Source organism: Pseudomonas sp. 32_A (assembly GCF_017490905.1).
Taxonomy (GTDB): Bacteria; Pseudomonadota; Gammaproteobacteria; order Pseudomonadales; family Pseudomonadaceae; genus Aquipseudomonas; species Aquipseudomonas inefficax.
The window spans coordinates 57,672-104,453 of sequence record NZ_JAFGYI010000020.1 but is presented as its reverse complement, the minus strand read 5'-3'; the positions used below and the strand labels follow the sequence as shown (position 1 = coordinate 104,453).

The 46,782-nt window shown below is 63.4% G+C and carries 40 protein-coding genes and 1 riboswitch (1 of these 41 cut by a window edge); of the genes, 29 read left to right on the top strand and 11 right to left on the bottom strand.

Annotation, left to right across the window (positions count from 1 at the left end; translation table 11 throughout):
• From J5M58_RS14555 to J5M58_RS14505, 11 genes are all read left to right on the top strand, one after another.
• Positions 1 to 1,022: type VI secretion system Vgr family protein (locus tag J5M58_RS14555; protein ID WP_207878561.1), on the top strand; the 1,022-nt coding region annotated here is incomplete at its 5' end.
• Positions 1,022 to 1,900, top strand: coding sequence for a DUF4123 domain-containing protein (locus J5M58_RS14550; protein WP_207878559.1), 879 nt, complete (start codon positions 1,022 to 1,024; stop codon positions 1,898 to 1,900). The genes J5M58_RS14555 and J5M58_RS14550, both read left to right, overlap by 1 nt.
• Positions 1,901 to 1,911: 11 nt before the next feature.
• On the top strand, positions 1,912 to 4,566 hold the full coding sequence (locus J5M58_RS14545; RefSeq protein ID WP_207878557.1) for a T6SS effector BTH_I2691 family protein: 2,655 nt from the start codon (positions 1,912 to 1,914) through the stop codon (positions 4,564 to 4,566).
• Entirely contained in the window at positions 4,566 to 5,693 is a 1,128-nt protein-coding gene (locus tag J5M58_RS14540) for a DUF6708 domain-containing protein (protein WP_207878555.1), read from the top strand. The genes J5M58_RS14545 and J5M58_RS14540 overlap by 1 nt, the downstream gene beginning before the upstream one ends.
• A 224-nt stretch (positions 5,694 to 5,917) precedes the next feature.
• The gene (locus tag J5M58_RS14535) at positions 5,918 to 7,246 is read left to right on the top strand and encodes a hypothetical protein (RefSeq protein WP_112252451.1); all 1,329 of its coding nucleotides are present in this window, start codon (positions 5,918 to 5,920) and stop codon (positions 7,244 to 7,246) included.
• Between the two features lie 32 nt (positions 7,247 to 7,278).
• Positions 7,279 to 9,516, top strand: coding sequence for an Ig-like domain-containing protein (locus J5M58_RS14530; RefSeq protein WP_207878553.1), 2,238 nt, complete (start codon positions 7,279 to 7,281; stop codon positions 9,514 to 9,516).
• Positions 9,517 to 9,531: 15 nt separating this feature from the next.
• Positions 9,532 to 10,005: a curlin gene (locus tag J5M58_RS14525; protein ID WP_112252452.1), complete on the top strand. Its 474-nt coding sequence runs from the start codon at positions 9,532 to 9,534 to the stop codon at positions 10,003 to 10,005.
• 16 nt (positions 10,006 to 10,021) lie between these two features.
• Positions 10,022 to 11,467: a curlin gene (locus tag J5M58_RS14520; RefSeq protein ID WP_207878551.1), complete on the top strand. Its 1,446-nt coding sequence runs from the start codon at positions 10,022 to 10,024 to the stop codon at positions 11,465 to 11,467.
• 230 nt (positions 11,468 to 11,697) lie between these two features.
• Positions 11,698 to 12,345 (top strand): DNA oxidative demethylase AlkB, encoded by a 648-nt coding sequence (gene alkB / locus J5M58_RS14515; RefSeq protein ID WP_112252454.1) that lies wholly within the window; start codon positions 11,698 to 11,700, stop codon positions 12,343 to 12,345.
• 170 nt (positions 12,346 to 12,515) lie between these two features.
• Positions 12,516 to 12,803, top strand: coding sequence for a hypothetical protein (locus J5M58_RS14510; RefSeq protein ID WP_085624798.1), 288 nt, complete (start codon positions 12,516 to 12,518; stop codon positions 12,801 to 12,803).
• 94 nt (positions 12,804 to 12,897) lie between these two features.
• The gene (locus J5M58_RS14505; RefSeq protein ID WP_112252455.1) at positions 12,898 to 13,512 is read left to right on the top strand and encodes a Yip1 family protein; all 615 of its coding nucleotides are present in this window, start codon (positions 12,898 to 12,900) and stop codon (positions 13,510 to 13,512) included.
• A 19-nt stretch (positions 13,513 to 13,531) separates the two neighbouring features.
• Here J5M58_RS14505 and J5M58_RS14500 read toward each other — a convergent pair whose 3' ends face one another.
• From J5M58_RS14500 to J5M58_RS14480, 5 genes are all read right to left on the bottom strand, one after another.
• Positions 13,532 to 13,792, bottom strand: a complete 261-nt coding sequence (locus tag J5M58_RS14500) for a DUF1652 domain-containing protein (protein ID WP_085692506.1) — start codon at positions 13,790 to 13,792, stop codon at positions 13,532 to 13,534.
• A gap of 184 nt (positions 13,793 to 13,976) precedes the next feature.
• Positions 13,977 to 14,906 (bottom strand): AlkA N-terminal domain-containing protein, encoded by a 930-nt coding sequence (locus J5M58_RS14495; protein WP_207878549.1) that lies wholly within the window; start codon positions 14,904 to 14,906, stop codon positions 13,977 to 13,979.
• 242 nt (positions 14,907 to 15,148) lie between these two features.
• Positions 15,149 to 16,036: a pirin family protein gene (locus J5M58_RS14490; RefSeq protein ID WP_207878547.1), complete on the bottom strand. Its 888-nt coding sequence runs from the start codon at positions 16,034 to 16,036 to the stop codon at positions 15,149 to 15,151.
• Positions 16,037 to 16,132: 96 nt separating this feature from the next.
• Positions 16,133 to 17,005: an alpha/beta fold hydrolase gene (locus J5M58_RS14485; RefSeq protein ID WP_207878544.1), complete on the bottom strand. Its 873-nt coding sequence runs from the start codon at positions 17,003 to 17,005 to the stop codon at positions 16,133 to 16,135.
• Positions 17,006 to 17,026: 21 nt separating this feature from the next.
• Complete coding sequence (locus J5M58_RS14480) at positions 17,027 to 17,656, bottom strand: LysE family translocator (protein WP_181457345.1); 630 nt, start codon at positions 17,654 to 17,656, stop codon at positions 17,027 to 17,029.
• Between the two features lie 124 nt (positions 17,657 to 17,780).
• Between J5M58_RS14480 and J5M58_RS14475 the strand changes: the two genes are divergently transcribed.
• From J5M58_RS14475 to J5M58_RS14440, 8 genes are all read left to right on the top strand, one after another.
• Complete coding sequence (locus tag J5M58_RS14475) at positions 17,781 to 18,260, top strand: GNAT family N-acetyltransferase (RefSeq protein WP_112252460.1); 480 nt, start codon at positions 17,781 to 17,783, stop codon at positions 18,258 to 18,260.
• 104 nt (positions 18,261 to 18,364) lie between these two features.
• A riboswitch (cobalamin riboswitch) is annotated at positions 18,365 to 18,589 on the top strand.
• A 92-nt stretch (positions 18,590 to 18,681) separates the two neighbouring features.
• On the top strand, positions 18,682 to 18,870 hold the full coding sequence (locus J5M58_RS14470; RefSeq protein ID WP_207878541.1) for a CbtB domain-containing protein: 189 nt from the start codon (positions 18,682 to 18,684) through the stop codon (positions 18,868 to 18,870).
• A 9-nt stretch (positions 18,871 to 18,879) separates the two neighbouring features.
• Positions 18,880 to 19,566 (top strand): CbtA family protein, encoded by a 687-nt coding sequence (locus tag J5M58_RS14465; RefSeq protein ID WP_112252461.1) that lies wholly within the window; start codon positions 18,880 to 18,882, stop codon positions 19,564 to 19,566.
• Positions 19,566 to 19,952, top strand: a complete 387-nt coding sequence (locus J5M58_RS14460; protein ID WP_207878538.1) for a cobalamin biosynthesis protein — start codon at positions 19,566 to 19,568, stop codon at positions 19,950 to 19,952. The genes J5M58_RS14465 and J5M58_RS14460 overlap by 1 nt, the downstream gene beginning before the upstream one ends.
• A gap of 35 nt (positions 19,953 to 19,987) precedes the next feature.
• Positions 19,988 to 20,740: a precorrin-4 C(11)-methyltransferase gene (gene cobM, locus J5M58_RS14455; RefSeq protein ID WP_207878535.1), complete on the top strand. Its 753-nt coding sequence runs from the start codon at positions 19,988 to 19,990 to the stop codon at positions 20,738 to 20,740.
• Positions 20,741 to 20,806: 66 nt separating this feature from the next.
• Positions 20,807 to 21,049, top strand: a complete 243-nt coding sequence (locus tag J5M58_RS14450; protein ID WP_013972792.1) for a DUF1272 domain-containing protein — start codon at positions 20,807 to 20,809, stop codon at positions 21,047 to 21,049.
• Between the two features lie 219 nt (positions 21,050 to 21,268).
• Complete coding sequence (locus tag J5M58_RS14445; protein WP_015270527.1) at positions 21,269 to 21,883, top strand: response regulator transcription factor; 615 nt, start codon at positions 21,269 to 21,271, stop codon at positions 21,881 to 21,883.
• 13 nt (positions 21,884 to 21,896) lie between these two features.
• Complete coding sequence (locus J5M58_RS14440) at positions 21,897 to 25,169, top strand: transporter substrate-binding domain-containing protein (RefSeq protein WP_207878563.1); 3,273 nt, start codon at positions 21,897 to 21,899, stop codon at positions 25,167 to 25,169.
• Here J5M58_RS14440 and J5M58_RS28315 read toward each other — a convergent pair.
• Together J5M58_RS28315 and J5M58_RS14430 are read right to left on the bottom strand one after the other, a co-directional pair.
• Positions 25,144 to 26,463 carry a PAS domain-containing methyl-accepting chemotaxis protein gene (locus J5M58_RS28315; RefSeq protein ID WP_207878532.1) on the bottom strand — a complete coding sequence of 440 codons (1,320 nt, stop codon included), beginning with the start codon at positions 26,461 to 26,463 and terminating at the stop codon, positions 25,144 to 25,146. The genes J5M58_RS14440 and J5M58_RS28315 overlap by 26 nt on opposite strands.
• A gap of 138 nt (positions 26,464 to 26,601) precedes the next feature.
• Positions 26,602 to 27,621: a LacI family DNA-binding transcriptional regulator gene (locus J5M58_RS14430; protein ID WP_112252466.1), complete on the bottom strand. Its 1,020-nt coding sequence runs from the start codon at positions 27,619 to 27,621 to the stop codon at positions 26,602 to 26,604.
• A 206-nt stretch (positions 27,622 to 27,827) separates the two neighbouring features.
• Here J5M58_RS14430 and J5M58_RS14425 point away from each other — a divergent pair, with 206 nt between their 5' ends.
• The 3 genes from J5M58_RS14425 (at position 27,828) to J5M58_RS14415 (ending at position 30,209) form a co-directional block, all read left to right on the top strand.
• The gene (locus J5M58_RS14425) at positions 27,828 to 28,367 is read left to right on the top strand and encodes a gluconokinase (protein ID WP_112252467.1); all 540 of its coding nucleotides are present in this window, start codon (positions 27,828 to 27,830) and stop codon (positions 28,365 to 28,367) included.
• Between the two features lie 111 nt (positions 28,368 to 28,478).
• Positions 28,479 to 29,831 (top strand): GntP family permease, encoded by a 1,353-nt coding sequence (locus J5M58_RS14420; protein WP_112252468.1) that lies wholly within the window; start codon positions 28,479 to 28,481, stop codon positions 29,829 to 29,831.
• 84 nt (positions 29,832 to 29,915) lie between these two features.
• Positions 29,916 to 30,209, top strand: coding sequence for a hypothetical protein (locus J5M58_RS14415; RefSeq protein WP_112252469.1), 294 nt, complete (start codon positions 29,916 to 29,918; stop codon positions 30,207 to 30,209).
• A 200-nt stretch (positions 30,210 to 30,409) separates the two neighbouring features.
• Here the strand turns inward: J5M58_RS14415 and J5M58_RS14410 are convergent, their stop codons facing one another.
• The 4 genes from J5M58_RS14410 to J5M58_RS14395 all read right to left on the bottom strand — a co-directional run bounded on the left by J5M58_RS14410 (position 30,410) and on the right by J5M58_RS14395 (position 35,914).
• Positions 30,410 to 31,837, bottom strand: coding sequence for a sigma-54 dependent transcriptional regulator (locus tag J5M58_RS14410; protein WP_112252470.1), 1,428 nt, complete (start codon positions 31,835 to 31,837; stop codon positions 30,410 to 30,412).
• A complete protein-coding gene (locus tag J5M58_RS14405) occupies positions 31,806 to 33,299 on the bottom strand; it encodes a HAMP domain-containing sensor histidine kinase (protein WP_207878529.1) in 1,494 nt (497 codons plus the stop codon). Before J5M58_RS14405 ends, J5M58_RS14410 begins: the two co-directional genes overlap by 32 nt.
• A gap of 304 nt (positions 33,300 to 33,603) precedes the next feature.
• Entirely contained in the window at positions 33,604 to 35,058 is a 1,455-nt protein-coding gene (locus tag J5M58_RS14400) for a sensor histidine kinase (protein ID WP_112252472.1), read from the bottom strand.
• Positions 35,059 to 35,329: 271 nt separating this feature from the next.
• Complete coding sequence (locus J5M58_RS14395; protein ID WP_112252474.1) at positions 35,330 to 35,914, bottom strand: lytic transglycosylase domain-containing protein; 585 nt, start codon at positions 35,912 to 35,914, stop codon at positions 35,330 to 35,332.
• A gap of 186 nt (positions 35,915 to 36,100) precedes the next feature.
• Here J5M58_RS14395 and gspG point away from each other — a divergent pair, with 186 nt between their 5' ends.
• The 7 genes from gspG to J5M58_RS14360 form a co-directional block, all read left to right on the top strand.
• A complete protein-coding gene (gene gspG, locus J5M58_RS14390; protein ID WP_112252475.1) occupies positions 36,101 to 36,526 on the top strand; it encodes a type II secretion system major pseudopilin GspG in 426 nt (141 codons plus the stop codon).
• A gap of 11 nt (positions 36,527 to 36,537) precedes the next feature.
• A complete protein-coding gene (locus J5M58_RS14385; RefSeq protein ID WP_112252476.1) occupies positions 36,538 to 37,728 on the top strand; it encodes a type II secretion system F family protein in 1,191 nt (396 codons plus the stop codon).
• Between the two features lie 307 nt (positions 37,729 to 38,035).
• Positions 38,036 to 39,277, top strand: a complete 1,242-nt coding sequence (gene mexE, locus J5M58_RS14380) for a multidrug efflux RND transporter periplasmic adaptor subunit MexE (protein ID WP_112252477.1) — start codon at positions 38,036 to 38,038, stop codon at positions 39,275 to 39,277.
• A gap of 12 nt (positions 39,278 to 39,289) precedes the next feature.
• The gene (locus J5M58_RS14375) at positions 39,290 to 42,469 is read left to right on the top strand and encodes an efflux RND transporter permease subunit (protein ID WP_112252478.1); all 3,180 of its coding nucleotides are present in this window, start codon (positions 39,290 to 39,292) and stop codon (positions 42,467 to 42,469) included.
• Positions 42,466 to 43,881 (top strand): efflux transporter outer membrane subunit, encoded by a 1,416-nt coding sequence (locus J5M58_RS14370; RefSeq protein ID WP_112252479.1) that lies wholly within the window; start codon positions 42,466 to 42,468, stop codon positions 43,879 to 43,881. Before J5M58_RS14375 ends, J5M58_RS14370 begins: the two co-directional genes overlap by 4 nt.
• 493 nt (positions 43,882 to 44,374) lie before the next feature.
• Positions 44,375 to 45,430 carry a tetratricopeptide repeat protein gene (locus J5M58_RS14365; RefSeq protein ID WP_112252480.1) on the top strand — a complete coding sequence of 352 codons (1,056 nt, stop codon included), beginning with the start codon at positions 44,375 to 44,377 and terminating at the stop codon, positions 45,428 to 45,430.
• A gap of 79 nt (positions 45,431 to 45,509) precedes the next feature.
• A protein-coding gene (locus J5M58_RS14360) for a response regulator (RefSeq protein WP_112252481.1) crosses the window boundary here: on the top strand, positions 45,510 to 46,782 show its 5' portion. 344 nt of this gene lie beyond the right edge of the window; only the first 1,273 of its 1,617 coding nucleotides appear in the window; it begins with the start codon at positions 45,510 to 45,512; the stop codon falls past the right edge of the window.

Sequence of the window (46,782 nt, the reverse complement as noted above, 5' to 3'; positions counted from 1 at the left end):
GCATCGACGGCCCGCACATGGCCACGGTCGTCGGGCCGCCCGGGGAAGAGATCTACTGCGACGAGTGGGGCCGGGTCAAGGTGAGCTTCCCCTGGGACCGGGAGAGCGAGAACAACGAGTTCAGCTCCTGCTGGGTGCGTGTGTCACAGGGCTGGGCCGGCGGTAGCTGGGGCTCGATGGCTATCCCACGCATCGGCCAGGACGTGATCATCCAGTACGTCAACGCCGACCCCGACCAGCCGATGATCACCGGGCGTACCTATTGCGGAAACCAGCTGCCGCCGTACGACCTGCCCGAACACAAGACCCGCATGACCATCAAGAGCCAGACCCACAAGGGCGATGGCTTCAACGAGCTGCGCTTCGAGGACGAACTGGGACGACAGGAAGTCTTCATCCACGCAGAAAGAGACCAGAACAACATCGTCAAACACGATGAAACCACGCAAGTCGGGAACGACCGCACCGAGCGTGTCGAGAAGGATGAGACCCTTTCGATTGGCCAGGACCGTCGGGAAGAGATTGCCCGGGACGAGTCCGTCAATATCGGCCAGGACCGGGCCCACGAAATCGGCAATGACGATACCCTGACCATTGGCCGGAACCATACCATTATCACTGGCCAGGACCGCATCGAACAGGTCGGCAACCACCGCCAGGACGTCACCAAAGCCAATCACACGATAGAAATCGGTGGTCACTTGGAACAGAGCGTGGCCGGTCACAATACCTTGCAGGCCGGGGAAGCCATCCGCCACACAACCAAGGTCTATGACATCCAGGTCAGCGAAAGCCTGACTATCAGGAGTCCGGCCGGGTTGCTGCGCATAGATGGTGCCGGTATCACGTTGGACGGACTAGCACTGGCCTTAAAGGGTCCTGTCAGTCAGCAGGCCAAATGCAGCCAGCGCATGACATCGACCTTCGGCGTACCAGAGCCTGGCGAGCCCATTTGCTTGAGCTGCTTGCTGAAAGCGATTGCGGACGGCCACAACATGATTCGCATGGAAGGAACAAGCTGATGCCAAGCCCATTTATCAGGACTGTGGTGGAGGTGCTGCGCACCTCCGACCGCTATCGTCTGAGCGCGATCGTGGAAATGGCCAGCCTGTCACCCGGCGTGCAGGAAAAGTTGACCCGGCACTATGAGGACCGCTGCTGGCCGCTGCTGCAACAAACCCAGCTCCACAATCTGCGAACAGCAGGCCCTTGGCTATTCGGATCGCGGCCAGGCTCCGATGTGTCGGCCCAGTACGATTTTCAATGGCAACTCGAACAGCTTGCTTCGGGCGCGGTTTGCGGCTGGATCGTCAGCGCGTTACCAACTGCCCAACTTGCCCGGCATCTGAGCCACGCCAACATCGTGACGGGAGCTGACGGCCATTTGTACCTCCTGCGCTTCCACAACGCTGCAGCTTTGCGAGTGCTGGATACATATCGTGAGCTGCCAGGGATAAGCGAATGGTTGGCTCCCATCCATCACTGGTGGTCACCTGTAGCGCACCCGAACAAGCGGTTGTGGCTACAAGTATCCGGTGCTGATCAGCCTCCGTCCCTGCACCTCCCACAAATCACGCTAAACGAAGACTGTTGGGCTGAATTGGCGGGAGACCCGCTGAGCTATCAACTTGCCGAGCTGATCAAGGACGAGCCGTCCTGTGCAGCCTTGGCCACTGCTTGCCATGGAACACGGGTTGGTCTCATCCAGCACTACCTAGATCAGGCGCGCGAGCAAGGTTTGGACCGTGAGGAAGACCTCATCAGCTATGTGCTCATACTGGCTCGCCACGGCGAACAACTCAGTAGCTCACAAGCCTGGCAGGACGCGATTGTTGCAACGCGCGAACAGCAGACATCCCTGATGGACAACGTGCAGCGACGCCTGCACGCCAATAATTGAGGTACACAGCCATGGACTCGGTCACCGAAACCCTCGAACTTTGCAGACGCATCACCACCGGCTACCGCCCTGCACTGCGCAACAGCCCTGTCGCGGATTGCACCCGCCGTTTCGAACTGCTGCCCCTGCGCTACGCCGCCGTCGGTGGCAACCCGGCACAACGCGCCCGCTTGCCCAAATTGCCGGGCTACCTCAGCCCCTTTCAAGATGTCGGCGAGCTGACCCATTCTGACTATGCCATCCGCCCTTTGCGCGAAGGCTTTCTCTACCTGCTGATCAAGCGTCACAGCGAACCGGCCTATCAATGGCACAGCCAGTACCGCGTTGCACCCAACGGCTCGCTGCTGTACATCCGCGCCGACGCGCCTTGGGAATCCGCTCCCAACGCCGCCAACCTAGAGGAGATCATTCGCGGCTTTGGCTGGACTATCACTCTTTACGATCTGGATGACATCCAAGAACTGCGCCCTTTGTTCAGCCCTTCCCCACTGACCCCACGCATGCTCGACAACTATCGCCTACTTGAGGACGAGTATCGCAGTAGTCTACCGGCCATCGATATCGCCCAATTCATCCAGCCCTCCGATGCGCCGCCGCAAAACCATGTACTCAAGCACGATCAGCTTGGTTGGGTCGCCGACTTCAAAGCCCAGGAGGATTCAGACCTGAAAGCGCTGCTGGACATGCAGCCCTTCAACAACGATCAGATCGTCTCGCCACACGCGTCACGACAAGCCTTGGCACCGTTGGTTAACCAAACCAAACCCCGCGGCGCCGCAATCGTCATCGAAGACGCCATCGGTATCACCCAGGAGCTCAATGCCTGGCGCAATGCTGCCGTCGACGACGTAAAGACCAAGTGGCTGCGGCACTCCGTAGAACCAGGCGTGGACAACGAGCGAAGACTGCTAATCGCACAATCGTTCCTGGAGATCGAAAAGCTCTACCCGCAGATGATGGCCGACCGGATCGTCAAGCGCGAAGTCATGGCCGAGACCATTCGCAACCAGCCGGCTACGCCGGTGGAGTTCTATGCATTTTCTGATCGGGCTAGGCAACAGGCCGATGCGCATGATGAGAGGATGAGACCACAGCTTGAGAAGTTCGAGCGCGACGTCCGCGCCAAGGTCCAGTCCCGTCAGGATAGCGGTGAATTCAGCAAGAAGTTCGACCAGAAATACGGCCATCTGGTCGATCGGCAGGCGATGCACGATCAGCTGGAAAGTTTCGAGCAGGCCATGCAACAGGCCCAACAGGAGACAGAGGATCGGGCCAAGGATCATGCCCGCTGGTTGATCAGTGAACGCCTGCTACAGGCCTTGGACCGTTACGACAATGCCGACCTGATCAATGGCCTAGCCTTTGCCGAACAGACCGGCCAGTGCGTGATCGGCATGGAGCTCAGTGAATGGGGAACGACCGTGCTGGACCACTGGTGGCGCAGTGACGTTGCTGATCGGAGCAACCTGGCGATACGGGGTATCACGTACAACCAGGATGACATTCGTGATGCGCTCGCGACGCTGCGGGAAGCGGCCATGGCCAAACCACCGTCGGAATCATGGTTTGTGCTGCGTGAGTCACTTGTCCGGCAAGCACACATTGCGGCGAATGCTTTCGGGCGCGCCAACGCTTTATATGAAGAACTGCAGAACAGAAACAGCCACGCTAGCATCGGTCTATACGCCTGGTACGTGGCACTGGGCCGACAGGTACTGCGTACCGGAGCCCCCAACAGTATGGACCGTGCCCTGCACCATGGCCTGCGCCTGACGCTGTTTGCTTCGGTACATGAGACAGCTGTCGACATACGCCTAAGTGATGCGGCTCGTAGCGGGCAGCCATTGAATCCGCAGCGCAGCGCTGGCCAGGCAGGACGTTACTTGGACCAGGCCTGGGCCGAAGGATTGATGCAAGCCAATAAGAGCGACTTCTACAAAGTACGTGTCTCCAGTCTTGTATGCCTGCTGGAAGGGATGCTGATGGCGTTCAAGGCCCGCGAACTGCCTGGCAGTGATGTACGGATTAAGACCGAACTCATGGCAGCCGCCATGACCACGGCTGCGGCGGGTTTCGAGATTGGGGCCAGCTATGTGGAACAGGTGGTGACGCGTTACGGCGCAAATAGCGTGACCGGTAGAGGTGCAGTTGCGACCTTGGGGAGGCTGAAACTCTGGGGCGCCGGATTAGCGGGGATGGGTGGGTTCGTACTGGCTTGGTGGGACTTCGCCGACGGGGTAAAAAGTCACACTCAACCTAGTGCCTCAACGAAATCGTGGACATTGAGTGGGGCCTATTTTACGCGCGCACTGGCTACACTCGCTTTATCTGTCGGAGAATTGGGAACTGCCATAGGAATAGCTAAGCCCCTCTTCGATCGCCTCACGATCAATAACCAGAGCAAACTCATACGTCTTGTAGGGCGATCATTAAGCAGCCTGGCTACTAGACTGGGCACGCAGGCGGCTCGTTTGCTGTTAACCAAATTAATTTTAGGAGCGTTCTGGGTAGGCTTGCTCCTAACTACCATCATTTTCTTGCTCGAGGACGATGCGCTGGAAAAGTGGTGCAAGCGAAGCAGCTATCGTTTGGATAAAAGCTCTAAACCTTACGATGAACGAGAAGAGTTAGCAGCCCTGCACTCAGCTTTCAGCGAGGTCCTTTGATGTATCTTATCGAGCGGGGGCTGTGGGAGATGGCAATTGAATCAAAAGCGAAGCGTAAGGTATTTGACGCGCAGAGAAGCTTGATTGAAAAGCGAGCTGACAAGGATTCCAATGAAAATGACATGAGCAAACAAATACACTTCAACAGTGTCAGCGAAAAACCCAATGCACGCGGCCCGATATTTTCTTTTAACGATACATATATGGAAATGCGCTGTGGCGGGTCAGAAGAAAAACGCGGCATCATCACTATAATGACGCTTGGCAGTTTAGTTCCGATGACTTACGCATGGCTGAAGATAACATTGAGCTCCGTCTACACCAACATAACTCAACCCGACTTCCTTTCTGTGTTCTCGGTCCTTTTCAGCACATACATGCTATCAATAGGCGGAGCCGTTTATTATTTTTATGCCAAATACGGATTTCGTTTTACGCGACTAGAAATGCTTACCAGTCGCCACTTGCTCATTCGCTTCAATCGAAAAACCCAGCAAGTTCACCTCCATAGACCAAGCTGCTGCGGCGGTATAGCTACATTCCCCTGGAGAACAACCGGAAGCACAGGCGTCAAACCCGAAGACGACTCCCTCAGCGCGGGCATGAGGCTGTGCCTGGTCTGGCACCCCAGCCACACCGGCCTCCCTCACATGGAAATGGCCCTACTCGGCAAGCAAGGCCAAGGCGGTAGTGAACTTCGGGACGAGTGGGAATTCATTCGCCGCTATATGGAAGATGGCCCACATGCCGTCCCCCGTCCCCGTCTGAGCACCCAACTCCCCTCGCTCGTCCAGGCATTCGGTGCCCAGTTCGAAGGATTGGGTCGCTTCTTCCGGAAAAGCAGCTGGCTGTTCAAAGTCGTCCTGCTCTTGGTTTGTCCCGCCTTCGTCATCATCGGAACCGGCCATTGGCTGAGCCTGCTGTTGTGCTGGCGACCGCGCTGGCCGAAGGTGATCCGCGAAGCTGGAATGCCCGGCAAGCCCGTTCCAGCGGTGACAACGCTGAGCGACTACCCACCTGCGATCCAGGAGCGCCTGCTCGCCAATGCCGATCGCTGGCATCTCAAACCCGGCAAGCGTTCAGAGAAAAAGCCACGCAAATTACGTACGCCGAGATCGAAGGTGTAGCGACCGAGTAGCTGATGCTACGAATGGGTCGGCACCACCTGCCCCAGTCCCCAACCTTGGGGGCACGGTGCCCAACGGCAAATACTTGCCAAGGCCTTCGCAAGAGAATTGGATCCCTTGCCCTGTAAGGGCTACAGCATGTTTTTCCCGGCTTGGCACGCCTATTGCCGATCTCCTGCCAGACGCCCCAAGTCCATGGGCCCGTTTGCAGGAGGAAATGACTCATGCACCGACCGATACCCCACCCGCTGGCAGTGGCGATTTTCGCCGGCATGCTCCAGCTTCCGGCGCAGGCTGCCTTGAACGCTGTCGACCCTGGCGCCTATGTTCCCGCCAACGGCGGGTTCCCCGCCTGGTACCAGGACAGCCATGGTCGTACCCTCGACCTGTGCCTGACCAAGGCCGTCAGCTCGCGAGTGCCTGGCGCGCCCGGCGCACCGTCGTACATGTGCACGCTGCTGCCTACCCCCGGCGTGTTCGACGATACCCAACCCATCGTCTTCCCCACCAACTTCCCTGACGAGGCGTTCTGGTTCACCGCCGATGCCGCCATCGTCGACGCCACCCGCGGCATCGACCTCAGCTACGGCACCGCCATCGAAGCGGCCTTTGCCGCTGAAGAACCGGTCGACGGCGACCAGGTCAGCTTCGCCCGGGTGCGTATCCGGGTCGATGTACCAACCGCCGGCACCTATGTGGTCACTCACCCATACGGCGTTGACGTGTTCGACGTACCTGCGGGCGGGCGCCGGGCAATCAACATGACTCGCGACATCGGCATTGCCGGCGCTGGCGACTTCACTGGCGCCCTGAAAGGCGATGTCGGGCCATTCCTGCGCAGCGTCAACGGCCCCTACACCGAAGGCAGCGAGCGCTTCATCGGCGACCCGAACCTGGAAGAACGGGTGACCGGCAGCCCGTTCAATACCAACTACGTACGCATCGAAGGCCCCGGTGGCATCGACCTGCGCACCGAGCTGTTCGCGGTCTCGGGCAAGCTTTCCGAAGTGGCCCTGCCAACCCCGCTGATGCCGCAACGCAGTACCTACTCGCGGCATACCGAGAACGGCGACCTGCACGCGCAGCAGGACATCTTCGTGATGGCCCCACCGCCACCGGCCAGCGTCGCCCTGACCAGCCAGACACCAAACCTGAACCTCACCGAGGCCAACGGTACCGGTGCCTGGTACGCCCAGTCGGTGCTCGACCCGGCCGCCGGGTCGATCCTGACGCTGACCGCCGACAACAGCGTGGCGATCCCTACCAGCAGCCTGACCACCGCCAACGTGCCGCTGACCGACCTGGTTACCATCACCCAGGCTCAGTACCGCCTGTCCACCGGCGAGCTGACCCTGGTGGCCAGCACCAGCGACGAAACCACGCCGCCAGTGCTCACCGCACATACCGGCAACGGCGCGCTGATCGGCAATCTGAGCGGCACTGGCGCCGTGAAGACGCTGAGCACCAGCCTGTCACCCATCCCGCCGGCCAAGGTGCAGGTCACCAGTACCAACGGCGGTAGCGACACCGAAGACGTGGTGCTGGTGCCATGAACAGACAAAGGCTCAGCCTTCAAGGAGGCAGCATGAACACTTGGTCGCGCCGTGCGCTGTTGGCCGCCGGTCTCTCCCTTACCGTTACCAGCGCCGCGTTTGCCGCGCTGTCCGATGTCGACCCGGGGCCCTACACCTTCGCCACCGGTGGCTATCCGATGTGGTACAAGGACAGCCTCGACCAGTCCCTGGAGCTGTGCCAGTCCCGTGCCACCAGTACACGTGCGCCGGGCGCGCCAGGGGCACCAGCCTACATGTGTACCCTGCTACCCGAGCCTGGCATCTATGACGATGCCCTGCCGCTGGTGTTCCCGGACAACTGGCCGCCAGAGATGTTCTGGTTCCTGGCTGAAACCGACATCCCACAGGTGGGCAACAGCGGCTATGAGCTGGAGGTTTATGTAGCCGGGGTGGAGGCAGCCTTCGCCGCCGAAAACCCGGTCGATGGTGACCAGCAAAGCTTCGCCCGGATCCGTATCCGTGCTTCGGTCCCAAGCACCGGTACCTACACCATCACCCACCCTTACGGGGTGGAGACGGTCAACGTCACCACGCCAGGCCGACGGGCAATCAACATCACCCGCGACATCGGCATCGGCGCACCGGGCAACTTCCGGGGCGCGCTGGCGGGGGCGATCGGCCCCTGGCTGAAGGGTGTTGGTGGGCCTTATACCGCGGTCAACCCCGATACCGGCGCCATCGAAACCTACATCGGCGACCCCAATATCACCGAAGCGGTGACCGGCAGCCCCTTCAACACCAACTTCGTGCGCATCCAAGGCCCCGCTGGCACCATCCAGACCAACACCTTCACCGTTTCCGGCAAGGTACTGGACCAACGTGCCCAGACCCCGGTCAGCCTGGAGCGCGCCACCTATTCGCGCAATGCCACCGGCACCCGTACGGAAGTATTCGCAAAGGCGCCTAGCGCAGCCAGCTTGTGCATGCGCAATGGCATCGCCCTGGTCGGCACCCCGCCTTCGCCGTGCCAGTACACCCTCACCACCGACAACAACGGGCTGTTCTTCCACCAGCAGCTCAGCCAGGAAGCACCGCCTGCGGTGGTGGTGGTCACCGCCAGCGACAACGCCGGCGGAACCCAGCCGACCGCGCTGTCGAGCAAGCTCACCGACGTGGTCAAGGTCAGCACCGCACGCTACGACTGGGCCAACAAGCGCCTGCTGATCGAGGCCAGTTCCAGTGACGAGGTAGCGGTCCCCGACCTGCTCGCCCAGGGCTATGGTCGCCTGTCCAAGGCGGGCACGCTGCAGAGCCTGACCGTCAACGACGTGCCGCAGCCACCAGCCACCATCACGGTCAAATCGGCACGTGGTGGCAGCGATGTCGAACCGGTGGTCGTGGTCGGCAACGCGCCGGTCGAGGCGGCCAACCAGCCACCGCTGGCCCAGGCCGATATCGGCAGCACCAGCGTCGGCATCCCGATCACCCTCAACCTGCTGCAGAACGACAGCGACCCGGATGGCAACGTGCCGCTGACCATCAGCGACCTGACCCAGCCCGGTACAGGCCTTGGCGGCGTGGTGATGAACGGCACCACCTCGGTCACCTACACCCCGCCAGCCGGGGCCACGCAACCCGTGGTGGCCACCTTCAGTTACCGGGCGGTGGACGCCAAGGGCCTGAAGTCGGAACCGGCCACGGTCACCGTCAACGTAGCACCTAACCGGGCCCCAACCGCCAACCCGGAAACCGTCGCTACCCTGGGCGTGCCATTGACCATCAACGTGCTGGCCAACGACACCGATCCGGAAGGCAACCTGCCGCTGACTGTCCCCGCTGCCTCCCTCACCCAGCCGGCTGCCGGCCGGGGCACCGTCAGCACCGACGGCACCGCAGTGACCTACACCCCACCGGCCACGGTGACCTCGGCCTTCACTACCACCTTCACCTACCAGGCTCGTGACTCGCTGGGGGCCCTGTCCAACTCCGGCACGGTTACCGTCAACGTGTCACCACGGCCTGCCGCCGAAACCTTCACGGTCACGGCTGCCACGGTCACGGCACGCTCCAACAACCGTTACAACTGGGACCTCAGCGGCACCTCGTCGGTCACCACCGGCAACACCGTCACCGTGCGGGTAACCACCACTACCGGCGTGCAGACCCTTGGCACTGCCACGGTAGCGCTGACCGGCCGCTGGCGACTGGCGGTGAGCAATAGCACCACGATCATCCCGACTGCGGCACCGACGGCGACGATCACCACCAGCCAGGGCACCACACGCACCGTCAACGTAACCGTGCAGTAAAGGCCGGAGGTTGCAATGAAATGCCTGTATTCCCTGCTGCTCGGCCTGGCCCTGGCGGGCCAGGCCTGCTGGGCCGAGGACCTGCTGGACAATGCCGACCTCGCGCCCGGCAACGACCTCGGCGAACCGGTGATCATCCGCCTGCTGCCGGCCGGCGCCGGCCAGGCTGCGGTGGTCGAGCAGCAAGGCGCGGGCAACCGCGCCGCCCTCGACCAGAACGGCCAAGCCCTGCTGGGCCGCATCGTCCAGGCCGGTGGCGCGCAAGAAGCGTACATCTTGCAGGAAGGTAGTGACCTGATGGCCATCATCAGCCAACAGGGAAATGGCAACACCGCGTCGATCCGCCAGACCGGCAGCAGCAACAGCGCGGCCATCGAGCAGATCGGCAACGACAACAGCGCCAGCATCGTGCAGGCGGGCACAGGCCTCACCAGCTCCGTGACCCAGGCCGGCAATGGCCAGCACGTTCAGATCACCCAATACCGATAGACCTGGAGGCACCCCCATGTACAAGCTCGCTCCGTTAAGTGCCGCCATCGTCCTGGCCCTTGCAGGTCAGGCCATGGCTGCTGACAGCACCTCGTCGCAGACCCAGGACGGCAAGGAAAACATCGCCGAGGTCAGCCAGTCCCTGGCGCCATTCGCCTCGGCCACCCAGACCCAGACCGGCAAGGGCAACAACCACCTTGCGGTGCAGTCGGAGAGCACCAGCGATATCCAGCAGAGCGCCAACGGCCAGTACAACGCAGGCTACGCCGACCAGCTGTTCGAGAACGGCAGCCAGATCACCCAGCATGCCGGTGGCAGCTACAACGATGCATTCGCCAGCCAGTCGCTGGGCCTGGGCAACCAAGCGTTGCAAACCCAGCAAGGCGCCGAAAACGCCTCGACCGTGTGGCAGGACAGCCAGGAAGGCAGCAAGGCCACCACCTGGCAATCCGGCCAGCGCAACGAAGCCTTCATCGAGCAGACCTTTGGTGGCAGCAACAACCGCAGCAGCATCAACCAGGTCGGCCAGGACAACTACGCCGCCGCCGAGCACCTGAACTACGTCGATGGCGATATCCAGGTCTACCAGGAGGGCAAGGGCAACTGGGCGTATGGCGACCAGCGCGACGGCACCGGCGGCGCCATCGGCATTGGCCAGTACGGTGGCGGCAACTCGGTGGAAGTGTGGCAGGACAACCAGACCGCCAGCCAGGCATCGGTGACCCAGTCCGGCCAGCTGAACGAAGGCTATATCGACCAGAGCTTCGGCACCAACAACACGGTCAGCCTGTCGCAACAGGGCACGGCCAACGCCAGCTGGTCGGACCAGTTCGAAACCAACAACTCGACCACCACCATCACCCAGACCGGTAGCAACAACCTGCATTTCACCTACCAGAACGGTGAAAACCTCAACCTGACCATCAACACCAAGGGCAATGGCAACAGCGTCACCGCCAGCAACTGGAAAGGCGCCAAGATGGGCGGCCAGTTCGGTACCAACCAGAACGCCACCATCAACCAGAACGGCAATGGCAACGGCGTCAACCTGACCCAGAACGGTGACAACCAACTGGCGACGCTGACCCAGAAAGGCACCGGCAACCAGATGGAGACCAAGCAGGCCGACATGAACAACGAGCTGTACTTCGAGCAGAACGGCACTGACAACATCCTGATCGCCGACCAGCGTGGCACCGAAAACTATGCCTATGGCAACAGCCAGGGCAACGGCAACGTCATCAACCTGGACCAGTCCGGCTACAGCAACCAGAGCTACACCAATCAGCTGTACGGTGGCGGCAACGAAGCCAATATCAAGCAGGTTGACAGCTACAACATCGCCTACGTGACCCAGGGAGGCCAGGGCAACAAGGCGTATGTCGACCAGAGCGGTGTCACCCAGACCGCGACCATTACCCAGCTGGGTAGCGCGAACGTGGCCACTGTGACCCAGCAATAGATCGCTCCCCCCTTGAACCGCGGTGCTCCTCTCCCTGGTGCCGCGGTTCCTTTTTATTCCTGTCAGAACGGCGTTTTCTTGCCGACCTGTTCGCGGGCACGCCCGCTCCCACAGGTACCCCACTGCCATCAAAGCCTGCGCCAACCCTGTGGGAGCGGGCATGCCCGCGAATAGGCCAAACCTGCCAAGCGCATTACAATGGTCCCCAGCCAAAGCCGATACCCAATCCCATGATCCAGTCCGACCTCGACCTGTTCGGCTCCCAGCCGCAACGCCTGGCCAGCCACACCGTGCTGCTGCCCGGCTTCGCCCTGGCCGAGATCGAGGCCGTGCTCGATGCCCTGCGCCCGGTGCTGCGTGCCGCGCCGTTCCGGCACATGCATACCCCGGGTGGCCTGCGCATGGCGGTAGGGCTGACCAACTGCGGCACGTTGGGTTGGGTCAGTGATGAACACGGCTACCGCTACAGCCCCAGCGACCCGCTCAGTGGCAAACCCTGGCCCGCCCTGCCCCCGGTGTTGCTCGAGCTGGCCGCCCGCGCCGCTGCCATGGCCGGGTTCGACGGTTTCGTACCGGATGCCTGCCTGGTCAACCACTACCTGCCGGGCACCCGCCTGAGCCTGCACCAGGACCGTGACGAGCAGGACTTCGGCCAGCCGATCGTGTCGGTTTCGCTGGGCTTGCCGGCGGTGTTCCTGTTCGGTGGATTGCAGCGCGCCGACAAGACCCAGCGCATCCCGCTGAACCATGGCGATGTGCTGGTCTGGGGCGGCGAAGACCGCTTGCGCTTTCACGGCGTGCTCCCGATCAAGCCTGGCGTGCATCCGCGCCTGGGTGAACGGCGGATCAACCTGACCTTGCGCAAGGCCGGTGGCTGAACCGGACCAACGGCCGGCCACCCGGCGCAAAAAATGATGAACGCGCATGAAACGCGTTGAACATCTTGGCCAGGCAAGCTTCAAACGATAAGCCACGCCTTCTTCAGCCTGGAGCTCGCCATGCCCTGCCAGCCCTGTTTCCCGCCCCCTCACAGCGGAGCCGCGCGCCGATGAAAATGCCCTGCCGCGCGCCCAATGCCTCAGTACAACTCGATTACGTACGCGATACCCTGTTCGGCCCGGTGGCACAAAGCGTGGAGTGCCAATGCCAGCTCGCGGCCCTCAACCTGCAAGGCCGCCCAGGCCTGCGCCTGCACATTTGCCCGCCGCTGCCCGACAAGGTCGACCGTGCCCACAGCGTGGCCTTCGTCTGGGACGGGCGCAGCTACCACGGTGTGGTCCGCGATCAAGGCAAATGCGGTGATGGCGGCCTGAACCTGCTGCTGGAACTGCTGTAAGACGATCAACGGCGATCAACCCGGCTGAACCCGCACGGCGCGGCATGTCTCCATAGCAAAAGGGCCCAGACCTGCCGGAAAACGGAGAACGCCAATGAACAGCCCGTTGCTCAAGCTCTTCACTCACCCCGCCGACGCCTGGCTGGAAATTCGTCGGGCCGAGGAAGACCACCCGCAGCAATATCTGCCGCGCCTGCTGGCCCTGGCCTTGATCCCCGCGGTGTGCCTGTTCGTCGGCACCACCACCTTTGGCTGGAGCCTGGCGGCCGAGGAACGCGTACGCCTGAGCATGGCCAGCGCAGCGCAACTGGCGGGCCTGCTGTATGCCACCACGGTCGTCGGGGTGATGTTGATGGGCATGATGATCCGCTGGATGTCGCGCGGTTTCGATGCACAGCCCAGCCTCAACCAGTGCATCGGCTTTGCCGCCTACTGCGCCACGCCTTGGTTCTTTGCCGGGGTGGTCGGCCTGCTGCCGATCCGCTGGCTGGCGCTGGCGGCACTGCTGGCAGCCTCGGCGTATGCCAGCGTGTTGCTGTATGGCGGGCTGCAGACCTTCCTGAGACTGAAGAAAGAACAGGCCATGCTGTTCGCAACCTGCGTGTGGGGGGTGGGGTTACTGCTGCTGGTGACCATCCTGGTGGCGATGATCCTGTTCTGGTTCAACGGCCTGATGCCGGAATATGTGCGCCCGGCCAGCCTGGGCTGACCGGGGCGCGGCAGACGCCTCAGGCGATCGCCTTGAGTGGCGCCGGGTGGCTGTCACGCAGCGCATGCAACTGCCCCACCAGGTTGACCAGGTCGCGGCAACTGTTGAGGCTTTGCAGGGGGACCCCGCTCAGGGTCACGCCCTCATCGAGACTCTGGCCCTGACCCAGGCGGATGGTCAGGTTGGCGCCGTCCGTGCAGCTGACTTCACAACGGTCGGGCAGGCAGGCCTGCTCGATCATCTGCCGCATTTCTAGCATCGAAACTCCTATCAACGACATGGTACGACCCTCTCTTTGGGATGGCCTGTTGTGTGAGTACGCCTTTGTCGGGCGAGGCGCCAATTGATATTGCGCATGCCGGGGCAGGCATCCATGCGCCTGGGCAATGAGCATGCAGCGGATCCTCTAGCACCTTAGTGGAAGATTGCCTGGGCAGGCCGCGCGTTCGAACGCACTGGCAGACTTAGCGACGAGCGGTCCCGGCAGGCCCCAACGATGCCCAAAGATGCTGCGCCGCATAGGCCCGCCACGGTCGCCAGGCCAGGGATCGTTGCGCCAGTTGGGCGTCGTCGCCTTCGAGCAGGCGCAACGCCTTGATCAGCGCCACGTCGCCCAGCGGCAAGGCATCGGCCGCGCCGGCCTGGCGCAACGCCAGGTAATGCGCGCTCCACGGGCCGATACCTTTGATCTGGCACAGGTTGCGCAGCAGTTCATCCAGCACTTGCCCGCGGCGGAGCAACCCCGGCTCGGCGAGCAATGCATTGGCCAGCGTACCCAGAGTGGCGGCGCGCGCCCGCGGCATGCCCATGCCAACGAACTGCGCAGCCGCCAATACCGGTAACGCCGGGAACACGTGGCTCAGGCCCGGTGCGGGCAAACGCAAGGGCACGCCATAGCGGTGCACCAGGCGGCCGGCCAAGGTAATGGCCCCGGCCACACTGACCTGCTGGCCCAGCACAGTGCGCATGGCCTGCTCGCAAGCGTCCCAGCCTTGCGGCACGCGCAGGCCGGGGCGTTCCTGTAGCAGGCGGGCCATCAGTGGATCGCGAGACAGTTCGGCAGTGATGCGCGCGGGGTCGGCATCGAGGTCGAAGAACCGCCTCAGCCTTGCGATCAGGCCGGGCAGCGCGCGGGTCGGGACGCCTTCAAGGCAGACCCGCAGGTACTGGCTGCCCGAAGGGGTAGCGTGCAACACGGCGTGGCGGCCGGCAGTTACCAAGGTACGGCGGTAGGTGCCGTCGAGACAGGTCTCGATGCCGGGGATGCAGCGGGCAGAGAGGAAGGCCAGGGTCGAGGGCCAGTGGTAAGGGGCATGGTAGCGCAGCCACAGGGTGTGGCGGCCAGGGGTGGGCAATGATCGGCGCACGGCGTGCAGGGCTGTAAGCTTGGGCATGGCTGCATCATGCCAGCAAATGTAGTACCTGTACCGGCCCTATCGCCGGCAAGCCAGCTCCCACAGGTACAGCGAAAACCTCGAGAGCAATGCTGTACCTGTGGGAGCTGGGTACAGCGACAACCTCGAGAGCAAAGCTGTGCCTGGGAGCTGGGTACAGCGACACCCTAGAGAGCAATGCTGTGCCTGTGGGAGCTGGCTTGCCGGCGATAAGGCCGGACAAGCCATTCAATCAACCAGGATCAATGCGCCGCACCGTCCCGTGCATCCTGCATCTGCCCGAACCGCCCGGCATGGAAGTCGTCGAACGACTCGGCAATTTCTGCCTGGCTGTTCATCACGAACGGGCCATAACCCACGATCGGCTCGTCGATCGGTTCACCGCTGAGCAACAGCAGGCTGGCGCCTTCCAGTGCTTCGACGGCTACATCCTCACCGGCGCGGTCAAGTAGCACCAGGCTCGATGGGCCGGCTTCGCGCTCGCCGTTGATCCGCACGTTGCCGCGCAACACCACCAGCGCCGCATTGCGCCCGGCGGCAACCGGCAACTGCAAGGCTGCACCGGCATTCAGGCGCAGGTCCCAGACATCCATGGCGGTAAAGGTCTGCGCCGGCCCTGAATGCCCACGATAGTCACCTGCGATCACCCGCAGGCTGCCGCCCTCGCCATCCAGCGCCACCACCGGGATGTCCTCGGCCAGCAGCGTCTGGTAGCCAGCCGCTGCGCGCTTGTCCCGGGCCGGCAGGTTGACCCACAGCTGCACCATCTCCAGGGTACCGCCAGTGCGGGCGAAGCCTGGGGAATGGAACTCTTCATGGATGATGCCATTGGCAGCAGTCATCCACTGCACGTCACCTGGGCCGATCAAGCCGCCAGCGCCGGTGGAGTCACGGTGCTCCAGTTCGCCCTGGTAAACGATGGTCACGGTTTCGAAACCGCGGTGCGGATGCTGGCCAACGCCACGCCGCGCACTGGTGGGGGTGAAGTCGTGAGGGCCGGCATAGTCCAGCAGCAGGAACGGGCTGATCTTGCTGGCCAGGTTGTCGTAGGTGAACAGGCTGCGCACCGGAAACCCATCACCTACCCAGTGGGCGTGAGGGCTGCGGTGAATACCCAGAATCGTTTTCATGAGAAGGCTCCTCTCTTGGTTGAGATAACCTTATCAATGATGCCAATCAGGCGGTAGCAGGCTTGTTTGGCATTCATCGTTCCACCCATGGAACAGTCAGCCTTGCAAGAAACCGAGCACCTGTTCGGCAGCCATGACCGGGTCTTCCTGCATGAAACAATGCCCGCCGGCAACCTGCCTGCCGCTGACATGAGGGTTGAGCGCCGCCAGGCGGTTCACCGAATGGGGCACGAAGGGGTAAGTGTGCTCGCCGTAAAGCACCCGCGTGGGCGTGCGGATCGCCGCCAGGCTCGCCCACATGCGTTTGGGGAACGAACTGAAGATTTCCACTTCGCGGCTGGGCCGGCACTTGAGCACCACCGCTTCGCCACAGTCGCCGATGGCATGCTCTACGTAGGCCCGCAACGCCTCATCGGTCCAGCCCTTGAAGATACCCCGCCCATGCAGCGAAGCCAGGGCTGCCTCGCGGTCGGGCCAGTGGCTGCGACGGGTGGCAGCCTTGCGCGCCAGCGTATGACGCTGGTGCAAGCCGACCAGAGCCGCCACGCCCATCACACCCAGCATGCGCCGGCTGAACAGTACCGGGTCAAGCAGCACGGCACGCGTGAACAGTTGCGGCTCACTGGCCAGGATCAGGCCGGTGAGCACGCCACCGAAGCTGTGCCCGACGGCAAAGCGCGGCACGTCGCCATACTCGCCTCGCCCGGCTGCGAAAGCGTCCACCGCCAGCGCAGCGGTCCGGTTCCAGCCACGAAACACCCCACCATGGTCGCTGTCACCATGGCCCTGGACATCGCTGAGCCACAGGTCGAAATGTTCGCCCAGCCGCATCAGCAATGGCTGGTAGGCCAGGCAGCAGAAGCCGTTGCCGTGCAGGAAATGCAGCAACGGCTTGCCACTGGCCGGGGTTCGCCAGCCCCGCAGGGTGAAACCTTCGGCGCATTTGTGGGACCAGGGGATCAACTGCATCGGCTTACTGTACTCGCGGGGTCAGGAAAATGCCGATTCTACAAACAGCAGCGGGTACAGTGAAATCACCAGCAACAAGGCCATCAGGACATTGAACAGCATCAGCCAACGCGGGTTCTGCAACAGGTTGCGCAGGGCACTGCCAAACATCACCCATACCCCAACGCTCGGCAGGTTGACCAGGGCGAACAAGGCGGCAATGACAATGACGTTGGTCACATAGCCTTGCGCCGGCGTGTAGGTGGTGATTGCCCCCACTGCCATCACCCAGGCCTTGGGGTTGACCCACTGGAATGCCGCCGCGCCCCAGAAGCCCAGCGGTTTGCGGGCACTGGACGAAGCGGTGCCGACCGGCCCGGAGGTGGCGATTTTCCAGGCCAGGTACAGCAGGTAGGCGGCGCCGGTGTAGCGCAATACCGTGTACAGCACCGGCCAGGCCTTGAACACCTCCCCCAGGCCCAGGCCAACGGCCAGCACCATGACCATGAAACCGACGCTGATACCCATGGCGTGGGGAATGGAGCGGCGCACGCCGAAATTGACACCCGAGGCCAACAGCATGGTGTTGTTGGGGCCAGGAGTGATGGAAGACACGAAGGCGAACAGCACGAAGGCGGTCAGCAGGTCGGCAGAGGCAAGCATGGCAGGCATTCCACTTTCGTTATGGGTGCTGTCACACTAACGGAGTCCCCTCCTCTACAACCGGTACAGTTTCACTAAATTGTGTAGATACACATCGCTGTACCGCTACTCCCAGACCAAGGAAGCCGTCACCATGAGCCTCACCATTCGCCCTGCCGTTCGCAACGATGCCGAGCAGATCCTGGCCTTCATCACCGAACTGGCTGAGTACGAACGCGCCCGCCACGAGGTAATCGCCAGCGTTGCCGATATCGAGCACAGCCTTTTCGACGAGGGCAGCACCGTGCACAGCCTGATTTGCGAACGCGATGGCCGGGCAATCGGATTCGCCGTGTATTTCTATAGCTACTCGACCTGGCTAGGCCGCAACGGTATCTACCTGGAAGACCTGTACATCACTCCTGAGCAACGCGGCGACGGCGCCGGCCGGCAGTTGCTGCAGCACATTGCCCGCGAGGCGGTGGCGAACAAGTGTGGGCGGCTGGAATGGAGCGTGCTGGACTGGAACGAGCCGGCGATCGGCTTTTACCAGAAGCTGGGTGCCGAGCCGCAGGATGAGTGGGTGCGTTACCGGCTGGATGGGGACAAGCTGGCGGCGTTTGCCCGGGGCTGACCGGGAGCGCTTTGCGTCCGCTTCACAATCCCTGTGGGTGCGGAGTAGCCGAGGCGCCGGCAAACTCGATTCTGGCAATTGACGGCAGCCCCGCCCCATGGTCTCCTTATGCCTCGCGTTCAGGTGCCCCCAATGGGGGTGAAACGGGAAACCGGTGCGTCCCAGGCCCTCCAGCAGGGCCGGACAAGGCCGGTGCTGCCCCCGCAACGGTAAGCGAGCGAAGCGTCTGTACCACTGTGCCCGATCACCCGGCATGGGAAGGTGACGCCTTCCAGGAGCCTGGCTCCTCCTCGCAAGCCCGGAGACCGGCCTGGCGTTCATGAACACCCCGCGGTGGGCGGGCGCTGTTGCATTCCCCTGGGCTGCCACGCTCGGGGCTGCCGCGCTTGCCCGTTGCCCACAAAAAGCAGAGGAACGCGTCATGCCCGTCACCAGCACCAAGCAACACAGCATTACTACCCCCGTTACCCTCAGCCAGCGTGTCGTCATCGCCGTCGGCGCCAGCCTGCTGGGCTTGTGCCTGGTGTACTTCGCTGGCTTCTCGCACATCGAGGCCGTGCACAACGCCGCCCACGACACCCGCCACAGCGCCGCCTTCCCCTGCCACTGAGTACGCCCGATGATCACACGCATTGCCCGTACCGCGGGCTTCAGCGGGTTGCTGGCGGCCTTGCTGCTGACCCTGCTGCAAAGCTTCTGGGTCGCCCCGCTGATTCTCGAGGCAGAAACCTACGAGTCCGCAGCCCCGGTCGGCCAGCACGAGCATGCCGGCGAAGTGGCAGCCCATGAACACAGCGCCGAAGCCTGGTCGCCGGAAGACGGCTGGCAGCGGGTGCTGTCCACCACTGGCGGCAACCTGGTGGTCGCGGTCGGCTTCGCCCTGATCCTCACCGCCCTGTACAGCCTGCGCGAACCCAAGCGTGCCGGCACCGGTGCACTATGGGGCCTGGCCGGCTTCGCAGTGTTCTGCCTGGCCCCGACCCTGGGCCTGCCGCCGGAATTGCCAGGTACTGCCGCCGCCGACCTGGGGCAACGCCAGGCCTGGTGGGTCGGCACCGCCAGCGCCACCGCGCTGGGCCTGGCCCTGCTGGTGTTCGCCCGCCACTGGTTGCTCAAGGCATTTGGCGCCGTGTTGCTGGTCATTCCTCATGTGATCGGTGCGCCGCAACCCGAGGTGCACGAAAGCCTTGCCCCCGCAGCGTTGGAAACCCAGTTCAAAGTGGCCTCCTGGCTGACCAACGCCGCCTTCTGGCTGGCCCTGGGCCTGCTCAGCGCCTGGCTGTTCCGGCGCTCCAATCAGGCCTGATGCCTGCCTTTTACGCTGGCTTCGGCTGCCGCCGGGGTTGCCCGGCGGATACGCTGGAAACATTGCTACGCCAGGCCCTGGCCAACCAGGGCCTGGCGTTGGCCGACCTGCAAGGCATCGCCAGCATCAGCCTGAAGGCCGACGAACCCGGTTTGCAGCAATTGGCTGAACGCCTCGACCTGCCCTTGGTGCTGTACGATACCGCGCAGTTGCAACCTTACGAACCCCAGCTCAGCCACCGCTCCGCCACGGCCCATGCTCACAGCGGCTGCTGGGGTGTGGCAGAGAGTGCGGCACTGGCCCTGGCCTGCCAGCGGGTTGGCACTGCCAGGCTGCTGCTGAAACGCCAGATACTGGGCCCGGCTACCCTCGCCCTGGCCTGTTGAACGCTTCCTCCCCCTCTTTCTCGCAAGGACTTTCCATGACGGTCTACTTCATCGGCGCCGGCCCCGGCGACCCGGAACTGATCACTATCAAGGGCCAACGGCTGATCCGCCAGTGCCCGGTGATCATCTATGCCGGTTCGCTGGTGCCGGCCGCCGTGCTCGAGGGGCACCAGGCCGAGACCGTGATCAACAGCGCCGAGCTGCATCTGGAACAGATCATTGCCGCCATGCGCAGCGCGCATGAACAAGGCCAGGATGTGGCCCGGGTACACAGTGGCGACCCCAGCCTGTACGGCGCCATCGGCGAGCAGATCCGCCACCTGCAAGCGCTGGGCATCGATTACCAGATCATCCCCGGGGTCACCGCCACGGCGGCTAGCGCCGCCCTGCTCGGCTGCGAACTGACCCTGCCCCAGGTAGCGCAGACCGTCATCCTCACCCGCTATGGCGACAGTTCGCCCATGCCGCCCGGCGAGCAACTGGGCGAGCTGGCGCGCCATGGCAGCACCTTGGCGATTCACCTGGGGGTCAAGCACCTGTCGCGTATCGTCGATGAGCTGCTGCCGCACTACGGCGCGCACTGCCCGGTGGCGGTGGTGCATCGTGCTACCTGGCCGGACCAGGACTGGGTGCGCGGTACGCTCGGCGATATCGTCGAGCGCATCGCGGCCAAGGACTTCCGGCGCACGGCGCTGATCCTGGTGGGCCATGTGCTGGGCGACACACCGTTTGCCGAGTCGGCCTTGTATCGCGCCGGGCACGCCCACCTGTATCGGCCTGGCGACTGAGCATTGCCAGGTTCGCCGCAGGCGTAGCAGACTCCGGTTTCCCGCCTGCAAACAGGAGTCATGCCCATGCTGGACCTACGCCCAAACTGCGAGTGCTGCGATACCGACCTGCCGGGTGACAGCCCCGATGCGCTGATCTGCTCCTTCGAATGCACCTTCTGCCGCACCTGCGCGGAAACACGTTTCCAGGGCCGCTGCCCGAACTGCACCGGCCAGCTGGTGGCACGCCCGACACGGGTCGGCCAGGCACTGGCCAACAACCCCGCCTCAACCCAGCGCGTGAGCAAATCACACTCCGCCTGCGCATGACGACTACAAAAACAGGCATCGCCGCTTTGCCAGGGTGATGTCTTTCCCACTTTTTGTAGGACTTTTCAACAGCAAGCACGTGGACTTTCAACACTTCTATACTCGGCATTACCAAATTTCGGGAATGGTCGTATCGTGCAGCGCTTCCGATAACCCCACTTGCAGACGTATTCCTGAGTGATCCAGGAAGCGGACCACATCCTCACAGGAGTTTTCTTCATGACTACCGTGCTGATCGTCGACGACCACCCCATCGTCCGGCTGTCCTTGCGCATGTTGCTCGAACGCGAGCGCTTCCGTGTTGTCGGCGAGGTCGGCAATGGCAGCGAGGTGGCGCAGGTGGCCCGCGACCTGCGACCGGATGTGGTAATTCTCGACATCGGCCTGCCCGGCCTGGATGGCATGGAAGTGATAAAGCGCCTGCAATGCCTGGAGCCGGCGCCCAAGATCATGGTGCTGACCGGCCAGGCCACCGATCTGTATGTGCGGCGCTGCCTGGATGCTGGCATCGGCGCTTTTGTCACCAAGGAAGAAGACCACGAGGCGTTGCTGTTTGCCCTTAAAGCGCTCGTCAAGGGCTACTCGACCTTCCCGCAGATGTCGGTCAATAGCAACTCGCTGGAAAGCGAGCCAGTGCGCCTGTCCAGCCTGTCCAACCGGGAAATGGAGGTGCTGCGGCGCCTGGCGCGCGGCGAGAACAACAAGAATATCGGCACCTGCATGAACCTCAGCGCCAAGACCATAAGCACCTACCGGGGCCGCATCATGGAAAAGCTCAAGACCGAATCACTGGTTGAAATGGTCGACCTGGCCAAGCGCAACAGCGTCTACTGAGCGCTCGATGACAATGAAGCGCCTGCTGGCAAGCGCCCTGCTGGTCATCGGCCTGGCCGGTTCCGGCGCGCTGCTGGCAAACAGCGAACCTCGCCAATTGCTGGCACGCTCGGTCAGCGCCGCGGCCCCGCTTGCGCTGTCCAGCGAAGAGCGGCATTGGCTACAGCAACGCCAGCACCTGGTACTTGGCAGTTCGCGCCCCGACTACCCGCCGCTGGAGATCAATGTCAGCCAGCACGACTACGAAGGCCTCAGCGCCGATTACGCTGGCATCATCGCAGAACAGCTGGGTACCACCATCGAAGTACGACGCTTCGACAGCCGCCACGAAGCCATCGCTGCGCTACGCGACGGCCGTATCGACCTGCTGGGCAGCTCCAACGCCTTCGAGGCAGCGGATGCCCAGCTCAGCCTCAGTTCAAGCTACGCCGACGATCTGCCAGTCATCGTCACCCGCGAGGGGCGCAGCCTGAAGAACACCCCCGACCTCGCCGGCCTGCGCCTGGCCATGGTCGATCATTACCTGCCGGCCAGCAGCGTGCGCAGCCTGTACCCCAAGGCACAATTGAGCCTGTATCGCTCGACCCTGGCCGGGTTGGCCGCCGTCGAACTGGGCGAGGCCGACGCCTACCTGGGCGATGCCATCAGTACCGACTTCGCGATTGGCAAGAGTTATCAGGGCACACTGAAGATCGACCACTTCTGTCAGGTTGCCCCTGGCGCGTTTGCCTTTGCCATGGCCAGTGACAACCCGCGCCTGCAACAGTTGGTCAACAAGGCGCTGGCGCGTATCAGCGAAAGCGAACGCCTGAATATCCTGCGCCGCTGGAGCAGTGGCAACACCAGCCTGCTGCTGCAGCGCCACCTCACCGCCCTGACCGCCGAAGAAGAAGCCTGGATAGCTGCCAACCCCAACGTCAGCGTGCTGGTCAACACTTCGCTGGCGCCACTGACCTTCAACGACACCAAGCACCGCCCCAGCGGCATCACCCTCGAGCTGCTCAAGCAGATCTCGCTGCGCACGGGGCTGCATTTCAAGCCGGTTGAAAGCCCGTCGGCGCAGGCAATGATCGAGCGCCTGGCGCGCGGGGATGCGCAGATGATCGGCGCATTGGGTTACAGCACAGACCGTTCGAAACAACTGCGCTATACCCGCCCCTACCTGGTCAGCCCGCGAGTGCTGGTCACCCGTGGCGACAATGCATCACCGCCGCAGGCCATGGCGCTGGATGGCATGCGCATCGCCGTGGTACGCGGTTCGCCGCAACGGGCCGTGCTGCAACAACGCTACCCGCAGGCCAGGATGGTCGAGGTGGACAACCCGCTCGGCCTGATGGAGGCCGTGGCCAACGGTGCCGCCGACGTCGCCCTGAGCAGCCATATCAATGCCGCCTACTACATCAGCCATGTGTTCAAGGACCGCCTGCGCATTGCCAGCGTGCTCGACGACGACCCGGCCATCGCCGCCTTCGCCGTGGCCGCGGACCAGCCACAGCTGCAGGCAATCCTCGACAAGGCGCTGCTGAGCATTCCACCCGAAGAGCTGGACCAGTTGATCAACCGCTGGCGCACCACCACCCTGGTCAGTGACAGCCCTTGGCGCGACTACCGCACGCTGGCCTTGCAAGTGCTGGTGCTGTCGGCCTTGCTGCTGGCCGGGGTGGTGTTCTGGAACAGCTACCTGCGCAAGCTGATCAACCAGCGCACCGAGGCCCAGCATGCCCTGCAAGCGCAACTTGCGCTTAGCCGCGGCCTGCTTGAACAGCTGCGCCAGGCCAAGGACGACGCCGAACAGGCCAGCCAGACCAAAAGCACCTTCCTGGCCACCATGAGCCATGAAATCCGTACCCCGATGAATGCCGTGATCGGCCTGCTGGAGTTGGCCCTGGAAGACAGCCGCGGCGGCCGCTGCGACACCCAGACCCTGCAGACCGCCCACGATTCGGCCATTGGCCTGCTTGAGCTGATCGGCGATATTCTCGACATTTCCCGTATCGAATCCGGGCATATCACCCTGCAGCCAGTGCCCACCAACCTGGTAGAGCTGGTACGCGCCACCGTGCGGGTATTCGAAGGCAATGCAAGGGCCAAAGGCCTGCACCTGCACAGCGAACTGCCCGCTGCGCCGGTGTGGGTGCTGGCTGATCCACTGCGCCTCAAGCAGGTCTTGTCCAATCTTATCAGCAACGCCATCAAGTTCACCGACAGCGGTGAAGTCCAGGCCAGCCTGCTACTGCCCTCGCCCACCGACACTGACAGCCTGGCAGTAGAGCTGAGTGTGCGAGACACCGGCATCGGCATCAGCCCTGCCGACCAGGCCCGGCTGTTCAATACCTTCGTCCAGGCCGACGGCCCCCGGGCACGCCAGGGCGCCGGCCTGGGACTGGTCATCAGCCGCACGCTGGCCGAGTTGATGGGCGGTACCTTGAACTTGCAGAGCGTCGAAGGCCTTGGCACCAAGGTGCAGGTCAGCCTGCAGCTGCCCGCCTGCGCTGCACCGGTGCAGGCCGACCAGCACGACCCTGTGCTGGAAAAAAGCAGCGGCCCTTTGAACATACTGGTGGTCGACGACTACCCCGCCAACCTGCTGCTGCTGGAGCGGCAACTGCATACCCTGGGGCATCGGGTCACGCTGGCGGAAAACGGGGAAATCGCGCTGGCACGCTGGCAGGCTGCGCGCTTTGACCTGGTAATCACCGACTGCAGCATGCCGGTCATGGACGGCCACGAACTGACCCGCCGTATCCGCAGCCTCGAGGGCGAACGCGGCCTGGCGGCATGCCGCATTCTCGGCGTCACCGCCAACGCCCAGGCCGAGGAGCGTGCCCGCTGCCTGGCCAGCGGCATGGACGAATGCCTGTTCAAACCCATCGGCCTGCGTACGCTCAAGACCCACCTGCCCCACGCCCACGCCCGGCAACAGCCGACAGCACGGCGCGCCAGCGGGTTCAACCTTGGCGAACTGCGCCACCTGACCCAGGACGACGAACAACTGACGCGGAACTTGCTGCAGCAGTTGTCACAAAGCGTCAGCGAAGACCTGGCCACCTTGCGGGCGTTGCCAGCAGAGGCCCCCGGCGAAACTTTGCGCGCCTTGGCTCACCGGATCAAAGGTGGTGCGAAGATGCTCAAGGTACGCACGCTGGTCAAGGATTGCGAAGCCATCGAGCAGGCCCACGACCAAGGCCTGCCGACGGTTGACCTTCGCCTGCAATTACAGGCCAGCCTGGAGACCCTGCTGGACGAGCTGGGCGATGTGCTCAGTGCAATTGCAGCGTCGAACTGATCTGGCTGATAGCGTTTACCACGTGCCGTGAACCCTGCTGGATTTCCATGATCACCGTACCGGCTTCGTTGGCCAGCGCCACACCATGGCCGGTACGCTTCAGGCTCGACTGCATGCTGGCCACGGCCAACAGCGACAGGTCGTGGTTCTGCCGCACCACGTCGACGATTTCCAGGGTAGCCTTGCTGGTTCGCGCCGCCAGGCTGCGCACCTCGTCGGCCACCACGGCAAAACCGCGCCCGTGCTCGCCGGCGCGGGCCGCCTCTATGGCTGCGTTCAAAGCCAACAGGTTGGTCTGGTCGGCAATGCCACGGATGGTCAGCACTATCTGCCCGATCACATCCGACTGCTTGCTCACCGCATCGATACTGCGTGCCGCGTCGTTGAGTTCATGGGAAATCTGCTCGATGACCTGTACCGCTTGCTGTACTACTTCGGTGCCTTTGCGCGCGCAGGCATCGGTCTGTACCGAACTGGCATGGGCAGCATCGGCCGCGCTTTGCTGGGTGCTGACCTGGCGGGTGATGTCGGTGGCGAACTTCACTACCTTGTACAAGCGGCCCTTGCTGTCGAAGATCGGGTTGTAGGAGGCCTCCAGATAGACCGTCTGGCCATGTTTGTCGACACGCTCGAAACGGTGCGAGTGGTACTCGCCGCGGTTGAGCGATGCCCAGAACTCGCGGTACTCGGCCGATTCGCGCTCATGCGCGAGGCAGAACAGCCCATGATGGCGGCCAACCACCTCCTCCAGACGATAGCCCATAGTGTCGAGGAAGTTCTGGTTGGCCTTGATCACCCGGCCTTGCGGGGTGAATTCGATCACCGCCATGGAGCGGCTGATGGCTTTGAGCAGGCTTTCGCTCTCGTGCTCCTCCATCACTCGCTGGCTGATGTCGGATGCCACCTTGATCACGCTGGTGACCTGGCGCTGTTCGTCCATTACCGGCATGTAGCTGGCTTCCAGCCAGACCTCGCGGCCGGCCTTGTCGATGCGCTCGAAGGTACCGCTGATGGCCTTGCCCTGCCCCAGTTCACGCCACAGTTGCTGGTATTCGGCGCTCTTCGCGTAGCCCGGATCGCAGAACAGCCGATGGTGCTTGCCGCGCAACTCCTCGGCGCTGTAGCCCATGGCCTGGCAGAAGCGCTCATTGGCATCGAGGATCGTGCCGTCGGGGGTGAACTCGATCATTGCCATGGAGCGGCTGATCGCCGCCAGCTTGGCCTGCAAGCTGGCCAAGGCCTCATGACTGCGCTGGATTTCGACCAGATCGGACTTGCGGTGGAAATCGAACATGACGCCGGGCTCCTGTATGCGCGGTGTCCTGAGCATAGATCGCCGTTAGCGCCATGCAAGCACAGTGCTATCACCTTGTAATTATTGCATTCGTAGTACGGAGCGCGCTTCTTGACCGGGATGGGCAAGCGCCCGGGCTCAGGAACTCTCCCGCACCATCAACTCGAAGCCCAGGTCCTGCTGCGCATTCGGTACCCGCTTGCCATCGAGCAACGCCAGCAGCGCCTGCGCCGCACCGCGCCCTACGGCGGCCCGAGGCGTGCGAATCGAGGTCAGCCGCGGCACCATGTGCGCCGAAGCTGGCAGGTCGTTGAAACCGACCATCGCCACCTGCCGAGGCACCTCCACCCCTTGGCGCAATGCCTGCAGCACCGCGCCCTGGGCCAGGTCGTCGTTGCAGAAGAAGATACCGTCCACATCCGGCGCCTGCTGCAACAGCTGGCTGAACAACGCGCTGCCCAAGGCAATCGAAGACGGCTCCGGCGCCAGCACTTCCAGCTCGGCCGCCTGCAAGCCGGCCTCGGCCAACGCCTGGCGGAACCCTTCGGCACGCTGCATCACCCGAGGGTCGAGCTGGGCGGCAATGAACGCCAGGCGCTTGCGCCCGCGCTCGATCAGGTGGCGGGCCGCGGCACGCCCGGCCTGCTGCTGCGAGAAGCCGACCGACAACGCCCCGGCCTCGCCATTCAGTTCCATCATGTGCACACAGGGTACGCCACTGGCCGCCAGCATCTGCCGCGATGCCTCGCTGCGCTCGAAACCGGTCAACAGCATGCCGCAGGGCTGGTAGGCCAGGTAATTGCGGATGAGGTTCTCTTCTTCGGCAAGATCGTAGTGATAGTTGCCAATCAGCACCTCGAGCCCGCGTGGGCGCATGACCTCATGAATGGCTTCCAGGGTGTCGATGAACAACTGGTTGGACAGCGACGGGATCAATACCACCACCGACTGGCTGCGCGCCGACGCCAGGGCGCGAGCTGCCGGGTTGGCCACATAGCCGAGGCTGGCCGCGGCAGCAACGACCTTTTCCACCAGCGCCGGCGCAACCGTGCTCACCCCACGCAGGGCGCGCGAGGCGGTAATCGGGGAAACCCCGGAAAGCCTGGCGACTTCTGCCAGGGTGGGACGACCTGTGGTACGGGAGCCGGTGCGAGACATGGATGTTGTAATTTTACTACTTGCAAGGAGAGGGAACGGCCACTAAGGTAGCGCTGTCTCAGGACGCAGGCAATGTAATCTTTGGTAGCAGCCACCGCGCGCTCGCCGCCAAGCGTCCATACTGCGTAAGGACAAGATCAATAACACCGGGGAGGAGGCTGTTCGTCGACGACGAGACAGCGCTATCTCCCCCGCAGGAGGTACTGATGAATTCTCCCCTGTCCGCCATCGTGGTGATGGGCGTGGCCGGATGCGGCAAAAGCTGCATCGGCGCTGCCATCGCCGCCCGAAGCGGCGGTCGCCTGATCGAAGGCGACGCTTTCCACCCTGCCGAAAACATCCGCAAGATGAGCGCTGGCATCCCCCTGGACGACAGCGACCGTGCTGGCTGGCTGGTGCGTCTTGGTGAGGAGCTGCAAGCCACGACCCAGGCCGGGGAACGTCCAATCCTGACCTGTTCGGCCCTCAAGCGCCGCTATCGCGACTCCCTGCGCGGTGCCATGCCCGGGCTGGTGTTCGTGTTCCTCGAGCTGTCACCCGCCGAGGCGGAAAAACGCGTGCTGGCCCGCCCAGGGCATTTCATGCCGGCGAGCCTCATCGACAGCCAGTTCGCTGCCCTGGAGCCGCCACACGGCGAACCGCTGACTATCGCGCTTGACGCCACCAAGCCCATCGAAGCGCTTGCTGATGAGGTGGACCGCTGGCTAAAGGGCCGCGGTGAGCCGGGCCTGGCACAAACCGCCTGACCCCGGCGGCTTTCTCGGCTCACCCAAGACAGCGCTACCCTGCCCCGCAAGCGCAAGCAAAGTTGCAAAAAAGCTACGCCAAAACAACGATAAGACCGAGGCCTTCAAACCATGTTCGGACTGGCTACTGATACCTTCCTGCTGCTCGACGCGCTGGTTACCATCGTCGGGCTGATCCTGCTGATCACCCATTTCAAAGTCCACCCCTTCGTCGCCCTGACCATCGCGGCCGGCTTCCTTGGTCTGACCTCCGGCATGCCGGTGGCCAAGGTCATGAAGTCGTTCCAGGACGGTTTCGGCGGCGTTCTGGGCTTCGTCGGCATCGTGCTCGCCCTGGGCACCATGCTTGGCAAGCTGATGGCCGACTCCGGAGGGGCCGACCAGATCGCGCAAACGCTCATTCGAGCCTTCGGCAAGAAGAACGTGCACTGGGCGATGATGTTCGCCGCTTTCCTGGTCGGCATCCCGCTGTTCTTCGAGATCGGCTTCGTGCTGCTGATTCCGCTGGTGTTCATCGTCGCCCGGCGCTCAGGCGTGTCGCTGATCAAGATCGGCATTCCGCTGCTGGCCGGCCTGTCGGTGGTGCACGGCCTGGTACCCCCGCACCCGGGCCCGCTGCTGGCGATCGGCATCTTCCACGCCGACATCGGCAAGACCATCTTCTATGGCCTGATCGTGGCGCTGCCTACCGCCATCATCGCCGGTCCGCTGTTCGGTAACTTCATTTCCCGCTACATCCCGGGCACCCCGTCCCAGGAGTTGATGGATCAGATCGCCAAGGAGTCCGACCAGGGCAATTTGCCGAGCTTCACCATCACTCTGATCACCGTGCTGCTGCCGGTGGTGCTGATGCTGCTGAAGACCTTCGCCGACGTGGTACTGCCGGCCGAGCATATCGTGCGCCAGTGGATGGACCTGATCGGCCACCCCATCACCGCCTTGCTCGCTGCCCTGCTGCTGGCCTTCTATACCTTTGGCTCGGCCCGTGGCTTCAACCGCCAGCAGATCATGAAGATGCTCGACCAGAGCCTGGCACCGACTGCGGCGATCGTGCTGATCGTGGGTGCAGGTGGCGGCTTCAAGCAGATGCTGGTAGACACCGGGGTGGGCAACGTGATCGGGCAGATGGCCGTGCAGGCGGAGATTTCGCCCATCATGCTGGCCTGGCTGGTCGCGGCGGTAATCCGCATCGCCACCGGCTCCGCCACGGTTGCCACCATCACCGGCGCGGGCATCGTGGCACCGGTGATCGACCTGGTGCCGGGGGTCAACCGTGAACTGCTGGTGCTGGCCACCGGCGCCGGTTCGTTGATCCTGTCCCATGTCAACGACGCCGGCTTCTGGCTGGTGAAGCAGTACTTCAACATGACCGTGGCGGAAACGTTCAAGACCTGGAGCATGATGGAGACCATCCTGTCGATCGTCGGCATCATCTTCATCATGTTGCTGTCGCTGGTGGTGTAACCGTTGATCGGGGTAATGGCACCTTGAAGCTTCGGGTAGGGCCGAAGGGAAGTATCAGCCCTGCCCGAAGCAAAGGAGTCTGCCATGCCCCGTTCAAGCATCCTGCTGATTGCCCTGCTCGCCGCGCCATTTGCCATGGCTGCCGGCACCGGCCCCACCTACCCCGACGACCCGCACAACCCAGCGCCCAAGCCGGGTGCGGACAGTACCCTCAACCCGATCGAAAAGCCCATGCCGCGGGACACCGACCCGCGCATACAAGGCAACGACCCGGACAGCCCGCCAGCTGAACAGAATGACAACCGGGATTTGCCGGGGATGGATGGCAGTGGTTCGGAAGGTACCGGGCGGCAGGGGGAAGCCGATAATCAGCGTTGATCAATGCCCTCAAATTCTAAAAGTTGCCGCAATCCCTGTAGGAGCGGCCTTGTGTCGCGAAAGGGCCGCAACGCGGCCCCAGGATTGATGCGCAACAGTTGAAATTGCTGGGGCTGCTTTGCAGCCCTTTCGCGACACAAGGCCGCTCCTACAGGTACAGCGACAACCTCGAGGCAATACCGCTCCCGCAAGCCCCTTGCTCACCACTGGCGTTTGTCCGGCCGGGTCAGCCCCAGCTTCTCGATCCGGTACCGCAGCATGTCCCGCGACAGCCCGAGCATGCGAGCCGACTTGGTCACGTTCCAGTCCGTGCGATCCAGGGTCTTGCATACCAGGTCGCGCTCCATGTCCGGCAGGCTGGTGCCGGGCTCGGGTTCGTGCCGGGGCATTTCGAACACTGCAGGCGTCGCCTGCTGCACGAGCGGCTCGTCGATCAGGGTCATGCACAGGTTGAGCTGGTGCGCCTGCACCACCTCGTTCGGTGCCAGCAGCACGGTCTGCTCCAGCATGTTGCGCAGTTCGCGCACATTGCCTGGCCAGCTGTAACCGAGCATCAGGTTTTCCGCCTCGGCGGAAAAGCGCAGGTTCGGCTTGCCATAACGCCGGCCATGATGAGCCAGGAAATGCCGCGCCAGCAGCAGCACGTCCTGCCCGCGGGCGTACAGGCGCGGTACCTTCAGGGCTATGATGCGCAGGCGGAAGAACAGGTCGCGGCGGAACTTGCCCTGTTGCACCATCTGTTCCAGGTTGCAGTTGGTAGCGCTGATCACCCGCAGGTCGACCTTGCGCTCCTTCACCGCGCCGATCCGGCGGATACTGCGGTCTTCCAGCAACTTGAGCAGCTTGGCCTGCAGCACCAGGTCCATCTCGCCAATCTCGTCGAGGAACAAGGTGCCGCCATCGGCAGCCTCCACCAGGCCCACCCGGCGCTCCTTGGCATCGGTAAAGGCGCCTTTCTCGTGGCCGAACAGCTCGGCCTCCAGCAGGTTGGCCGGGATCGAGGCGCAGTTGAATTCGATGAACGGCCCCTTGCTGCGCGAACCGTCGAAATGCAGGGCGCGGGCGACCAACTCCTTGCCGGTACCGGTCTCGCCTTCGATCAGCACCGGTGGCAAGTCGTCACTGGCCATGCGCCGCTCGGCATCCAGCACCTGGCGCAGGGTGTGCTTGAGCGTGAGCATCGTCGGTGATTCGCCGATCAACGCCTGCAACCCGGACTTCTGCGCCTCGCGCTCCTGGTAGAACGACAACGTGCGCTCCATGCGCTCGGCAGCCAGCGCCTTGTCCAGGGTCAGCTTGAGCTCGGCCAGCACAACCGGCTTGGTCAGGTAATGGAAGGCGCCTTCCTTCATTGCCTGCACGGCATCTTCCACATTGCCGTAGCCGGTCATCATGATCACTTTCAGGTCCGGCACCTGCGCCACCAAGGTACGCAGCAGGTCGTGCCCGCTCATGCCCGGCAGCGAGTTGTCGGTCAGCACCGCATCGGGCTGGCCCCGCTTGATCTGCTCCAGCGCCAGCTCCGCACTGTGGCACACGGTGACCTCGAAGCCCTTGAGGCCAAGGTAGGTGCGAATGTTGTCGGCGAGAATTTCATCATCCTCGACTACCAGGATGCTGTGCTCCATGGTCCCCTCCCGCTGCGATATTGAATATGAGGCTGACGCGGGTTCCTTCCTCTTCGCGGCTGCTCAGGCTGACCGAGCCGCCAAAACGCTCCATGATGCGTTTGACCAGGGCCAGGCCTACGCCAAGGCCACCCTGCTTGGTGGTGTAGAACGGCTTGAATACCATCCGCTCCTGCTGGTTGCTCATGCCCTTGCCGGTATCGCTGAGGACGAACTCGGCACGCTGCCCATCCTGCACATTGACCTGGGCGCGCAGCATGCCGCCTTCAGGCATGGCTTCCAGGGCATTGGAGAACAGGGTATTGAGAATCTGCGTGAGCTGCAGGGGCTGGCTGGCCACCCATTGTGACCCGGGGCCTTCGTAGCAAAAGCGTACACCGTTGCGTTCGATCTGCTGGGCGAAGGCCAAATGGGTGTCCTCGATGGCGGTCACCAAGTCCACGGCCTCGGCTTCGTCACTGGTCGGGCGCAGCGAAACCAGCAGGTCACGCACCCAGCGCGACATGCGGTCGACCTGGCTGATGATGTCGGTGATGTTCTTCTGCGCTGCGGGGTTGGCGATTTCCTGGGCCAGTTCGGCGCTGGAGCGAATGTTCGCCAGCGGGTTGCGCAAGCTATGGGCCACCGCCGAGGACATCTCGCCCAGGGCCACATAGGTTTCACTGGCAACCAGCCGGTCCTGCTGCAGGTGCAGCAGCTGCGCCGCGCGGCGCACTATCCAGAACAGGCCGAAGTAGACCAGCGCCCCGCCTACCAGGGTCGATGCCCATATCAACACGTAGCCGCGCTGGATGCGCCGAACCAGATCCTGCGGTTCCTTGTAGATTTCCACCATGGCCAGCACCTGCTCGCCCTGGCTGTCGAACAGCGGGATGTAGTTCTCGATGAACAGGTAGCGCGGTTCACGCTGAAACTTCTGCTCTTCACGGTCATCATCGGCCTGGTGGTAGCTGGCCGACACTGCCTTGCGCGAGTGGAAGGCGCGGTCGAGGTCGCCATCGGCCTCGATGCGCTTGCCGATCAGCTCCGGGTTGGTCGACCAGACGATGGTTCGGTCACGTGCATAGACGTTGGCCAGCAAGGTGTCGGGCAGGTGGTCGACATGGTCGAGGAACTCGACCCGGGTCGATTCAGCCAGCTCCGGGGTGAATTGCAAATGCTGCTGGTCCAGCCGCGGGTCAAGCAACTCGCCCATGGTTGTGCCGGGTGGCAACTGCGAATGGCGCACTTCGGCCTGGGCCATGGCCTGGATGAACTGGGCGGTGAGCATGGCATCGCGCTCGACGCTGTCGCGCACCACGAAACGCGTCGACACATAACCCAGCCCGCCCGCCACCGAGGCGATGATCAGCAGGCTGATAACCGAAAACCAGCGCAGCAGATTGAATTCGCGCAATGGCACCGCCACACCGCTGGCGCTAGTACTGGCCTTGTCGGCAACTTCATTATCCAGCATCTGCATCGCGTGCTTCCCGCGCAGGACGTCCGTTCAGAAAAGCCTCAAGGCGACGAACAGTAGCCAATTGATAGCACTCCACCCGTGCAGCCGCAGCTGCCACTTGTCGTGTATTGCGCTCCATCTCCCACGTTGCAAGAACCCTACCAGCCAACCGCCCTATCTAACTAATTCTTATAAATCATGTAGTTACCGAATCTTCTTGAATCGTTATGGAGGTTAATCCCCCACATTTGGGGATTTACACCCAAACCAAGACAACACCCTTTATAAACAATGAGTTAACTCATCTTTCTAATCCAAAATAGCATCATTTGACCAGCCGGAAACTCAGCGAAACCCTGGTGCCATGGCCTTCACTGCTACTGAGCCGCACGCCACCACCGAAGCGCTCCATGATGCGTTTCACCAACACCAGGCCCACGCCCAGCCCACCCTGCTTGGTGGTGAAGAAAGGCCGGAAGGCCATGCGCTGCTGCTCTTCGTTCATGCCTTTGCCATTGTCGGACAGGCGCAGGGTCAGGTTACGCCGGTCATGACGCACCACCTCGACACGCAACCGCCCCCCCTGCTCCATCGACTCCAGGGCGTTGGCGATAAGGCTGCTGAAAATCTGCCGCAGCAACACCGGGTGCCCCAACACCTGAACCGCCGGTACAGGTTGCAGGTCCAGGCTCACTCCGCCGCGCGCCAGCGGCACCGAGTAGGTCTGCAGGCTTTCCTGCAATGCCAGCGGCAAATCCACTGCCACTGCCTCATCGTTGAGCGGGCGCAACGACTGCAACATCTGGCGGATCCACTGCGACATGCGGTCGACCTGGCTGATGATATCGTTGACATTGCGCTGCGCCGGGCCATCGTCGAATGCCTGGGCCAGCTCGGCACTGGAGCGGATGCTGGCCAGCGGGTTGCGCAGGCTGTGGGCCACCGCCGAAGACACCTCACCCAGTGCCACGTAGGTTTCATTGCTGATCAGTCGCTTCTGCTGCACCGACAGCAGGCGTGCGGCGCGGTGCATGATGCCGTACAGGCCGATATAGACCAGCCCGGCGCCGACGGTGATCGCCAGCCAGATCAGAATCAGGCCATGCTCGATGCGCACGATCAGGTCATGGGGCTCCTTGTAGATCTCGACCATCGCCGTGACTTGCTCGCCATCGGCATCGAACAGTGGAATGTAGTTCTCGATGAACAACTGCTCGGGTGGGGTGACGAACTTCTGTTCGGCGCGGGCCTGCTCGAAGTTGTGGTAGCTGGCCGAGACTCGCATCTTGTACTCGAAGGCCTGCTCCAGGTCGTCATCACCTTCGATCAGCTTGCCGACCAGTGCGGGGTTGCTGGACCAGATCACCGTACGGTCCGGGGCATAGATGTTGGCCAGCAGCATGTCGGGCAGGTGGGCGATGTGGTCGAGAAACTCGCCACGCGCCCTGCGCCGGGCGTCCGGGTCGACGTCGAGCAGGTTGGCGCGGTCGATGCGCGGGTCGAGCAGTTCACCCATGGTGCGCACATTGGGGATCGACACATGGCGCACTTCGGCATCGGCGATGGAGGTGATGAACTGTGCGGTGAGCAAGGCATCGCGTTCGATGCTCTCGTCGATGATGAAACGGCTGGAAATCAACCCCAGCCCTACCGCTACCGAGAGGATGATGGCCAGGCTGACCCAGGCGTACCAGCGCAGCAGGTTGAACGGCTTGCGTGGGGTGGCCAGTTCGTTACCGGCGGGTACGTCAATAGCGTCGGAACGAGGGGCGATGTCCATGACGGACTCCACAACTGGGCACCTTCAGAAGGTTATAGCCCAGAGTTGGGGAAACCATCGGGTCGGCTTGGTGGCATCCGCCGAAGGGTATTGTTTCTGTCATTGCGGTGAATGCACCTGCCTTCAAAAATCCAAATGCCCCCACGCCCCCTGTGGGAGCGGGTTTACCCGCGAACACCGGCGCAGCCGGTGCCATCCACCGCGTCGCATTCTTCGCGGGTAAACCCGCTCCCACAGCGACCGCGCCAGCATTTAAAGGCAGTTATAAAGGCTAATCCCCCACCAATCCCTGCAACCTGCGGTACTCGCGCAGCACATTGGGCACATAGCGCCGGGTCTCGGCGAATGGCGGTACCGCACCACGGCGCAGTACCGCGTCGGGGCCGGCATTGTAGGCCGCCACGGCCAGGGTAATGTCATTGTCGAACAAGTCGAGCATGCGCTTGAGGTAGCGGGCCCCGCCCTGCACATTGTCTTCCGGGTCCAGGCGGTTTTCCACGCCCATCTCGCGGGCGGTATCCGGCATCAATTGCATCAGCCCCACCGCGCCCGCCGGCGAACGGGCCTTGGGGTTGTAGCCGGACTCGGCCTTGATCACCGCATGCAGCAACGCCGGGGGGACGTCATGGGTACGCGCCGCGGCGGCGACCAGCTTGGCATAGGGGCGGCCGGTGATAAGCTGCGCGTTGGCCGGGCCGGCCTGGGCCTTCGGCTCGCTGATCACCGTTTCATAGAGGCGCCCCGGTCGATGGACGTTGGTCAGTATGTAGCTGCCCTTGGCGTCGATGGAAATGTACACATCGGCCTGGGCAGCACCTGCCACCAGCCAGATCAAACCGAGAATGAGTCCACGCATGTCGGTCGCCTCTTCGTGGTACCCCCGATGTTGGGGGATATACCCCGGAAAACCCGAGGTCGATGACCACGACGCAAGCACTGTGCCGCTTTGCGTGCCGCATGATGCAAGGCGCGAGGGCAGGCGTGCACGGCTGTTGCATGGGGCTTGCGAAAAGCTTGTCCCCATGCAGCGGAGGGCTTCACCATGCAGCGCAGAACCAACCCCCAACGTGGCTTCACCCTGCTCGAACTCCTGGTAGTCCTGGTGGTGCTCGGCCTGTTGGCCGGTATCGTCGCGCCCAAGTACTTCAGCCAGCTCGGCCGCTCCGAGGCCAAGGTAGCGCGGGCGCAGATAGAGGGCCTGAGCAAGGCGCTGGACCTGTACCGCCTGGAAGTCGGCCACTACCCCAGCAGCGAGCAAGGCCTGCAGGCCCTGGTGGTCGCCCCCAGTGGCGAAGCGCGCTGGACTGGCCCGTACCTGCAGAAGGCCGTGCCGCAGGACCCGTGGGGCCGCGCGTACATTTACCGGCAACCTGGCGAAAACGGCGGCGAGTACGACCTGCTGTCGATGGGCAAGGATGGCCAGCCCGGTGGCGACGGGGAAAACGCCGAAATCACCAGTTGGCAGTAGGGAGAACGGCCATGCGCTACAGCCTCAAGGCCCTGGGCAGGCAGGGTGTGGTGCAGTTGCAGATCGACGCCGAGGACGCCGACCAGGCTCGCCGCCAGGCCGAGGACCAGGGCCTGCGCGTGCTCACCCTGCGTGGCCACGGCGGCGCCTTGCGCGGCATGGCCTGGCGCCGTGAAGCAAGCTTCGACCTGGTGCTGTTCAGCCAGGAACTTTCGACCCTGCTCAACGCTGGCCTGCCGCTGATCGACGCACTGGAAAGCCTGGCCGAAAAGGCCCCCGCTGCCGCAACGCGCAAAGTGCTCGGCGAACTGGTCCGCCAACTGTACGAAGGCCGCTCGCTGTCCCAGGCCCTGGGCCAGCAGCCACGGGTGTTCCCGCCACTGTACGTGGCGCTGGTGCAATCCAGCGAGCGAACCGGCGCGCTGGGCGACGCCCTTGCCCGCTACATCAGCTACCGCCAGCGCCTGGACCTGGTACGGCAGAAGCTGGTGGGCGCCTCGGTGTACCCGTTGCTGCTGTTGTTGGTGGGCGGTGGCGTGGTGCTGTTCCTGCTTGGCTACGTGGTGCCGCGTTTCAGCCAGGTATTCGAGGGCATGGGCACCGAGCTGCCCTGGCTGTCTCGGCTACTGATGCAGATCGGCCTGTTCCTGCATGCCCAGCAATTGCCGCTGGCGCTGGGCACCGTCGGCGTGGTCGCGACGCTGTGGCTGCTGCGTCGCCAGCCACGGGTGCGGCGCTGGGCAGCGTGCCAGCTGCGGCGCCTGCCTGCATTGCACCAACGCCTGATGATGTATGAACTGGCGCGCTTCTACCGCTCGCTGGGCATCCTGCTGCAAGGCGGCATCCCCATCCTCACTGCCATGGGCATGGCCCGCGGCCTGCTCGGCAGCGCGGCGGCCCAAGGCCTGGAGCACGCCAGCCAGCGGGTCGGCGAAGGGCTGCCGCTGTCCGACGCCCTGGAAGCGGGGCAACTGGTCACGCCGGTATCGTTGCGCCTGCTGCGGGCTGGCGAGCAGTCCGGCAACCTGGGCGAGATGCTGGAGCGCTGCGCCGACTTCCATGACCAGGAAATCGGCCGCTGGGTGGAATGGTTCGTCAAGCTGTTCGAACCACTGCTGATGACCTTCATCGGCCTGCTGATCGGCCTGATCGTGATCCTGATGTACATGCCGATCTTCGAACTGGCCTCGAGCATTCACTGAGTAGCCACTGCGGGACCAGGCGCGCCGCTGTCACGGAACTGCATGCGACTTGTTGAATCAGCAGCGACCCTGTGGGAGCGGCTTCAGCCGCGAACCCCGGCGCAGCCGGGGCCATGCACCGCGCTGGATTCTTCGCGGCTGAAGCCGCTCCCACAGGGTAAGCGGATCGCCGGCGAACATGCCCAAGATCGATGACTGATTCACACATATCATTCATCGTGATAATAACCTTCGGCCCGTTCGATTCGTGCATCACGCGCAAGACACTCACACTCCGCCCACTACTAATACATTGGCGGAGTTCTCCATGGAACAATCACTCAAACCCTTGCGCTTCCCCCTCGCTGCCCTGGCAGTGGTGGTGATCAGCGCTTGCGGTCGAACCCCCGACGCGGTGCAGGCTCCCGCCGCGCCGAAGGTCAGTGTGGCCAAGGTGATCGAGCAACCGATCAACGAATGGGACGAGTTCACCGGCCGCCTCGAAGCCCCGGAAACCGTCGAGGTACGCCCACGGGTCTCCGGCCAGATCGACCTGGTGGCCTTCACTGAAGGCGCCCAGGTCAAGAAAGGCGATCTGCTGTTCCAGATCGACCCTCGCCCGTTCCAGGCAGAGGTCCGCCGCCTCGAAGCCCAGCTACAGCAAGCCAAGGCCACCGCCATCCGCAGCGCCAACGAAGCCCGCCGTGGCGAACGCCTGCGTGACAGCAATGCCATTTCCGCAGAGCTGGCCGAATCGCGTAGCAGCGCCGCCGCCGAAGCCCGCGCCGGGGTCGACGCGATCCAGGCGCAGCTCGACCTGGCACGCCTGAACCTCAGCTTCACCCGTGTCACCGCGCCCATCAGCGGCCGCGTCAGCCGCGCCCAGTTCACCGCCGGCAACATCGTCACCGCCGATGTCACGCCGCTGACCAGCGTGGTCTCCACCGACAAGGTGTACGCCTATTTCGACGCCGACGAGCGCGTGTACCTCAAGTACACCCAGCTGGCCCGCGAAGGCCAGCGTGGCCAAAGCACCCCGGTATACCTGGGCCTGACCAACGAAACCGGCAACCCGCACCTGGGCCAGATGAACTTCGTCGACAACCAGGTCAACCCGCGCACCGGCACCATCCGTGGCCGTGCGGTGTTCGACAACAGCGACGGCCAGTTCACCCCGGGCCTGTATGCACGCCTGAAGCTGGTGGGCAGCGCCCAGTACCAGGCCGTGCTGATCAACGACGAAGCCGTGGGCACCGACCTTGGCAAGAAGTTCGTGCTGGTCATGGACAAGGACAACAAGGCCGCCTACCGCGCTGTCGAGCTGGGGCCGAAGCTGGAAGGCCTGCGCATCGTGCGCAGCGGCCTGGGCAAGGACGACCGCATCGTGGTCAAGGGCCTGCAGCGCGTGCGCCCTGGCTCACCGGTCACCCCGCAAGAGACACCGATGGCCAGCGAGCAGACCCTCGCCGCCCTCGCCCAGCAGCGCCAGGCCCTGGAGGCCAGCAACCCGGCGCCAAAGGTGGCGGGCAACAACGTGAAAGTCGCCAGCGCCCAGGCGCCACGCGGTTAAGGGACCACACCGATGAACTTCTCGAAATTCTTCATTACCCGGCCAATCTTCGCCGCGGTGCTGTCGCTGGTGCTGCTGATCGCGGGTTCGATCTCGCTGTTCCAGCTGCCGATCAGCGAATACCCCGAAGTGGTGCCGCCCACCGTGGTGGTGCGCGCCAACTTCCCCGGCGCCAACCCCAAGGTCATCGGCGAAACCGTCGCCGCGCCACTGGAGCAGGCGATTACCGGCGTGGAGAACATGCTGTACATGTCCTCCCAGTCCACCGCTGACGGCAAGCTGACGCTGACCATCACCTTCGCCCTGGGCACCGACCTGGACAACGCCCAGGTGCAGGTGCAGAACCGCGTCACCCGTACCCAGCCCAAGCTGCCAGAGGAAGTGACCCGCATCGGTATCACCGTCGACAAGGCCTCGCCCGACCTGACCATGGTCGTGCACCTGACCTCGCCGGACAACCGCTACGACATGCTCTACCTGTCCAACTACGCCATCCTCAACATCAAGGACGAGCTGGCGCGCCTGGGCGGCGTGGGCGATGTGCAGCTGTTCGGCATGGGCGACTACTCGCTGCGCGTGTGGCTGGACCCGAACAAGACCGCTTCGCGCAACCTCACCGCCAGTGATGTGGTGGCTGCGATCCGCGAACAGAACCGCCAGGTGGCCGCCGGCCAGCTGGGCGCCCCACCCGCCCCGGGTTCGACCAGCTTCCAGCTGTCGATCAACACCCAGGGCCGCCTGGTCAATGAGGAAGAGTTCGAGAACATCATCATCCGCGCCGGTGCCGATGGCGAAATCACTCGCCTGAAGGACATCGCCCGGGTCGAACTGGGCTCCAGCCAGTATGCCCTGCGTTCGCTGCTGAACAACCAGCCGGCGGTGGCCATCCCGATCTTCCAGCGCCCAGGCTCCAACGCCATCGAGATCTCCGACGAAGTGCGGGCGAAGATGGCCGAGCTGAAGAAGGACTTCCCCGAGGGCATGGACTACAGCATCGTCTATGACCCGACCGTGTTCGTCCGTGGCTCCATCGAAGCCGTGGTACACACCCTGTTCGAAGCGCTGGTGCTGGTCGTGCTGGTCGTCATCCTGTTCCTGCAGACCTGGCGTGCCTCGATCATCCCGCTGATGGCCGTGCCGGTATCGCTGATCGGTACCTTTGCGGTAATGCACCTGTTCGGCTTCTCGCTCAACGCGCTGTCCTTGTTCGGCCTGGTCCTGGCCATCGGTATCGTGGTGGACGACGCCATCGTTGTGGTGGAGAACGTCGAACGTAATATCGGGCTTGGCCTGAAACCGCTGGAAGCCACGCAAAAGGCCATGGGCGAAGTCACCGGGCCGATCATCGCCACCGCGCTGGTGCTGTGCGCCGTGTTCGTACCTGCTGCGTTCATTTCCGGCCTGACCGGGCAGTTCTATAAGCAGTTCGCCCTGACCATCGCCATTTCCACGGTGATCTCGGCGTTCAACTCGCTGACCCTGTCGCCGGCCCTGGCTGCCGTGCTGCTGAAGGACCACCACGCGCCCAAGGACCGTTTCTCGCGGTTCCTGGAAAAACTGCTGGGCAGCTGGCTGTTCGCACCGTTCAACCGCTTCTTCGACCGCGCCAGCCACGGCTATGTCGGCGGTGTGCGCCGGGTCATCCGCTCCAGCGGTATCGCGCTGTTCGTGTATGCCGGCCTGATGGGCCTGACCTACCTGGGCTTCTCGTCCACCCCGACCGGTTTCGTGCCGGCCCAGGACAAGCAGTACCTGGTAGCCTTCGCGCAGCTGCCTGACGCCGCCAGCCTCGACCGTACCGAGGCAGTCATCAAGCGCATGAGCGAAATTGCCCTGAAGCAGCCTGGCGTGGCCGACTCGGTGGCCTTCCCTGGCCTGTCGATCAACGGTTTCACCAACAGCCCCAACAGCGGCATCGTGTTCACCCCGCTCAAGCCTTTCGACGAGCGCAAGGACCCAAGCCAGTCGGCTGCAGCCATCGCTGCTGCGCTCAATGCCCAGTTCGCCGATATCCAGGACGCCTACATCGCGATCTTCCCGCCACCGCCGGTACAAGGCCTGGGCACCATCGGCGGCTTCCGCCTGCAGATCGAAGACCGTGGCAACCTGGGCTACGAGGCGTTGTACAAGGAAACCCAGAACATCATCGCCAAGAGCCACAACGTGCCGGAACTGGCGGGCCTGTTCACCAGCTACCAGGTCAACGTGCCGCAGGTGGATGCCGCCATCGACCGGGAAAAGGCCAAGACCCACGGCGTGGCGATCACCGACATCTTCGACACCCTACAGGTCTACCTGGGCTCTCTGTACACCAACGACTTCAACCGCTTTGGCCGTACCTACCAGGTCAATGTCCAGGCTGAACAGCAGTTCCGCCTCGATGCCGAGCAGATCGGCCAGCTGAAGGTGCGCAACAACCTCGGCGAGATGATCCCGCTGGCGACCTTCCTCAAGGTCAGCGACACCTCCGGGCCTGACCGTGTGATGCACTACAACGGCTTCATCACCGCCGAAATCAACGGCGCCGCTGCCCCAGGCTACAGCTCCGGCCAGGCCGAGGCAGCGATCGAGAAGCTGCTGAAAGAGGAACTGCCCAACGGCATGACCTTCGAGTGGACCGACCTGACCTATCAGCAGATCCTCTCGGGTAACACTGCACTGTTCGTCTTCCCGCTGTGCGTGCTGCTGGCCTTCCTCGTGCTTGCGGCCCAGTACGAAAGCTGGAGCCTGCCGCTGGCGGTAATCCTGATCGTGCCGATGACCCTGCTGTCGGCCATCACTGGGGTGATCGTGTCGGGGGGTGACAACAACATCTTCACCCAGATCGGCCTTATCGTACTGGTGGGCCTGGCGTGCAAGAACGCGATCCTGATCGTCGAATTCGCCAAGGACGAACAAGCCAAGGGTCTCGACCCGCTGGCAGCGGTACTGGAAGCCTGCCGCCTGCGTCTGCGGCCGATCCTGATGACCTCGATCGCCTTCATCATGGGTGTGGTACCACTGGTGTTCAGCTCCGGTGCAGGTTCTGAAATGCGCCATGCCATGGGTGTGGCGGTGTTCTCGGGGATGATCGGTGTGACCGTGTTCGGCCTGTTCCTGACCCCGGTGTTCTTCTTCCTGATTCGCCGTTTCGTCGAGCGTCGCCAAGCCCGCAAGGCCGAACGCGCCCACTCGCTGGAGAGCCATGCATGAACCTGCTCAAACCCTTGACCCCGAGCCTGCTGGCGCTGGCCCTGGCGGCCTGCGCGGTAGGCCCGGACTACCAGGCGCCGGCCACCGAGCCCGCGCAACTGGCCAGCGATGTACAGGCCAAGGCTTACGACCGTAGCCGTTTCGAAGGCCTGTGGTGGAAGCAGTTCGACGACCCGGTGCTGAACCAGCTGGTGCAGGCTTCGCTGGACGGCAACCGTGACCTGCGCGTGGCCTTTGCCCGCCTGAAGTCGGCCCGTTCGATCCGCGAAGACGCAGAAAACGATCAGTTCCCGGTGGTCACCAGCCGCGCCAGCAGCGACATCGGCAAGGGCCAGGTCCCCGGCCAGACCACGCAACGGGTGAACAGCGAGCGCTACGACCTGGGCCTGGACATGGCCTGGGAGCTTGACCTGTTCGGCCGCATCCAGCGCCAGATCGAGGCCAGCGAAGCCCAGGAAGCGGTAGCCGCGGCCGACCTGCAGCAGTTGCAGGTCAGCCTGATCGCCGAGCTGGTCGATGCCTACGGCCAGCTGCGCGGCGCGCAATTGCGCGAGAAGATCGCCCTGGCCAACCTCAAGACCCAGCAGGAATCGCGGGCCATCACCGAAACCCTGCGCGATGCCGGCGTGGGCAACGACCTTGACGTGGTGCGGGCCGACGCGCGCCTGGCCGGGGTCGAAGCCACCGTGCCGCAACTGCAGGCGGAACAGGCGCGGGCCCGGCATCGCATCGCCACCCTGCTCGGGCAGCGCCCCGAGGCGCTCAGCGTCGACCTGTCGCCCAAGGCCCTGCCGGCCATTGCCAAGGCGCTACCGGTGGGAGACCCGGGAGAACTGCTGCGCCGCCGCCCGGACATCCGCAGCGCCGAACGCCAGCTGGCGGCTGCCACCGCCAACGTTGGCGTAGCGACGGCCGACCTGTTCCCGCGTGTCAGCCTCAGCGGCTTCCTCGGCTTTACTGCCGCCCGTGGCTCGCAAATAGGCTCCTCGGCAGCCAATGCCTGGGCGCTGGGCCCGAGCATCACCTGGGCTGCCTTCGACCTGGGCAGCGTGCGCGCCCGCCTGCGCGGTGCCAAGGCCGATGCCGAAGGGGCGCTGGCCAACTATGAACAGCAGGTGTTGCTGGCCCTGGAAGAATCGGCCAACGCCTTCAGCGACTACGACAAGACCCAGCAGCGGCTGTTGTCGCTGATGCGCCAGAGCGACGCCAGCCGCAAGGCGGCGGAACTGGCCTCGATTCGTTATCGCGAGGGTACGGTGGACTACCTGGTGCTGCTCGATGCCGAACGTGAGCGGCTGAGCGCTGAAGATGCCCAGGCCCAGGGTGAGGTCGAGCTGTACCGCGGCATCGTCTCCATCTACAAGGCCCTGGGCGGCGGCTGGCAACCGGAGACTGTAGCCAGCGCGCGCTGATACACCCGTTTCAACGACTCCTTTGGTTGGCTCCTCCCCCAACCGTTTGCCCCGCAGGCCTTGGTTTGCGGGGCTTTTTTATGCTGTTGAGGGTGTGTGCAGGGTGCATGCCTCTGAATCTTCAGCGCCTGTGAGATCGAGCGCCGCCCGCGCGGCGCTTCGCGGGACAAGCCCGCTCCCACATCTGTTTCGGGCCAATTACTCCTGTGCATGGTGGGTTGCAGCTTTGGTGCATGACTGGAGATGGATGAAAAGCAGCAAACCAATCTTCGATATGTAATAGAACAAACAAGGCGGACAGAGGTGACCTTGCAGGAGTGACTGGCCCGAAACAGATGTGGGAGCGGGCTTGTCCCGCGAAGCGCCGCGCGGGCGGCGCTCGATTTGTGCCCCCCCCAAAAAATCCGAGCCAGGCACCTGTCAGCCCTCACTCGGTTGCATTTACCCCCCAGCTAGCCCAAGCTCTGCCCTTCCCGCCGCCACGGATCGTCCGATGCCCAGACGCAACCGCTACCTGATCGCCCTGCTGCTGTTGATCTTGGTATCGGCCCTGTTCGGCTACCTGTGGCGGGACACCCCACCAGCCCCGCCAACCCTCCCGGCCCACAGCTACGCCAAGGCCCTGCGCCAGGCCCATGAGGGCCAACCCGGCGCTGCACGGGTGCTGTACCAGCAACTGCAGCGCACCGACCTGCCACCCATCCGCCGTGCGGCCTTGTATGCCGAACTGCCCAACTACCCTTCGCCCCAGGCATTGAAACTCGCCCGCCAGGACCTCGAGCATGCCGACCCGCTGGTGCGCCGCGCAGCCATTGCCGGTATCCGCCGCCTGCTGCCAGCGGCGCAGCGCAGCCTGGTGCTCGGCCCACTGCTGGACGACGACGAACAAAGCGTGCGCTTCGCCGCAGTAGATGCCCTGCTCGGCCTCGATCCGGATGACATCGGCCTGTATTTCGGCCCGCTACAGGTCGCCCTGGAGCAATACCAGCAGGCCCTGGAGCAACAGCCCGAAGACGCCGACGCGCAAGTCCACCTGGCGCGCCTGTACCTGCACGAAAACGACTACACCCTGGCCGCCACTGCCCTGCAACGTGCCCTGACGGTAGCACCAGGCAACCTCGACGCACTGGCGACCCAGGTACGCCTGCTGGAACGCCAGGGCCACCACGATGCCTCGCGTCAGGTACTAGGCAAAGCCCTGGCGCTGAGCCCCGACTCGGCTTTTCTGCAGCACGAACTGGGGCTCTGGCTGAACCGCCACGAACAGCGCGAGTATGCACTGCTGGCATTGTCCCGCGCCGTCGAACTGGACCCGGACAACGCCGACTACCGCTATACACTGGCGGTAACCCTGCATGAGCTGGAACAAATCGACGCCGCGCAAAAGCAACTGGAAACCGTGCTCAGCCGTCAGCCGGCCAATCGCCGCGCACGGGTGCTGCTGATCCAGTACTGGAAGGAAACCGGCCAGTTGCAGAACGTACAGGTGCTGCTGGCCGAGCTGGAGCGGCAGAACCCGGACGACCCCGTCCTGCAACAGGGCCTGTAGGCAATATCCGAAAATTGTTGAACCCTGGGGCTATGCCCGAGGTCCAGTGGATATCGGGCTACCCTACAGGAGAGTCGTTTTGGCCAGTTCGTTGGCGCTGGACGAACGTGCATTGATCCTGGCGCCCCCGCCGATAGCCGCGGATATTGCGCGCCTGCTCGCTTGCGCGGGCATAGACAGCCTGTGCGCGGTCGACCTGGCCAACCTGCAAGCCCGCCTGGCCGAAGGCGCGGGCCTGGCGATCATTGCCGAGCAGGTATTCGAGCAGGGCCCAAGCGCATTGCTGCAGGCATTCATCGACCAGCAACCGTGCTGGTCGGACCTGCCCGTCGTACTGCTCGGTCAAGGGGACCCAGCAGCCAAGGGCTCGACCAACCACCCGGTGGGCAATCTGGTCGTGCTGGCCGCACCGTTCGAAAACACCCAGCTGCTGCACGTGACCCAGTCCGCCCTGCGCAACCGGCGCCGCCAGTATCTGGCGCGCGACCAGTTGCAGACCCTGCAGCAACGGCTTGACGCCCAGGCCGCACCTCCCGGCGAAGCGCAGCAGCGCAGCGAGTTTGCCCGCCACCAGACGCGCAAGATGGAGGCCATCGGCCAACTGGCCGGTGGGGTCGCCCATGACTTCAACAACCTGCTCACCAGCATTGGCGGCAGCTTCGAGCTGATCGACCGGCGCTTGCGCCAGGGCCGTAGCGATGGCCTGGAGAACGTGCTGCGCATGGGCCGCGAGGCGGTGTCCCGCGCAGCCCGTCTGACCCACCGCCTGCTGGCCTTCTCTTCTCGGCAATCGCTGCACAGCCAGCAGATAGACCTGCACGATCTGCTCCAGACAAAGCGCCTGATGGCTTGCCTTACCGCGGCCGTGACCCTGCAGGTGCAAATCGACAAGGGCCTGTGGTCCGTAGAAGCCGATGACCAGCAGTTGCACGAAGCCCTCGAAAACCTGCTGCTCAATGCCTGCGAAGCCATGCCCAATGGTGGCCAATTGCGCATCGAGGCAAGTAACCAGCACATCGGCGCTGGGCAATTCCCCGGCGGTGCCCTGTGCGCCGGCGACTATATACGCCTGCGCATCATCGATGACGGCCAGGGCATGGCGCAAAGCACGCTGGAGCATGCCTTCGAGCCGTTCTTCAGCACCAAGGCGATCGGCCAGGGCATTGGCCTGGGCCTGTCGATGGTGTACGGCTTCAGCAAGCAATCCCGTGGCCATGTCACCCTGCACAGCCAGATCGGCCAAGGGACCCGGGTGGACTTGTACCTTCCGCGCCATGTCGACCAGGGCCAGGCACCGGTCAAACCCGTACAGCCCGTGCGAGGTTATCAGGGCCATCACGTGCTGGTTGTCG

Bases quoted from the DNA above. Each gene is read 5' to 3' on its own strand.
- J5M58_RS14500 (WP_085692506.1), bottom strand. From the start codon at position 13,792: ATGTCGTTGATAGGAGTTTCGATGCTAGAAATGCGGCAGATGATCGAG.
- J5M58_RS14410 (WP_112252470.1), bottom strand. From the start codon at position 31,837: ATGGAGCACAGCATCCTGGTAGTCGAGGATGATGAAATTCTCGCCGAC.
- J5M58_RS14440 (WP_207878563.1), top strand. From the start codon at position 21,897: ATGAAGCGCCTGCTGGCAAGCGCCCTGCTGGTCATCGGCCTGGCCGGT.
- J5M58_RS14430 (WP_112252466.1), bottom strand. From the start codon at position 27,621: ATGTCTCGCACCGGCTCCCGTACCACAGGTCGTCCCACCCTGGCAGAA.
- cobM (WP_207878535.1), top strand. From the start codon at position 19,988: ATGACGGTCTACTTCATCGGCGCCGGCCCCGGCGACCCGGAACTGATC.
- J5M58_RS14370 (WP_112252479.1), top strand. From the start codon at position 42,466: ATGAACCTGCTCAAACCCTTGACCCCGAGCCTGCTGGCGCTGGCCCTG.
- J5M58_RS14365 (WP_112252480.1), top strand. From the start codon at position 44,375: ATGCCCAGACGCAACCGCTACCTGATCGCCCTGCTGCTGTTGATCTTG.
- J5M58_RS14505 (WP_112252455.1), top strand. From the start codon at position 12,898: ATGAACAGCCCGTTGCTCAAGCTCTTCACTCACCCCGCCGACGCCTGG.
- J5M58_RS14480 (WP_181457345.1), bottom strand. From the start codon at position 17,656: ATGCCTGCCATGCTTGCCTCTGCCGACCTGCTGACCGCCTTCGTGCTG.
- J5M58_RS14385 (WP_112252476.1), top strand. From the start codon at position 36,538: ATGCGCTACAGCCTCAAGGCCCTGGGCAGGCAGGGTGTGGTGCAGTTG.
- J5M58_RS14495 (WP_207878549.1), bottom strand. From the start codon at position 14,906: ATGCCCAAGCTTACAGCCCTGCACGCCGTGCGCCGATCATTGCCCACC.
- J5M58_RS14485 (WP_207878544.1), bottom strand. From the start codon at position 17,005: ATGCAGTTGATCCCCTGGTCCCACAAATGCGCCGAAGGTTTCACCCTG.
- J5M58_RS14540 (WP_207878555.1), top strand. From the start codon at position 4,566: ATGTATCTTATCGAGCGGGGGCTGTGGGAGATGGCAATTGAATCAAAA.
- J5M58_RS14415 (WP_112252469.1), top strand. From the start codon at position 29,916: ATGCCCCGTTCAAGCATCCTGCTGATTGCCCTGCTCGCCGCGCCATTT.
- J5M58_RS14405 (WP_207878529.1), bottom strand. From the start codon at position 33,299: ATGCAGATGCTGGATAATGAAGTTGCCGACAAGGCCAGTACTAGCGCC.
- J5M58_RS14475 (WP_112252460.1), top strand. From the start codon at position 17,781: ATGAGCCTCACCATTCGCCCTGCCGTTCGCAACGATGCCGAGCAGATC.
- J5M58_RS14400 (WP_112252472.1), bottom strand. From the start codon at position 35,058: ATGGACATCGCCCCTCGTTCCGACGCTATTGACGTACCCGCCGGTAAC.
- J5M58_RS14395 (WP_112252474.1), bottom strand. From the start codon at position 35,914: ATGCGTGGACTCATTCTCGGTTTGATCTGGCTGGTGGCAGGTGCTGCC.
- J5M58_RS14460 (WP_207878538.1), top strand. From the start codon at position 19,566: ATGCCTGCCTTTTACGCTGGCTTCGGCTGCCGCCGGGGTTGCCCGGCG.
- J5M58_RS28315 (WP_207878532.1), bottom strand. From the start codon at position 26,463: ATGTTCGATTTCCACCGCAAGTCCGATCTGGTCGAAATCCAGCGCAGT.
- mexE (WP_112252477.1), top strand. From the start codon at position 38,036: ATGGAACAATCACTCAAACCCTTGCGCTTCCCCCTCGCTGCCCTGGCA.
- J5M58_RS14375 (WP_112252478.1), top strand. From the start codon at position 39,290: ATGAACTTCTCGAAATTCTTCATTACCCGGCCAATCTTCGCCGCGGTG.
- J5M58_RS14525 (WP_112252452.1), top strand. From the start codon at position 9,532: ATGAAATGCCTGTATTCCCTGCTGCTCGGCCTGGCCCTGGCGGGCCAG.
- J5M58_RS14490 (WP_207878547.1), bottom strand. From the start codon at position 16,036: ATGAAAACGATTCTGGGTATTCACCGCAGCCCTCACGCCCACTGGGTA.
- J5M58_RS14545 (WP_207878557.1), top strand. From the start codon at position 1,912: ATGGACTCGGTCACCGAAACCCTCGAACTTTGCAGACGCATCACCACC.
- alkB (WP_112252454.1), top strand. From the start codon at position 11,698: ATGATCCAGTCCGACCTCGACCTGTTCGGCTCCCAGCCGCAACGCCTG.
- J5M58_RS14520 (WP_207878551.1), top strand. From the start codon at position 10,022: ATGTACAAGCTCGCTCCGTTAAGTGCCGCCATCGTCCTGGCCCTTGCA.
- J5M58_RS14425 (WP_112252467.1), top strand. From the start codon at position 27,828: ATGAATTCTCCCCTGTCCGCCATCGTGGTGATGGGCGTGGCCGGATGC.
- J5M58_RS14550 (WP_207878559.1), top strand. From the start codon at position 1,022: ATGCCAAGCCCATTTATCAGGACTGTGGTGGAGGTGCTGCGCACCTCC.
- J5M58_RS14465 (WP_112252461.1), top strand. From the start codon at position 18,880: ATGATCACACGCATTGCCCGTACCGCGGGCTTCAGCGGGTTGCTGGCG.
- J5M58_RS14445 (WP_015270527.1), top strand. From the start codon at position 21,269: ATGACTACCGTGCTGATCGTCGACGACCACCCCATCGTCCGGCTGTCC.
- J5M58_RS14510 (WP_085624798.1), top strand. From the start codon at position 12,516: ATGAAAATGCCCTGCCGCGCGCCCAATGCCTCAGTACAACTCGATTAC.
- J5M58_RS14530 (WP_207878553.1), top strand. From the start codon at position 7,279: ATGAACACTTGGTCGCGCCGTGCGCTGTTGGCCGCCGGTCTCTCCCTT.
- J5M58_RS14535 (WP_112252451.1), top strand. From the start codon at position 5,918: ATGCACCGACCGATACCCCACCCGCTGGCAGTGGCGATTTTCGCCGGC.
- J5M58_RS14420 (WP_112252468.1), top strand. From the start codon at position 28,479: ATGTTCGGACTGGCTACTGATACCTTCCTGCTGCTCGACGCGCTGGTT.
- J5M58_RS14470 (WP_207878541.1), top strand. From the start codon at position 18,682: ATGCCCGTCACCAGCACCAAGCAACACAGCATTACTACCCCCGTTACC.
- J5M58_RS14450 (WP_013972792.1), top strand. From the start codon at position 20,807: ATGCTGGACCTACGCCCAAACTGCGAGTGCTGCGATACCGACCTGCCG.
- gspG (WP_112252475.1), top strand. From the start codon at position 36,101: ATGCAGCGCAGAACCAACCCCCAACGTGGCTTCACCCTGCTCGAACTC.